The sequence below is a fragment of the Methylophaga sp. UBA2513 genome (genome assembly GCF_002341285.1).
In the GTDB taxonomy this organism is placed as follows: domain Bacteria; phylum Pseudomonadota; class Gammaproteobacteria; order Nitrosococcales; family Methylophagaceae; genus Methylophaga; species Methylophaga marina.
Genome location: NZ_DDNT01000006.1, coordinates 1 through 44,790, shown reverse-complemented (window position 1 = coordinate 44,790; position 44,790 = coordinate 1). Strand labels below are relative to the sequence as shown.

Genomic DNA, 44,790 nt, shown 5'->3' with positions numbered 1-44,790 from the left:
ATAGCTCAGTTGGTAGAGCAAGGGATTGAAAATCCCTGTGTCCCTGGTTCGATTCCAGGTCGAGCCACCACGGATTATAAAAAACCCAGACTTCTGAAAAGAAACTGGGTTTTTTATTGCCTGTCACTTTTGTTGCATAATTTCCACAATAAATTCTTATCCCCACAGCAACACCTATCACGCATTATTCCGTTATTTCGCATAGCAGAGAACGAAAGCATTGTGGTAAAAAAAACACAGAAATGTGATTTTCTCGTCAAAATTAAAAAAATTGTTGTAAAAGTGTTGCATTAGATTTTTTTATATGCAAAATAGCTAACAACCGAGACATATCCGGTTACGAGAGAGACTTAAAGTAATCTGTTAACAATTAGAAGGTGAAACAGAATGAAATTATTAAAAAAATCAACACTGGCTTCTTTAGTCGGTGCAGCAGCATTAACAGCTGCTGGTGCAGCTAACGCGACAATCGTTGTCGGTGGTGAAAACGGCTACGAATTCAGCGTTGACGGTAACATCAACCAATTCTTCATCGCTAGCGACCAAGACAGCGCTAACGGTGGTTTCGATCAAAACAACCAACAAGTAGCTAACGGTCTGTTACCTACATTCTTTGGTTTTAACGTGGCAATGCCTGAAATCAATGGCCTTAAAATTGCAGCACGTGTTTCTATCTCACCATCAACTAACAATGGCAGCTACTTCAACGAAAACCAAGGCGGTAACGACGCTATGGAACAACGTGAAGCATTTGCAACAGTTGACGGTTCATTCGGTCAAATCATGTTAGGTAAAGGTCTAGGCCTTTATGCAGCTAACAACATCCTGTTGGACCAAACTTTATACGGTGTAGGTGCGACTGGCGTCACAGCAGCTGGCGATCAAAACACTGGAACAACTTCATTAGGTCGTATCGGTTGGGGTTATGAGTACGCTAACTGGCGCTCACAAATCCGTTACACCACTCCTGATATGAACGGCTTTAAAGCTGCTGTTGCAGTAATGGATTCTGATGACTTTTTACAAGCGACTGGTACTGGCTTTGAAAAAGACGCTCGTTATGAAGCATCTTTAAGCTACGCTACAGCATTTGACGGCGGTTCTATGAAACTGTGGTTAGATGGTATGACTCAAGACGTTCGTTACAGCAATGCTACAGGTAGCGAAACTTCTGATGCTTACACTGTTGGTGGTCAATTAATCTTCGGTGGTTTTGAAGCAGTTGCTACTTACTATGACAGCAAAGGTCAAGGCGTTAACGGTTTAGGCACTGGCGCTTTCAACACAAATGGTAGTGCACGTGACGGTGATGGTTACTACGCACAGTTAGGTTACCGTTTTGGTGGCCAAACATTTGTTGCCGCTTCTTACGGTGAGTCTACTTTAGACAGAGACAACACCAACGCAAGCCTTGGTGATGCTGCTGACTTAGATACTAACTCTATGGCAACTATTGGTATCTACCATGATGTAACAGCCAACCTTAAATTGGTTGCTGAATACTCACAAATGGAAACTGAATACCACAACCAATCATCTGATGATGAAGTTGATGTATTATCTTTGGGTGGTTTCATCAGCTGGTAAGCTAATCTGAAACAATTCATTTGAATTGGTTCAAAGCTTAATAAAAGAGCCTCAACCTTCGGGTTGGGGCTTTTTTTATACTCTTCTTTTCGCGATCCCAACCTCCTCTTCTATTTAATAAACATCATTTCCAAATTAGCTTCTACAACAGCGCGCACTTTTGGGGCTTTTTATCAATTCACGTGTCTTTTTAGTGCATAAGCATCTGGAATTAGCCGATGTAAAATACTGCAATAAGATCAGATCTTCTCTTATTACCATTTCACTTACTATTCACTATAACCCGCTGAAAGCCATATTTTTATTGGTTTTACTTCAATATTGCCTCATCCATTTATACCAATTTTTCTCTCCTAACCATACAACGCCCCATGGTCTGGCACAGTTACTGCAAAACCTAGTATTACCAAATTGGTAAATCGTAATACTAACCGGGGTATCTAAAATGAAAAAAAGACTATTTCTTTCTGCTTTCGCAGGTTTATTACTTTCAGCTAATGCCAGCGCAGAACCACTAAAAATTGGCTATAGCGATTGGCCAGGTTGGGTGGCTTGGGAAATCGCCATCGAAAAGAAAATGTTCGATAAAGTTGGTGTGGATGTGCAATTTGAATGGTTTGATTACGTAGCCAGTATGGACGCCTTCGCTGCGGGTCAGTTAGATGCAGTAACAATGACTAATGGTGACGCTCTAGTCACAGGTGCCACAGGTGCCCAAAATGTCATGATCCTGATTAATGACTACAGTAACGGTAACGATATGATTGTGGGTGCGCCCAGCATTAACTCCATTACCGATCTGAAAGGCAAAAAAGTTGGCGTCGAACTCGGCTTTGTCGATCATTTATTATTGCTGAACGGTTTAGAAAAAGCCGGTATGACTGAAAGTGATGTTGAACTAGTGAATGTGCCCACAAATGAAACACCACAAGTCTTGGCATCAGGCCAGGTCGAAGCTATTGGGGCTTGGCAACCAAACTCAGGTCAGGCATTAGATTTAGTGCCAGGATCGAAACCTATTTACACCAGTGCCGATGAACCTGGTCTTATTTATGATGTGTTAGCTGTTTCTCCATCAAGCTTGGCAACTCACCGCGATGAATGGAAAAAAGTGATCGATGCCTGGTATATGGCGGTTGATTACCTCAATGATCCAAAAACACGTGATGATGCCATCAGCATCATGGCTGCTCGCGTTGGTATTGAACCCGAGGCGTATAAAGACTTTATCGATGGTACTAAGATTTTGACTAAAGAAGAAGCTCAAGGCTTTATGAAAAAAGCAGACGGCTTTGGTTCGCTTTATGGTTCAACAGAAATTGCGGATCAATTCAATGTCGACAATAAGGTCTATGCCGATAAACAGACTGTCGATAATTACATCGATCCTTCTCTTTTATTAGGCGAGTAAAAGACTAATAGGCACCGTTCATCAACCGGTGCCTCCCCCTCTTCCTGAAATTTTATGTCATGACCAGGCAGGGGATCGTGTTGTCTGAAAATAGCAAAGGTACTGTTTATGTCACTCTTTTCAGTTAATAAACCGCTTGAGCCGCGTAGTCGACAATTAGTGACTATCAGCAGTTTTGTATTACCCATTCTTCTTTGGTGTCTGGTCAGCTATGTCCCATTTATTTGGCACCCGGAAGTAGAAGTCACTTTACCCGGCTCTGTGAGTTACTTTCGTGAAGGAATGCTAGTTGATAAAGAGGTTTTTAATGCTGAACTCGACAAAGCTTCCGCAGCAGGCAAGGCCATACCAGAAGGCATACCGGCCAACCCTATTTATTTGCCCGCGCCACATGAAGTTGTCACCGCTTTCTATACGTCGTTTACCACCGAACCCAAACGTAGCAGTGAGCTGTGGTTACACGAAAGTCTATGGAGCAGTATTCAGGTTATTTTTTATGGATTCCTTTTGTCATCCATCATAGGCATTCCCCTTGGCGTCTTGGCTGGGACCTATGACTTTTTCTCTCGATTATTTGAACCCTTTATCGAGTTCTTCCGCTACCTACCTGCGCCAGCATTTGGTGCATTGGCGGTGGCGATTCTTGGGATTTATCAAGCGCCAAAAATTGCGATTATTTTTATCGGTACCTTTTTCCAGCAGGTTTTGATCGTCGCCAATACCACCCGAAAACTGGACCCAGCCTTACTGGAAGCGGGTCAAACATTGGGCGCAAATAATCGCTCCATGCTATTTCGCATCGTATTACCTGGCATTTTGCCGGATTTATACCGCGACACCCGCATCCTGCTTGGCTGGGCCTGGACCTATTTGATTGTGGCGGAATTAATTGGCACCAGCTCAGGTATTACCTGGTTTATCACCCAACAAGCACGCTACAAAAACTTCGACAACGTCTTCGCCGCCATCATGATGATCGGCATTTTAGGCCTGACCATTGATTTATTACTCGCCTGGTTTGGACGTCGTCTTTTCCCTTGGCAGAAAGCGAATTAGGAGCACGAGATGAGTGAACCAACCTTACCCGATTATCGCGTTCAGTCAGATGCTGTTCGAGACCGTTTTGCCCGCATCAAAAAACGTCCAGTCACCATGGAAGTGACAGGATTAAGTAAAACCTTCCAAAGCCCACATGGCACGGTGACCGCATTAAAAGATATCAATCTGAGCATTCATAAACGTGAGTTTGTTTGTGTGATTGGGCCATCAGGCTGTGGTAAATCCACCCTGATTCGCATTCTGGCTGGCCTTGAGCAAGCCACCGAAGGTGAAGTCAAACTGGATGGCAAAGTCGTCGATAAACCGGGACCAGAACGCGGCATGGTGTTCCAAGGTTATACCTTATTTCCATGGCTAACCGTCAAGCAGAACGTGATGTTTGGTCTACGTGAATCTGGCTATGACAAAGGCACAGCAGAAGCTGAAGCTAGACAGTGGATAGACTTAATTGGTTTAGCACGTTTTGAAAACAGCTACCCCCATCAACTCTCAGGAGGTATGAAGCAACGTGTTGCCATTGCCAGAGCTTTAGCCAATAAACCTAAAGTGCTGTTGATGGATGAGCCATTTGGGGCCCTTGATGCTCAAACTCGCAGCAAAATGCAGGCTTATCTGATGGAGATATGGAAAAACATTGATGTGACGGTGTTTTTCATTACCCACGATCTGGATGAAGCCATTTATCTAGCTGATCGTATTCTGGTGCTAAAAGCCAATCCCGGCGAAGTACAAGAAGTGATTGAAGTACCGGTACCTCAACCTAGAAATCCAGATCAATTTTTATCACCAGAATTTATCGCCACTAAAAAACGACTGGAAGAACTGATTCACCCTCCCAAGCAGGATGATGATGAAGATCACCTGAACCTTGTCCGCATGGTGCCAGTAAATGATGAAGTTGGGAGCGTTTTCTAATGTATGAATTAGCACAAATGACATGGGAAGAAGTAGCTGAGGCTGTAAAAAACGGTGTTGATACCGCTTTACTGCCTGTAGGCGCCACCGAACAGCATGGACCACATATGGGCTGTGGTATGGATTCCGCTATTGCTGACACCTTATGCAAAGAAGTAGCAAAGCAGACACCGGTTATTTTATTACCCACCCAGCCTTATGGTTGTTCTATCGGTCATTCTAAAAGATGGCCAGGCACGATGGCACTCAATCCTAAAACATTGATTGATGTGATTTCCGATATCGGTGACTGGGTAGCCTCTTCCGGTATTAAACGCCTGTTACTGATCAATGGCCATGTGACCAATGCCGCTCCACTTCGTTGCGCCTTGGAAATGCTCAGAGCACGTCATGATGATTTGATGATCGGCTTGGTTCACACCGCTCAAATTTCGGAACGTGTTCGCAAAGCCCATCACGACGATGCTGAAGACTGGCATGCCAATCAAGCCGAAACCGCTTTGATGATGGCCTTACACCCGGAGTTAGTGCGTGAAGATAAATTAGTTGACGCAGATGATCCGGACCGAACTGATGGCTGTGTATTCAGCCATCCTGTCAATCGCACCAGTTTAAATGGCGTGACAGGTAAACCCTCCACTGCAACAAAAGCTGAGGGTGAAGCACTTTTTTCATGGATGTGTGAAGACTTATCTCAACTGGTGATGAGAGCAATTAAGGAACAACCGCCGCTTGATCAAAGCTACCACCAGTCTCTCTTATAAATCATTAACCAAAGAAGGGTAATCTCATGATTAACATCAAAACTGATGATGAAATCAGAAAAATACAAGAAGAATTAAAAAGCAAAGGCGTGAAATACTGCATGGGTACGTATGTGGATATCCATGGCGTACCGAAAGGTAAAGTTGTCCCGCTCTCGCATTTACATCATATGGCACATGGCTCAGAGCTTTATACCGGTTATGCTGTCGATGGTTTGGGACAGCAGCCAAATGATGATGAAATCGCCTCTGTGCCAGATTTAGATCATATTATTCAACTACCATGGCAACCAGAAATTGCCTGGATGCCAGCCGATAATACCCTATACAAAAAACCGTATATGCTCAGTACTCGTGTTTTACTCAAATCTGTACTGGAACAAGCAAAAGAGCTCGGTTATGGCATGAATCTGGGTATTGAAGCAGAAGTTTACCTGGTGAAGAAAAATGAAGATGGCACCCTGTCTGTGCCTGATCCAGATGATAAATTGAAAAAACCCTGTTATGACACTCGCGCTTTTTTAAGTAATTTTAGCTGGTTAGACAAAATGGCCACCAGCATTGATGATCTGGGTTGGGGGCTTTACTCTTTCGATCATGAAGATGCCAATGCACAGTTCGAGTTCGACTTTAACTACGCTGATGCCATTACCAGCTGCGATCGCTTTACTTTCTTGAAGATGATGGCAAAAGAGTATGCGAAACAAGAAGATTTATTAGCGACATTCATGCCTAAACCCTTCTCAAATAAAACTGGAACAGGCGCTCACTTTAATATGTCGCTTTATGATTTGGAGACTGGAGCTAACCTTTTCCAGTGCAAACCTGAAGAAGATGAGCATGGCCTCGGCTTAACCAAATTAGGCTATCAGTTCATTGCCGGTGTTTTAAAACATGGGCCCGCTTTATGTGCGGTGTTTGCTCCAACCGTAAACTCATACAAACGTCTAGTTCGCCAGGGTGATATGCCTTACTTCACTTGGGCACCGGTATTTAACTCGTTTGGCTCGAATAACCGTACCAACTCAGTTCGGGTGCCGATGGGTGGTGGTCGCTGTGAATCACGCAATGCCGATGGCGCTGTCAATCCATACCTTGCAGCCGCTCTGGTGCTCGCAGCTGGTCTAGAAGGTATCAAAGAAGGCCTGGATCCTGGTAAACCCCAGGAACGTAATCTGTATGAATTAACTGAAGCAGAACGTGAGGAATTAGGCATTCAATTCTTACCCAGAACGCTGGACGAAGCCATTCAGGCATTTGCTGCTGATCCGTTTATGGAAGAAGTCCTGGGTAGTGAGCTGAGAAACGAATTTATTCGTTACAAACAAGCTGAGTGGAATGAATACCACACTGTGGTTAGTGCATGGGAAGTGGAGCGCTATAGCCACTTGTTCTAAAAATAAGGTGACATCACCCCGGTTTTAGCCGGGGTGATAGTCTTGTCCATCCAGACAATAATGATGACAAACTTCAGGAGTTCGCATGAGCAAAGAAAAAGTCAGTCGTATCAGTATCTCATTACCTGAAAGTCTGCTGGAAGGTTTAGATGAAATGGTCAGTAAACGGGGGTTTGAAAGTCGCTCTCAGGCTATTTGTGACATGATCAACTTACAAATCAATGAGCACCGTGCTCAACAAGGCGATACCGTGATGACTGGCACCGTTAATCTGGTTTACAACCACTCTGTACCCGGCCTACAGAAGCGCCTACATGATCTGCAATATGAATACATTGATGAGGTCATCAGTAACCTCAATGTCAATTTAACTCACACCAACACTCTTTCTGTGATTTTAGTTCAAGGCCCAGCTAATCGCCTGAACATGATCGCCGACAAAATGATTACACTGCGAGGTGTGGTGTATGGACGCTTATTATTGAACGCCGATATCATTCCACCCATCCACCCGTTACCTCCGAAGCAAACATAAAGCGATGGTTGTCAGTTGACCTGATGCTATGGATTCAGTACTTTTATGCTCTGCGATAAACTCACAGGCCTAAACATGATTGATACCACTTTTCTCCCTCCCCTTCTTGCTGCAATTCAATCTGAAATACTGAACAATGAAGCGGAGATTTCTGCGTTGGATCGAGCTATTGGTGATGGTGACCATGTCACCAACCTATTACGTGGACTTGAGGCGTTGACTAAACAGAATGATGAACTGGTTCAGCTTGATTGGTCAGCAGCATTCATGAAAATGGGTATGACTCTAATGTCTACTATGGGTGGCGCATCAGGCTCATTGCTGGGTTCCATGTTTGTGAGTATGGGGAAAGCCGCTAAAGATCGAGATATGGATCTGACAGCGGTTTCCACTATTTACTCAGCAGGTGTTGAGTCAATAAAAGCGCGAGGAAAAGCCGATATCGGTGAAAAAACCATGCTGGATACCCTGATTCCAGTGATGCAATCATTGCAAAGTGATGCTAAAAAAAATGCAGACAAAGCGGCGGTTCTAAGTAATATGAAAACAGCCGCTACACAAGGTATGCAATCAACTAAAGACATGCTGGCCACAAAAGGAAGAGCATCATTTTTGGGTGAACGCGCCCGCGGTCACATCGATGCAGGCGCTCGTACATCACAACTTATTCTTTGCGTCATTGCTGATGAGTTAAGTAAAAACTAAATCCCCCAACGTAATGCCGCCGTATGTACAGGTGCATCCCAATACTGCAGCATTTCGTCATCCATCAATGTTAGCGTAACAGAGCAACCCGCCATATCCAGTGATGTGGTGTAGTTGCCTACCAGTGAACGCACAATTTCTATACCACGCTCCTCAAAAAAATGAGAAGCGATATCATAGACTAGGTACAGCTCCATTAATGGTGTCGCCCCAAAGCCATTCACATGTAGTAACACGCTCTGTCCTTTCGCTGGCTGCAAATCCTCATCAATCGCTTTAGCCAGTATCTGAACTAACTCATCAGCAGTCGTTAAGTTCATGATTTCACGACCGCGCTCACCATGAATCCCAACCCCCATTTCGACTTCATTATCTGTAATATCAAAAGTGGGTTGACCCAAGGCAGGTACCGTACAACTCGTTAAAGCCAATCCCATCGACGCAGTGGCATTGACGACTTTGTCACCCAGCTTTTTACAAGTGGCTAGATCAGCGCCTGCTTCTGCAGCCGCACCGACGATTTTTTCTACAATTAATGTCCCTGCGACACCTCGACGGCCAGTACTGTGATCTTTGGGTAAGGATACGTCATCATTCACCAGTACAGTTTCATGTGGGCAATCCAACATTTCGGCCGCAATTTCAAAATTCATCACATCACCGGCATAATTTTTAACAATAAACAACACGCCAGCACTCGCTTCAACAGTCTGAGCAGCCATCATCATTTGGTCAGGAGTAGGTGATGTAAACACCTGTCCAGGACAAGCCGCATCTAGCATGCCTTTTCCCACCAATCCAGTATGTAATGGTTCATGACCAGCACCACCACCAGAAATCAGAGCGACTTTATTTTCAGACTTATTTTTTCGACTAACAAAGTGGGGTTGTTGATTGAATTGAATAATATCGCTGTGTGCTCTAGCAAACCCACTCAAACTTTCCTCAAGCACACTGTCCACAGCATTGATTAATTTTTTCATCTCTCGCTTCCTTTTTATATCTAGCTAGTTTTTCAAGGCCTTGGTGAGTGCCGCCAAATCATCCAGAATCCATGTGGGTTGATAATCAACCTGCTCAACATCCTCAACAGAAGACACACCGGTTAATACTAAGACACTGCGGATACCCGCATTAACAGCACCCAAAATATCCGTATTAAGACGGTCACCTATCGCAACGGTTGTCTCTTTTGTTGTACCTAAAATTTTCAAAGCCTGTTCGTACAAAATAGGCGCTGGTTTTCCAATTGATATCGGCTTGACACCGGTCACAGATTCGAGTGCAGCAAGTACGCCCCCATTACCCATAACTTCACCGAGCTCAGTAGGTAATGTGGCATCTGAGTTTGTTGCATAAAAGGCAGCACCCGCATTGATATTTAGGGTTGCCGTTGCCAATTTATCCCAACTTAAGTGGCGATCGAGTCCTGACACAACAATATCTGCTGTTCGCCCTGTGATACCTTTTTCAGGCTGATCTACTTCGTATAACTCTGTCAGCACAAATCCATTATCACGCAGGGGCTGTTTTAGACCATCCTCCCCGATTACAAAAACGCGTTTTTTATCTGCTGATAAGTGTTCACACAAATAGCTAACTGTGGCCATACTGGAAGTGAGAATTTCGTTCGCAGCGACATCAATATTCATTGAGGCTAATTTTTCTATATATTGCTGCTGAGTCAAACTGGCGTTATTTGTCGCCAAAACAAAAGGTATGTGTTTTTTTCTCAATAGTTGAAAAAACGCTTCCACTCCTTTCATGGGTTTATTGCCATGCCAAAGCACCCCATCCATGTCAATAATCAGACCAGCTACATTATCCAAACAGACCGCAGATTCTGTATTCAAAATAGATCCTCGCAACTATGTAATTTGGTCAAAAAGAGTCGCATAATGCAAATCATTGTGTCCAGTAATAAAAAAGAAGCTAAATGTTGAGATCAAGTCAAAAATTGACAGCATCTGCAAATCTGCTTTATAGTCTGCGAGCGTATTTTCAACGTAATAACTCATAAATTAAATTAATTAGGAGCATGTCAGCATGGCAAAAGCACTTATTCAAATGGCACTGGATTCTCTGGATTTCGATCAAACAATCGCGCTTGCAGAGCAAGTTGCTCCTTATGTCGATATCTTAGAAATCGGTACACCTTGCATTAAATATAACGGTCTTGAACTGGTTACTGCACTGAAAAGCAAATTCCCTAACAACCTGATCCTGGTTGACCTGAAGACAATGGACGCTGGTGAATACGAAGCGACTCCATTCTATGAAGCAGGTGCTGACATCTGTACAGTATTAGGTGTTTCTGACAAAGCGACAATGGGCGGCGTAATCAAAGCAGCTAACGCTAACAACGCTGAAGCTCAAATCGACTTAATCAGTGTTAAAGACAAAAAAGCAGTTGCAACTGAAGCAGCTCGTAACGGTGCTCAAATCATCGGTGTTCACACTGGTCTTGACGCACAAGCTGCTGGTCAAACACCTTTCGCTGATCTGAAAGATATCGCTAGCTTAAACTTAGGCGTGCGTATTTCAGTAGCTGGTGGTCTGAACAAAAACACTATTCAAGACACTGTTCGTGCTGGCGCAACAATCGTTGTTGTTGGTGCAGCAATCTACGGTGCGGATTCTCCAGCTGAAGCAGCTAAAGAATTACGTGCTTTAGTTGACGCAGCATAAGCAAATATTGCTTAAAGAAGAAAATAAAACGAGTGGTCAATGACCGCTCGTTTTTTTTCATGCTTACCTGGTTGATTTATTAATTTAAATAATGAGGTAAGATATTGGTCAATGTGTATTGATAATAATTACGATTTTAATTGACCAATATCAATAATTCAGGATGGGTTAGTCACAAATCAAGTCGACTTTTAGGCATATGCTAAGGTTCTTCCGACTTGCCACGATTAATCTAAAATAGTAATTTACCCGTTGCACCAACCTCGTTTTGTTGGGCAGATGGGGTTAAAATGTAACAGGGGTATAATATTATGAGTGACAAAGGTTTCTTAGCATCAGTTTGTGGATTTTTTAAAAGCCTGTTTTCATCAAGTCCTAGTTCTGCTCCAACCAGCAGTGCTAAGCCAAGCAGCCCAGCAGCAGCAAAAACGAATGATGGTTTGACAGGTGTTGAGCGTTATATCAGAAACCAATCGAATAGTGGCTCACAACTAACTGGTGTTGAAAAATACATCAGAAATAAAGCAACAACCGTCACCGTTATCACTAGCGTTGAACAATATATTCGTAACAAAGCACAAGCTAAACCAATGACAGGTGTTGAACGTTACATTCAAAGCAAAGGTTAAGTTAACCTTCAGCTTGCACCCAAGATTTACGGAATAAAGCCGGGCAGTAGTCCGGCTTTGCCGACATAATAATCAAAAAAATCAACCATACAGTCTGCGTGATATCACGTTGACTGTTAATTTTTAACTTAAAAATTAAAGGTACGAAACATGGCTACTTTACTTGATCAGCTTAAGGAAATGACCGTTGTTGTCGCCGATACTGGTGATATTCAAGCTATCGAAAAATTTACACCTCGTGATGCTACAACTAACCCTTCACTGATTACTGCTGCAGCTCAAATGCCACAATACCAAGGTATTGTTGATGACACATTGAAAGCGGCTCGTGAAACATTAGGTGCAGATGCACCCGCGTCAGAAGTAGTTTCTCTGGCTTTTGACCGTTTAGCTGTTTCATTTGGTCTGAAAATTCTGGATATCGTTCCAGGTCGTGTATCTACAGAAGTTGATGCGCGTTTGTCATTTGATACTGAAGCAACTATCGCTAAAGGTCGTGACCTGATTGCTCAATACGAAGCAGCAGGCGTTTCACGTGAGCGTATCCTTATCAAAATCGCAGCAACCTGGGAAGGTGTAATGGCTGCTAAAGTTCTGGAAGAAGAAGGTATTCACACCAACTTGACTCTAGTCTTTGGTCTGCACCAAGCGGTAGCTTGTGGCGAAAATGGTATCCAACTGATTTCACCTTTCGTTGGCCGTATTCTCGACTGGTACAAAAAAGACACAGGCCGTGATTCTTACGAGCCAGCTGAAGATCCAGGTGTTGTTTCTGTTACTCAAATCTATAACTACTTCAAGAAGTTTGGTTTAGAAACCGAAGTAATGGGCGCGAGCTTCCGTAATGTCGGTGAAATCACTGAGTTAGCAGGTGTTGACCTTCTCACTATTTCTCCAGCCCTACTGGATGAATTACATTCAACAGAAGGTGACTTACCACGTAAGTTAAATGTTGAAGATGCGAAAGCATCGGATGTTGAACGCATCAACATGACAGAAGAAACCTTCAAAGCTATGCATGCTGAAGACCGCATGGCGACTGAAAAATTACAAGAAGGTATTGATGGTTTTGCTAAAGCTCTTGAAACACTTGAAGAGTTACTGGCTAACCGTCTTGCAGAACTGGAAAGCTAATTCGTCAGAATTAAATTTCCCCGTATTCAGCCCACTCCATTGGTGAGTGGGCCCGAATGCAGCAGGGTCAGTGAAATTGACTTGTCACTGATTTCTGCATATAGTCCCGCTTCACATAAGCAAGCGTGATAACAATAATTTTTACTATAAATTAGGAGTATGTAACATGGCTGAAATCCAAATGGCTCTTGACTCATTGGACTTTGACGCAACAATGGCTCTGGCTGAACAAGTAGCGCCATATGTCGATATCCTTGAAATCGGTACACCTTGTATCAAATACAACGGTCTGAAACTGGTTAAAGCATTGAAAGCAGCTCACCCAGACAAAAAAATCCTGGTTGACCTGAAAACAATGGACGCTGGTGAATACGAAGCGACTCCTTTCTTTGAAGCTGGTGGTGACATCACTACAGTTTTAGGTGCTTCTGACATGGCTACAATGAAAGGCGTTATCAAAGCTGCTAACGCAAACAACGCTGAAGCTCAAATCGATTTAATCGGTGTTGAAGATAAAGCGGCTGTTGCTAAAGAAGCGGCTTCTAACGGTGCACACATCATTGGTGTTCACACTGGTCTTGACGCACAAGCTGCTGGTCAAACACCTTTTGAAGATCTGAAAACTATCGCTGGTTTAGGTCTGAACGTTAAAGTTTCTGTTGCTGGTGGTATCAACAAAGATACAATCCAAAGCACAGTTCAAGCTGGTGCTGACATCGTTGTTGTTGGTGCGGCTATCTACGGCGCTCCATCTCCAGCTGAATCTGCAAAAGAACTGCGTGCATTAGTTGACGCAGCATAAGGATTAGAAAAATGACAATGCATCGTGATCTAGTTGTAAACAAAATCACTGATATTTTAGGGGCTACTGACAGTTCTCTTGAAGCTGAATTCGTTGCCATGTGTGATGGTGCTAAACGCATCTTCATTACAGGTGCCGGACGTTCACGTCTTGTTGGTAACTTCTTGGGTATGAGGTTGATGCATAGTGGTTACACCGTATACGTTCAAGGTGAAATCAGCACACCTAGCATCCGTGAAGGCGATTTATTAATCGTTATCTCAGGTTCAGGTGAAACAACTCAGTTGGTTTCATTCGCGAACAAAGCTAAATCGGAGAAAGCTAAAGTAGTATTAATCTGCTCTAAAGCAAGTTCAACGATTGGTGATATAGCGGACAAGACAATTCAAATTGGTAACGATGATAGCTTTGCTCCTACAAAGGGCATGCCTATGGGTACTATGTTTGAATTATCGACATTGATTTTCTTGGAAGCCATCGTTTCTCATCTTATCCATGAGAAAGGTATTCCAGAAGAAGAAATGCGATACAGACACGCTAATATGGAATAATCACTTTTCCTTAGCAGTAAAAATGAAACGGGTAACTTTCGGGTTACCCGTTTTTTTTTGCCATCAGTTCAGATAGAGCTTACATCTCTGACGCTGTATAATGCCAGGATACTTATAACTCACTAATCGGTTTTAATAGAGATATGTCAGCAAAAACACTTTACGATAAGCTTTGGGAACAACATGTCGTTCGTTCTGAGTCAGATGGCACGACAGCTTTACTCTACATTGATCGTCACCTGGTTCATGAAGTGACTTCCCCCCAAGCATTCGAAGGGCTCCGTTTAGCTGAACGTAAACCTTATCGCCTAAATTCAATTTTAGCGACGCCAGATCATAACGTCCCCACTTCACATCGCGAACAAGGGATTGCTGACCCTATTTCACGTTTGCAAGTAGATACGCTCGATAGCAACTGCGTCGAATTTGGTATCACTGAATTTGGATTAAATGATTTACGGCAAGGTATTGTGCATGTTGTTGGACCCGAGCAAGGCGCGACACTGCCTGGTATGACGGTAGTTTGTGGTGACTCTCACACATCAACTCATGGTGCTTTCGGTGCGCTAGCGTTTGGTATTGGTACTTCCGAAGTCGAACATGTCATGGCGACTCAATGCCTGATTCAACGTAAGTCCAAAAACATGCAAGTGCGTGTCGAGGGTCAGGTTAAACCCGGCATCACAGCGAAAGATATCGTTCTGGCTATCATTGGTGAAATCGGTACTGCAGGTGGTACAGGCTATGCAATCGAATTTGCCGGTGAAGCGATTCAGGCTTTGAGTATGGAAGGTCGCATGACAGTCTGTAATATGACCATAGAAGCTGGCGCACGTGCGGGGATGATTGCGGTTGACGAAACCACGATTAACTATCTGAAAGACCGTCCTTTTTCGCCCTCTGGTGAAAACTGGGATAAAGCCGTCAACGCTTGGCGTGAACTTCACTCAGATGACGGCGCCCATTTTGATAAAGTCGTGGTACTCAAAGCAGAAGAAATTAAACCTCAAGTCACTTGGGGCACGTCTCCTGAGATGGTTGTTTCAGTTGATTCGTCTATTCCCGATCCTGTCAAAGAATCAGATGCCGTTAAACGCAACGGCATGGAAAAAGCGCTCAAATATATGGGGCTACAAGCTAATCAGCCGATTACAGATATCTATTTAGACCGAGTATTCATTGGCTCCTGCACAAACTCTCGCATTGAAGATCTGCGTGAAGCTGCAGAAGCCATTCAGGGCGGTAAAGTCGCTGACAGTGTGAAACAAGCCATGGTTGTGCCTGGCTCTGGTTTAGTTAAACAACAAGCAGAGCAAGAAGGTTTAGATAAGCTCTTTATCGAAGCCGGTTTTGAATGGCGTGACCCGGGCTGCTCAATGTGTCTGGCCATGAACGCGGACCGTCTCGAAGCAGGTGAACATTGTGCATCGACGTCAAACCGCAACTTTGAAGGCCGTCAGGGGCAAGGTGGTAGAACACATTTAGTCAGCCCCGCTATGGCTGCAGCAGCTGCGATAGCTGGTCACTTTGTTGATATCACACAAAACGTATGATTGATTACCTAGCTGTTCAATCTGAATTAAATACTTTTCGTGATTTTTTACGATGGTCTACATCCCGCTTCAATGAAGCGGGATTATTTTTTGGTCATGGTAATGAGGATGCATTTAATGAAGCATCACAATTGTTACTGAGTAGTTTGCATCTTCCTGTCGATACGCTTCCGGATGTATTTCTTGACGCCAGACTCACGCAGGATGAGAAGCGGACCCTACTCATCGCTATTGAAAAGCGGATTGAGAAACGTATTCCACTACCTTATCTCACCAATGAAGCTTGGTTTGCTGGTTTACCTTTTTTTGTGGATGAACGAGTCCTTATTCCCCGCTCCCCTTTTGCTGAATTAATAGAAACACAGTTCCAACCATGGGTCGCTGCACCTGACTCCATCACACGAATTATAGATATGTGTACTGGTAGTGGTTGTATTGCTATCGCATTGGCAATGGCCTTTGAGCAAGCTGAAGTCACAGCCAGTGATATCAGTTCTGATGCCTTAGATGTCGCTAGAGTAAATCGTCAGAAATATGGATTAGAGGATCAACTGACGTTGCTTGAGTCGGATATATGGCAAAAGATATCTACCGATGAAAAATATGATCTGATTATCAGTAATCCGCCCTATGTGGGAGCAGAGGAAATGGCTTCTTTGCCTGAAGAGTATCGACATGAGCCAAACTCAGCACTTGAAGCAGATGATAATGGTTTAGCCTTAGTCACAAAAATTCTTTCCGGTGCGGCCGATCATTTGACAGAAAATGGTCTGATATTTATTGAAGTAGGTAACACCGATCTCGCTGTGGATGATAAATGGCCAGAGATTGCGTTTACCTGGTTAGAGTTAGAAAATGGCGGCCACGGTATTTTCATGCTGGACAAAGACCAGTGTGAACTCTTTAAACAGCTTTACGGCTAATCGTTATCACTCAACTCGGGAATAGATTCAGGCTCTGTATACACTTTAACGCAATTGCGCCCCGCCATTTTAGCCTGATACATTGCTTTATCTGCTAACTCAAACAAACTGTTGAGATTATCGTTATCTGTTTGCCGTAATTGAGCAATCCCGACACTGACGGTCACGTCTAAGTCAGCTGGTTTGAGTTTTCTCAAACGTTGCACCATGCGATCCATCATATTTTTTGCTGAAGCTAGGTCGCACTCAGGCAAAAGTAAAACCAACTCATCACCAGCCCAGCGAGCAACAAGATCCACGTCACGCACATGACGTTTCAACCATGAACCAAGCTCAGCTAACATCTGATTACCACGTTCAAACCCATGATGTTCATTAATATCTTTGAGGTGATCGATATCAATCACAGCCAGAGATAAACAACGGCTAAAGCGGTAAGCCTCACTGAAGTATTTACCTGCGAATTCACGAAGTGCATGACGATTAAATAAGCCCGTCGTATCATCCAGCATAGCCAGACTGTGTAAAGACTTTTGCTGGGTACGCAGTTCCTGTGTCGTTTGGTAGCTGGTGACATGATTAAATACACGCTGTCTCAACTCTTCACGCACAATCGGTTTTGACACATAGTCATTAACGCCAAGATGGAATAGTTCAATCTTACGAGACATATTGTCAAAACCAGACGTAGCAATAATGGGCACATTGCTATATTCACTTTGCATACGCCGAATTTTTCGTACCAGCGTAATGCCACTCATACTGCCTTCAAGCATAATATCTGTAATGACCAGATCGTAGTCACCACCTTTAAAGGCCTCCCATGCACTTTCGGCATAGTTGTAGGCGTCAACATCCAGCCCCATATCTGTCAACAAATCGATAATAATGGTTTGCAGTACCCGGGAGTCTTCGATAAATAGAACTCGCCCACTTAATTGTCGTGTCTCACGCTGGCTGATTCGACAAAGATAAGTATCCATTTCTGACATATCACTTTTACTGAAGATATCAGTCGCACCAGCCAACAGTGCCTGTTTAAGAATCTTTGAATTATCATGCTCTGTTAGCACTAACAGCGTGGCAAAATCGTAGCCCTTCAAAGCTCTGAGCTGACTACAAAACTCACTACTGGCATAGTCAGACAGATTGTCAGAACAGCACACTAAACGATACTTTCCTGCCGCGGCTTTTACCAAGCCTTCGCCACCTGTTTTGGCGGTATCTACGTTGAAACCAGCCGACTCTAATAAATTGAACATATGCTCACAAAAATCTGGTGAGCTATCGATAACTAGTGCGTTTAGCATGTCTCTCTACTTTTCCGAGTAAAACAAAATTAGTCCATTAATTTTGCAACGTTACCATCAATTTAACGCCTTCGCGAGTAACTGCTTGGTAAAAACGGTTCTTAGATAAAAACCGCGAGGATTCATAAAAACCGTTTCGCCTTCACTATCCGAACTTTTTGCAAGAACTCGACTGTGTGCTGCTTTAGGTCTGACTTGTAAATATTGCCCCTCTCTGGCTGTCAGTTCAGACTGCTCTCCCATCGTTAAACGATCCATCAATTCTTCCCAGTCAGCTTTTAATAAATTTTCTTCTGACGGGTCAGGTTGCCATAACCAGCCACTCCCAATGTAACGCTCAGCAAGCGGAATAGATGAGTCAGCCTCAATGGGTATCCACAATACATGTGAGAGTTTTCTTTTTACCCAACTATTGTCCCAACTTAAGGCTTCGTATTCGCCTGTTGAAACAGTGCAAACATAGGTCGACTCTTTCGGTTCACCATTGGCGTTTAAAGGTAAGGTTTTTAATTCAATGCCTAAGGAGATAAAATCTGGTTCAGCCTGATTACCGGCATCAGCACCAAGACAGGCCTCTAATAGCTGACCAACCCATCCTTTATTCCTCATGAGATCTGCAGGTACAGCGCAACTCAACTCCTGTGCAATCTGACCTAAGCTTTTTCCAGCGATTTGCTGACAGCGCCGCATTAATTCATCTATTGTTTTGGGAGGGGATTGTCTAAACATATTTTTCAAAATTCTCATCTCGCTGTTGGCATGATAACCTAGCCACCTTTATCACGCTTGAGAGAGACAGTGAAAGCATTATCTATCAAGAATCTAAGCAAAACTTACCGCAATGGCATGCAAGCCTTAAAAGAAATTAACCTGGATGTAGAGCAAGGTGATTTTTTTGCTTTGCTCGGGCCTAATGGTGCGGGAAAATCAACGACTATCGGTGTTATCACCTCACTGGTGACTAAAAGTACAGGATCTATCCAGGTTTTTGATACGGACCTGGACATCGATGCTGAACAAGCTAAAAGCTATATCGGACTGGTCCCACAAGAGTTTAACTTTAACGGTTTTGAGCAGGTTAAGCATATCCTTGTCGCCCAGGCCGGCTATTATGGTATGCCCGCAAGCCAAGCTGAACCAAGAGCAGATGAGTTACTCAAACAGCTGGGTTTATGGGGAAAAAGAGACACCCCTTCTCGCTCCCTGTCAGGTGGCATGAAACGTCGACTGATGATTGCTCGTGCGTTGGTTCACAATCCAAGATTACTGATTTTAGATGAACCAACTGCTGGCGTTGATATTGAGCTTCGTCGTTCCATGTGGACATTTTTGAGAAAAATTAATGCCGAAGGCACCACCATTATATTGACGACACATTATCTTGAAGAAGCCGAGAGTCTATGTCGCAATATCGCGATCATCGATAAAGGGCAGATAATTGAAAACACCGATATGAAGTCCCTACTCAATCGCCTTGATAAAGAAACCTTTGTTCTCGACCTCAAAGAACCACTAAACGATACATTCCAGCTCAAAGGCTTCGATTATCAACAAATCGATAACACCACTTTAGAGGTTGAAATTCACCGTGGTGAATCGTTAAACAGTGTTTTTGAACAACTGAGTCATACAGGTATTGAAGTCACCAGCATGAAAAATAAAGTAAATCGTTTGGAAGAATTATTTCTCAACCTTGTTGAGAAGTCGGAGTAATACCTATGACACCAACTCGTCGCCAAAGACACTGGGTCGCCTTTTCCACATTGCTATATCGTGAAATCCGTCGTTTCTTCAGAATATGGCCGCAGACCATCTTGCCCCCAGCCATTACGATGACTTTATATTTCATCATTTTCGGTAATCTCATAGGTAGCCGTATTGGTGAAATGGGTGGTTTCAGTTACATGGAATATATCGTGCCTGGCATTATCATGATGGCCGTGATCAATAATGCCTATTCAAATGTGGCCTCCTCGTTCTTCAGTGCCAAGTTCCAAAATCACATTGAAGAGCTGATTGTGGCACCCATTCCGAATTACTTGATTTTGGCAGGTTATGTCGCAGGTGGTACGGCTCGGGGGCTGTGTGTGGGGATTATCGTGACACTGGTATCACTGTTCTTTACTCACCTGCCGGTGGAACATATTTTTATTACCATCAGCATGGTATTTCTCAGTGCGGTTTTATTTGCATTGGGTGGGTTCATCAATGCGATTTATGCACGCAGTTTTGATGAAATTGCCATCATCCCGACCTTCATTCTAACCCCGCTAACCTATCTGGGTGGAGTGTTTTACTCTATCGATTTATTGCCAGACTTTTGGCAAAACGTTTCACTATTGAACCCTATTTTGTACATGGTCAATGCTTTTCGTTACGGTATGCTGGGCATTTCAGATATCCCTATCATGGCAGCCTTTGGCATCATCATGTTGTTCATCGTAGCACTCACCGTATATGCCTTATATCTGTTGAAAAAAGGCACTGGCCTCAGAAACTAAACCTTGTCGACCAGACTTAAGGCTTGTTGAACTGTGTGAATGCCTGCGTCTCCTAAGTGGGCATTCTCACTTAAATGCCGCCGCCAGCGTCTAGCACCTGGTTGGCCTTGAAATAAACCTAGTAAATGTCGTGTGATAGATTTCAGCGGTCGTCCTTGTTTCATTCTTTGCTCGATATACGGCAACATAGCTTCAATGACATCATGTCGACTTGGCTTGTCAGTAGCCGCTTGCAGAAAAATGCGTTCATCCGCATCGATAAGCAGGTACGGGTCATGATAAATCGCTCTACCCAGCATGGCGCCATCCACATATTGCAGATGCTGCTGGGCTTCCACCAAACTATGAATACCGCCATTAATATCGATGTGTAGGTGTGGATAGTCCTTTTTGATGTGATAAACACGTTCATAATCCAGGGGTGGCACATCACGATTTTCTTTTGGACTTAAGCCTTTAAGCCAGGCCTTACGGGCATGTAGAATGAAAATATTACAGCCTGCAGCTGATACAGCATCAACGAAATGAGTCAGAAACTCATAACTGTCGTGCTCATCTATGCCCAAACGGGTTTTTACAGTCACTGGTATAGTCACCGCGTTTTTCATCGCCGCTACGCCTTCAGCGACTAAATTCGGTTCAGCCATCAAGCAAGCGCCAAAACTGCCCGATTGCACTCTGTCACTTGGGCAGCCGACATTCAGATTAATTTCACTATAACCAGCATCTTCGCCCATCTTGGCACACTCAGCCAAAGCAGCGGGGTCAGAACCGCCCAGTTGAAGTGCCAACGGATATTCAGCGGCATCATGTGCTAAAAATCGCTGTCTATCACCATGAATCAACGCCCCTGTGGTCACCATTTCTGTGTAGAGCAAAGCATGTTTCGAAATAAGCCGTAACAAATAACGAAAATCACGGTCGGTCCAATCCAACATGGGTGCAACGGATAATTTTCTGGAGTCTATAAAAGATAATGATGATGACATGATTCAATTGACGTAGATTAATGGGACATTTTCTCAAATCAGCTCACAAAAATCTGCTTATAACGATTATTTATGACACATACACACCCTGAAGGCTTTGATTACACCATTATTCGCAGTTCACGCCGTAAAAGTATGGCGTTGGTTATTAAGCAAGGTGAAGTCATTGTGCGGATACCAACGACACTTGCAGTCAAAACAGCACAAGACTTTGTGGATAAAAAAAGGGCGTGGATAAAACAAAAACTTGAACAACTGCCAGTCACCAGAGACACCGTTTACGCAGATGGGGAGTCTTTTTTATTTCTAGGGAACATGTATCAATTAGATATTCATACCAGCAGCGCTGAAAATACCATTAAACACATCGACAATCGCATACAGCTCTATACCAAGAAAAAAGATATATCGGCAGAAGGTATTAAACGTCAACTGGAAAAATGGTACCGGCAACAGGCTAATGAAATTCTGACATCACGATTTTTTCAATTGGCGGAAGCGTATCAGTTCTTTCCTAAAAGTCTTACCATAAAAACCTATAAAGCTCGCTGGGGAAGCTGTTATCGCTCGGGCGATATTCAGCTCAATTGGAAACTTATCATGGCCACTGACAAAGTCATTGATTACGTCATCCTTCATGAGCTTTGTCACCTCCGGCATCATAACCATTCAAAGGCTTTCTGGCAGTTGGTAGCGGACATCTGTCCTACATACAAAGAACATAAGCTATGGCTGAAACAAAATGGAGACCGATTAACGCTCTAGACCACGCTGTGTGACGACTTTGTGAAGATAATTAAGCTTGAAAAATTCTCTATATAGATTAATATGTCATTTCGAATAAGGAACGCTGCAACAGGTGGTTAACCTGCTAGGCTTATTCAATACTCCATTATTTAACTGCGTTCATTATTAACAGGTAACTGATAGTAATGAGCGAGATTTATTCCCCCTCAAATAGCACAACTATCATTACCACAATCTCATTGTAATGAGGAAGTTGACTATGAGTAGCAATTATCTTTTCACTTCTGAATCTGTATCGGAAGGCCACCCAGACAAAGTTGCCGATCAAATTTCAGATGCCATCTTGGATGAAATTCTTCGCCAAGATCTCCATGCTCGCGTGGCTTGTGAAACATTAGTAAAGACAGGCACCGCCATCGTTGCTGGTGAAATCAGTACTTCAGCATGGGTCGATCTCGAAGATGTTGTTCGTAAAACCATCACCGATATCGGTTATAACAGCTCAGATGTGGGTTTTGATGGTCAAACCTGTGCGGTTATGTCTCTGATTGGTAAACAATCCTCTGACATCGCCATGGGCGTTGATAGAGACACAGAAGAAAATCAGGGCGCGGGTGACCAGGGTTTAATGTTTGGTTATGCCAGTAACGAAACTGATGTTCTCATGCCAGCACCGATTACTTACGCACACCGTCTGGTAAAACGCCAATCAGAGGTTCGTAAAAATGGCGAGTTAAGCTGGCTACGTCCAGATGCCAAAAGTCAGGTGACATTCATCTATGAAGATGGAAAACCTGTTGGTATTGATGCCGTTGTATTATCCACACAGCACAGCCCGGATATTTCACAAGCCAGTCTTCATGAAGCGGTGATGGAAAGCATTATCAAACCCACACTGCCCGCTGAATGGCTAACTAAAGATACAAAAATCCATATCAACCCTACCGGACAATTTATTATCGGTGGTCCTGTCGGCGACTGTGGTCTGACAGGCAGAAAAATCATCGTTGATACCTATGGTGGTATGGCTCGTCATGGTGGTGGTGCTTTCTCTGGTAAAGACCCATCAAAAGTCGATCGCAGTGCGGCTTATGCAGGTCGTTATGTAGCGAAGAACATTGTTGCCGCAGGCTTAGCCGATCGCTGTGAAATCCAGGTGTCTTATGCCATTGGTGTGGCTGATCCGACCTCTATCAGTGTAGAGACATTTGGTACCGGAAAAATTTCTCAAGAAAAACTGGTCGCCCTGGTTCGTGAATACTTTGATTTACGACCAGTTGGCTTAATTAAGATGCTCGATTTAATCAAACCTATCTACCAACCAACAGCGGCTTATGGTCACTTTGGCCGTGAAGATGTTGATTTTAGCTGGGAAAGAACAGATATGGCAGATGTATTACGCGACGCTGCCGGTTTATAAAAGAATTTGAGGAAACGAACAATGGAATCACCAATCGAAAATTTAACCCCTGATTATAAAGTTGCTGACATCAGCTTGGCTAAATGGGGCCATCAAGAAATTAAAATTGCTGAAAGCGAAATGCCAGGTCTAATGGCCTTACGTGAAGAGTATGCTGGCCAAGCGCCACTGAAAGGTGCTCGTATCGCCGGCTGCTTACATATGACGATTCAGACAGCCGTATTGATTGAAACCTTAGTCGAACTCGGCGCTGAAGTTCGCTGGTCATCATGCAATATTTTCTCGACACAAGACCATGCCGCAGCCGCAATTGCTGATCAAGGTATTCCAGTATTTGCCTGGAAAGGTGAGACAGAAGAAGAAGCGGTTTGGTGTATCGAACAAACGATCATGGGTCCAGACAACTGGCGTCCTAATATGATTCTGGACGATGGTGGTGACTTAACCCAAATCATGCATGATAAATATTCAGAATTATTAAATGACGTGAAAGGCCTGTCAGAAGAAACAACAACCGGTGTTCACCGTCTGTATGAAATGATGAAAGCAGGCACATTGAAAGTGCCAGCCATTAACGTCAATGACTCTGTCACTAAATCCAAGTTTGATAACCTTTATGGTTGCCGTGAATCACTACTCGACGGTATTAAACGCGCCACGGACGTGATGATCGCCGGCAAAATCTGCGTTGTTTTAGGTTACGGTGATGTGGGTAAAGGCTGTGCACAGGCATTCCGTGGCATGGGCGCCACCGTTATGGTGACTGAAATTGATCCAATCTGTGCGCTTCAAGCCAGCATGGAAGGCTATCGTATTGTTTCTATGGATGATGTGGCAGCAATGGGCGATATCTTCGTCACCACAACAGGTAACATCGATGTTATCAACCATGACCATATGCTGAAGATGAAAAATGAAGCCATCGTTTGCAATATTGGTCACTTTGATTCAGAAATTGATGTCGCTTCCCTGCGTAAATATGAATGGGAGAACATCAAGCCGCAAGTTGATCACGTTATCTTCCCTGATGGTAAACGCATCATTCTGTTAGCTGAAGGTCGTCTGGTGAATCTTGGCTGTGCAACCGGTCATCCAAGCTTTGTGATGTCAGCCTCGTTCACTAACCAAGTCATGGCCCAAATCGAGTTATGGCAAAATACAGACAATTATGAAAATAAAGTCTACGTATTACCGAAAAAACTGGATGAAAAAGTCGCACAACTGCACTTGGGTCGGATTGGTGCCAACCTGACTACGCTGACAGACGAGCAATCAAAATATCTGGGGCTGGAAAAAACAGGCCCATTCAAACCTGAACACTACAGATATTAATCTTTAATCAATCTAAAAATGGGCTGAGTTTTCAGCCCATTTTTCTAATCAAAGTTAATGGATATGGCCAAAAACCTCACTTTAAGCTGCGAATTCTTTCCCCCAAAAACGGAAAAAGGCATTGCCAATTTAAGTAGTGTCCGAGAACAGCTTGCCCCTCTTAAACCTGAGTTTTTCTCAGTGACCTTTGGCGCAGGCGGTTCAACACAAGACAATACGATGGATGCGGTTATAGACATTCAAAAGCAGCATGCAGTGACCAACATTGATGCCGCCCCCCACCTTTCTTGTGTAGGCTCATCCGCAGAACGTATCCGTGTATTACTGGATACCTATCGCAATAATAATATTCACCGCATTGTCGCACTTCGTGGTGATCTGCCATCAGGTATGCAAGCACCAGGTGACTTTCGTTATGCCAGTGAGCTTGTTGAGTTTATTCGAAAAGAAACAGGTGACTTCTTTACCATCGAAGTAGCCGCCTATCCTGAAGTACACCCGCAAGCACAGTCTGCTGAACATGACCTTATCAACTTCAAACGTAAAGTGGATGCAGGTGCGAATAGTGCGATTACACAATATTTCTACAATATTGATGCATATCGTTATTTTGTTGATGCCTGTGAACAACAAGGCATTGATATTCCTATCATTCCGGGCATTATGCCCATCAATAACTATGCCCAGCTGGCTCGATTTTCAGCAGGTTGTGGTGCCGAAATCCCTCGATGGCTTCGCAAGAAACTGGAAGCTTTTTACGATGATACGGCATCAATGACTGCGTTCACCGTTGATTTTTTAACTGACTTTACTCAGCAATTAATCGATTTGGGTGTACCTGGTATACATTTCTACACCATGAATAAGGTTGACCCGACACTCACCATTTGTGATCGTTTAGGCCTGATTAAATAAATCTACAGTTAAGATTTTGTATGTAGCTGTAGGCAATGGCATAAGACTTGCGGTAACATATTTACATGGTCGTCAAAACACATAAAGAATTCTCGTGAAACCCTCATTACAGCTGCGTGTAGGCCAGAGTCTGTCAATGACTCCGCAATTACAGCAAGCCATTCGTTTGCTGCAATTGTCTTCGCTTGAGTTACAAACAGAAATTCAGGAAGCACTCGAAACCAACCCTTTGCTCGAAGTTGAAGAAGACTTTGAAGTTGACGAGAACGCACGCAAATCAAACACCGAAGATCAGACCAGTCGCGAAATCAGTGAGCTCGACAATCAGAATATTCCCGAAGATCTTCCTGTAGATAGTCAGTGGGAAGATACCTACGATTATCAACCCGTCAGTACCAGTAACAGCAATGTTATTCATGACGGTGATATGGAACGCGAGAATCAGGACGAGAGCACTGACTCGCTACAGCAACACCTGCTTTGGCAAATGCGACTGACTCATTTCACTGAAATCGAAGAAGCTATCGCGACTATCATTATTGATTCAATTGAAGATGATGGCTACCTGAAAACTTCTCTCGACGATATCCAAGCAAGCTTAGGTGAAGAATTTGCTGAAATAGAGTTAGATGAAATCGAGACCGTGCTTCACCGTATACAGCATTTTGATCCTGTCGGCGTGGCAGCCAGAGACTTACGTGAATGTTTACTGATTCAACTTCGGGTGTATCAAGCCTCAGGTCTACCTCACATTGATCTGATGAGAGAGTTAATTGATAAACATCTGGATACATTGGCCAAACGCGACTACGCCCAAATTAAGCGTGCTTTGAAAGTGTCGGATGATGAATTGACCGAATTGGTTCGCTCTATCCAGCTTTTAAACCCGCGCCCCGGCAGTCAAATCCAGACAGATACAACGGAATATATCGTTCCAGACGTGTACGCCAGAAAATCAAAAAGTCAGTGGGTCTTATCTCTTAATCCTGATAATGCCCCACGCTTGCAAATAGCTGAACACTACGCGCAACTGATCAATCGGGCTGATAACAGTGCCGAAAACACCTATCTGAAAAATAATCTGCAGGAAGCACGCTGGTTTCTGAAAAGCTTACAAAGCCGCAACGAAACCTTATTAAAAGTCACCGAAGCGATTATTGACAGACAAAAAGACTTTCTCGATTTTGGTGAAGAAGCGATGAAGCCGCTGGTATTGGCCGATATTGCTGAAGCTGTGGAAATGCACGAATCAACGATTTCCAGGGTCACAACGCGCAAATACTTACATACACCTCGCGGAATTTTTGAACTGAAATACTTTTTCTCCAGCCATGTCAGTACTGAGGCCGGCGGAGAATGTTCAGCTACAGCGATTCGCGCTATCATCAAAAAACTGGTTGCAGCTGAAAATCCACGAAAACCATTGAGCGACAGTAAAATTGCCGATATCCTCGGAGAACAAGGTATTAATGTCGCCAGACGAACAATTGCAAAATATCGTGAAACGTTGGCAATTGCGCCATCGAATGAGCGTAAACGACTGGTGTAAAACCAGTTATCATCACTCAAAAGGAGTCCAACATTATGCAGTTAAATTTAAGCGGACAACATATCGAAATCACTGACAGCTTACGCGATCACGTCAACAAAAAATTCGAAAAACTGACTCGCCATTTTGATCACATGACCAATGTTCATGTTGTGTTATCAGTAGAAAAACAACGTCAGAAAGCGGAAGCGACTGTTCATGTCAGCGGCGCAGACTTGTTCGCCTCAGATGAAAATGAAAACATGTATTCTGCTATTGAGAATCTGGTTGCCAAGCTGGACCGTCAAATCATTAAACACAAAGATAAAATCACCGATCATCATCAGTCAGTCGGTGCCGAAATGAAGCACAACGTCAACTAATAAGAGATTCTTTTTTATGCTAATTGCCGCATTATTGGTTAACGCTGACAGTATCAGCTTTCATGACAATGCTACGAGCAAAAAGAAAGTACTGGAAAACTTAAGTCAGAAGTTAGCCAGTAATACGAATGCGACAACAGCAGAAAAAATATTTCAGGTGTTATTAGAACGAGAAAGACTAGGCAGTACAGGTCTGGGCAAGGGCGTGGCTATACCTCACGCCCGAGTCCCCGGACTGACTCATACCATCGCCGCTATGCTCACACTCGAAACACCCGTTCCTTTTGAATCCGTTGACAACCAACCTATCGATATTGCTTTTGGTTTACTCGTGCCTGAAGAAGATACCGACCATCACCTACAACATTTGTCACGCCTCGTGACTTTATTTCGCGATCCGGAAATCTGCCAGAAACTGCGCAATGCAAATAGCGCAGAACAGATTTTTGAGTTACTGCTCTCCATCGACGAAGATTAATCGTGCCTCAAACTAGCCAACACCTCTCACTTCATGGAGTGATGGTCTGTGTTGATGGTTTAGGTGTTCTCATCAAAGGCCCACCAGGCATAGGTAAAAGCAGTCTGGCTCTTCAACTGATTAGTGAAGGTCATCAATTTGTTGCTGATGATGTGGTTGATATTCATCGTCACAAACATGAATTGATAGCGACTGCACCGTCCATACTGAAAGATCTCCTCAATACAAGAGAGCTCGGCACAATCAATATCAGGAAACATTTTGGCAGCGCGCACGTGCTGGATACCTGCCCATTACACTTTCAGCTAAACCTGCATGAGACATTAAAGCAAGTGAGTCAACTTGAAGGAAACCAGAGTGAGGAACAGATTCTGGGCATAGCTACACCAATGCTACACTTGTCATTATCAAATCCATCCTCGCTCAGTATACGGTTGCTGACCTGGTTAAAAATGCAAAGAATGACAAATAATGCGAATGAACAGCTAAAATACCGGCAACAACAGCAAATTCAGCAATGAGCATTTCACATTAACTTGATGACATGTCGTATATCTATTACATTCATTATCGTTTAAAGACAGAGGCAGAGCCAATTTGTCTATCTACAGCCATGGCTGTTTTTATAGAGAACTAATATGACCGTAGGCGTTTTACTCGTTTCGCACAATAACATCGGTACAGAGCTCATCAATACCGCTCGTCAAATGTTATCTTGCTGCCCTCTTCCGACGAAAGTCATTTCTATCGAAACCAAAGATAATCCGGAAGCCATTCGATTAGAAATGGATGAAGACTTAAAAAAACTTGATCAAGGTCACGGTATCCTCATACTGACTGACATGTTCGGTTCAACGCCTAGTAATATAGCGTGCGCCGTATCTGATAGAACAGATATCCGGGTGGTCTCGGGTCTCAACCTTCCTATGCTGATACGTGTTTTGAATTACCCAGCCCTTAATTTAGAAGAGCTCGAAATAAAAGCGTTAAGTGGTGGACAAGAAGGCGTGGTTCGCTGTCATCACACAGGCTACTCAAGAAAATGATGACAAAAACATTCACAATAATTAATAAACTAGGGTTGCATGCCAGAGCTGCAGCTAAATTCGTCACAACGGCATCAGCTCACCAAGCAGACATTACCGTCTCAAGAGAAAACAGAACGGTGAATGGAAAAAGCATTATGGGTGTAATGATGCTGGCAGCCGCAAAAGGCTCTGAAATCACAGTCACTGCAGAAGGTGCAGATGCGGAACAAGCATTAGCCTCCTTGGATACCCTGATAAATGATTATTTTGGAGAAGGTGAATGACACTTGAGTTGCAAGGTATTGGCGTCTCTCGTGGCATTGCTATGGGCCGTGCCCATATTCTTTTTCATAATCAACCAGATGTTCGTGAATATCTCATACCGGCTTTTGCTATTGAACAGGAAGTGGATCGTTTTCTTGATGCCATTGATCAAGCAAAACAACAATTAAAATCCATTCGTAATCATATTCCAGCAAATGCCCCAGCTGATGTCACTTCTTTCATTGATACACATCTATTAATGTTAAGCGACTCTTCGCTGAATAAGATTCCGGTCGACATGATCCGTCAGCGCCGTTGTAATGCCGAATGGGCTTTGCAATTACAGCGTGACGCTTTGATCAATGTCTTTAATGAAATGGACGATCCTTATCTCCGTACACGCCGTGATGATGTGGATCATGTGGTCAACCGTATTCATCGTATTCTGGCAGATCAAGAAGTCGCTGATCACGAAATTCCTGATGGCCGGCTCAAGGGCCACATCATTATCGCCGAAGATCTGACCCCGGCAGATACCGTACTGATGCAACATCAGGGAATTGTGGCTTTTGTCACCGAACACGGTGGCGCGACATCTCACACAACTATCTTAGCGAGAAGTTTAGGTATTCCAGCCATCGTAGGTGTTGAGTCAGTCCGACGCTATGTACAGGATAACGAACCACTGATTGTCGATGGCGAGACAGGTGTGATGCTATTGGGGGCAGATGAACGCACCCAATTTGAATATGAAGGCAGATTGATTGCTTTCCGTGAGCATATCTCCTCACTCAGTCGATATAAATCTCAACCCACTAAAACACGTGATGGCAAATCCGTCACACTATTAGCTAATGCCGAATTGCCAGAGGATGTCACCACTATCAGTAGTGCCGGCGCTCAAGGTATAGGGCTTTACCGTACTGAGTTCTTATACATGAACCGGTTGTCCCCTCCTGAGGAGGAAGAGCAATTGTCAGCATACCGTGATGTGGTTGAAGGTATGAATAATCAGCCAGTCACCATACGTACCTTTGACCTTGGCGCAGATAAAACAGTCGATGGTGGACGCAACCTGAACCAGACGGTTGTGACCAATCCGGCACTGGGCATGCGTGCGATTCGTCTATGTTTGACTCAACCAACCATGTTTCGTACACAATTAAGAGCCATTTTGCGCGCCTCGGCCTATGGCAAAATCAAAATCATGTTCCCGATGATATCGACGGTGAATGAACTATTGCAGGCAAAAAACCTATTGGAACAGTGCAAGCAAGAATTAGATAAAGAACACCTCGAATACGATCATCACATTGAGGTGGGGGCGATGATTGAAGTGCCAGCGAGCGCAGTCTGTGCCGAAATTTTCGCACAGCATGTCGACTTTCTCTCGATTGGTACCAATGATCTCATCCAATATACACTTGCCATCGACCGTATAGATGATCACGTCAACTACCTTTACGACCCGCTGCACCCTGCTGTATTACGACTAATCTATATGACGCTGCAAGCGGGTAAACAGCACAATGTCGATGTATCTATGTGTGGTGAAATGGCTGGTGATCCACGCTATACCAGACTCTTACTTGCCATGGGCTTGGAAAACTTCAGTATGCATCCCAATGCCATACTTGAAGTGAAACAGGTGATAAATGAAACCAATTTGAGTGAATTACCACTCAACACATTGGATATCATGAATACAACTGACCCCTTAGCCCTTGATTTGTTATTAGAAGATATTAATGGCCCCAGTCACTAAGTTAGAAGGTAATAAACATTAGCAAGGCTGTAATGAATGATTTTGATAGGAAAAAATCTCACCAAATCAGAGTATTTCATTAGCCACAAGCTATCTCACGCTATCCAGTAAAGGCTAAGCAAGCTAAAATAAAGCCTAATCACAATCCTAAACACCTCCACCGTTGAGAACTGGATATGTCTGAGCTGGACCACGACCACGCCCTTAATCAATCAATCAATGCTTTATCCGATGCATTGCAAAGCGGACGTTTTGTCAGAATGCGTCGTTTACTGGCGGGCCTGCATCCGGCAGAAACAGCTCATTTACTTGAATCTTTACCACCTAACGAAAGAAAAATCTGCTGGCCCCTGATTAATCCCGATCTGCGTGGTGAGGTTCTATCCTATATTGGTGAAGAAGTCCGTACCGATCTGATGACGGATATGGACACGGCCGATCTCATCAATGCCACCGAAGACCTTGATACAGACGATATCGCCGATATTCTGCAGGATCTCCCCGATCATGTTGTGCATGAAATATTACGTGCGATGGACATTCAACACAGGCGTCGTGTTGAAGCCGTTTTAGCCTATGACGAGGATAGCGCCGGTGGTTTGATGAACACCGACGTCACCACCGTCAGGACGGATATCACCTTAGAAGTCGTTTTACGTTATTTACGTATGCTCGGTGAGTTACCGGAAAATACCGACAGCTTATACGTGGTTGACCACAATGATCACTACCTTGGCACGTTAAGGCTCTCTCAGGTTGTCAGTCGAAGTCGCTCATTATTGGTCAGTGAAGTCATGTCACATCAAGTGGATCCTATTCCAGCAAATATGACTGATCGTGATGTGGCAAGACGATTTGAAAAACATGACCTGATTTCTGCACCAGTGGTAGATAAAGATAACCGTCTACTTGGTCGTATCACGATTGATGACGTTGTAGACGTTATTCGTGATGAAGCAGAGCACTCCATGTTAAGCATGGCGGGCTTAGGCGAAGATGAAGATACTTTCGCAACAGTGAAAAAAAGCGTCAATCGCCGCTCCATCTGGCTCGCTGTTAACTTAATTACAGCTTTTCTTGCCTCATGGGTAATTGGTCTGTTTGAAACAACTATCCAAAAACAAGTCGCGCTGGCTGTTCTTATGCCAATCGTTGCCAGCATGGGGGGGATAGCCGGTAGTCAAACATTAACACTCGTTATTCGCTCGATGGCATTAGGTCAGTTGAACAGCAAAAATGAGCGCTGGCTGTTGCGCAAAGAAATGTTAGTAGGCGCCACCAATGGTTTGATATGGGCGACGGCTATCGCAGTAGTGACTGTGATCTGGTTTAATAGCCTGTCTTTGGGCCTGCTTATAGGGAGCGCCATCGTTATTAATTTAGTCGCAGCCGCACTAGCTGGGGTCACCATACCACTGGGGCTGAAGCGAATTGGTATCGATCCGGCCCTGTCTGGCAGTGTTTTGCTAACGACCGTTACAGACGTTGTTGGCTTTGTCGCCTTTTTAGGCTTTGCCAAATTATTTATTGTTTAACCTTAATGCCAATCGGAATGAGATATGTCAGGTAATACCTTTGGAAAACTCTTCACTGTGACCACTTTTGGTGAGAGTCATGGACAAGCTTTAGGATGTATCGTAGATGGTTGTCCTCCAGGACTTGAACTCACAGAAGCGGATCTCCAAAGAGATTTAGACCGTCGGCGCCCAGGTAAATCGCGCCATGAAACACAACGCCGTGAGCCTGACCAAGTTAAGATTCTATCTGGTGTATTTGAAGGCAAAACAACAGGCACGCCTATTGGGATGTTGATTGAAAACGTTGATCAACGATCCAAAGATTACGGCAACATCATGCATCAGTTCAGACCAGCGCATGCGGATTACACTTACCACCAAAAATACGGCATGCGTGATTATCGTGGCGGTGGTCGTTCTTCAGCACGAGAAACCGCCATGCGTGTCGCTGCCGGCGGTATTGCCAAAAAATACCTTCGAGAACGTTATGGCATTGAAATACAGGCGTATTTATCACAACTGGGACCGATAAAAGTCGATACATTAGACTGGTCACATGTTGAAAAAAGTGCCTTTTTTTCACCTGATCCAGATAAAGAATCTGAACTCGAAAACTATATGGATGCCTTACGTAAAGAAGGCAACTCAGTTGGAGCCAGAATTAATGTTGTGGCTCGTCATGTTCCTGTTGGTTTGGGCGAACCCATATTTGATCGTATTGATGCCGATATCGCCCATGCGATGATGAGTATCAATGCAGTGAAGGGCGTTGAGATCGGCGCTGGCTTTGATGCGGTTACTCAAAAAGGAACTGAACATCGAGATGAAATCACGGCTGATGGGTTCCTCAGTAATCATGCAGGTGGCACATTAGGTGGCATCACCAGCGGTCAGGATTTACTTGTCAGTATTGCTTTAAAGCCAACTTCTAGTTTACGTTTGCCTGGTCGTAGTATTGATACTCAAGGAAATGCGATTGAAGTTGTGACTAAAGGTCGCCATGATCCTTGCGTCGGTATCCGAGCCACGCCTATTGCAGAAGCAATGTTGGCACTAGTTCTGATGGATCACGTTTTACGTCATCGTGCACAAAATATGGATGTCGTAACTGATACGCCGATCATTCCAGGCCAAGCATAAATCGTTCAGGTGCCTTTATCCCAATTGCCATACTGGCGCCTGTCCGGCTTTTACTTCTTCTATTTTGCCTGTCTGGGGATCTTAGTCCCCTACTGGAGTCTATATCTAAAATGGGAAGGATTTAGTCCGAGTCAAATTGGTGAGCTGACAGCCATCTTGATGGGCTCAAGAATTATCGCACCCAATATTTGGGGATGGATAGCAGACCATTACGATCGCCGAATGCGTATTGTAAGGCTCGCTAGCTTTGCCACCATCATCGTATTTTCGGCTATATTCATCGAGCAATCATACCTCGCCGTAGCCATAATTTTGATGCTATTCAGCTTCTTCTGGAATGCATCGTTACCCCAGGTTGAAGTCACCACATTGCAACACCTCGGTGAAGATAGTCATTATTACAGTAAAGTGCGTTTATGGGGGTCAATTGGCTTTATCACCATTGTCGTGATTTTAGGCAATTTACTAGAGCATTTTGAACCTGACATTGTCCCTACAGCACTGCTCTTTAGTGTCATTGGTATCTGGCTATTTAGCCTCACAGTACCGGAATCAGCAAAGACCGCTCATCACCAAACAACGTCGTTAAGAACCTTATTAAAAAGACCCAGCGTGATTGCTTTTTTGCTGGTTTGCTTATTGATGCAAGCAAGTCATGGTCCCTACTACACCTTCTATACCATTTACCTTGAACAGTATGATTACAGTAGCAGCTTGATTGGACAATTATGGGCGCTCGGTGTTTTAGCTGAAGTGGCCATATTTCTGGTGATGCATCGTTGGCTTCCCAAGTTCGGACTCCGTAATGTCTTCATGGCTAGCCTGTTACTTACAACACTGCGTTGGATTTTGATAGCCCTATTTCCGCAAAACCTTACTGTGCTAATTCTCGCTCAATTATTACATGCTGCAAGTTATGGTAGTTTTCATGCGTCTGCAATTGCTTGGGTTCATCGCCATTTCACAGGGCCAACACAAGGGAGAGGACAAGCCTTATACAGCAGTGCCAGCTTTGGTGCCGGTGGTGTGATTGGCAGCTTATTCAGCGGTTATATGTGGGATAGCCCTGGCGCCATATGGACATTTTTAATTGCTAGCGTGTTTAGCTTTTTAGGGTTCGTTCTTGCCTATAGATGGCTGAAAGAATCTGATCGCATTCAAGCAGATGAATGATTTAAGCTGATATTTATCGGGATTTCTGCTTTCTTTCATCAGAAACAATACTTATACTTACAAGCTGGGAATTTAACGTAACACAGATAGCAGGTACGTCCGTTGTCTCCTGATCAGGTGAAGTATGCATTTCTCGATTAAGAAAGGGCTAGATTTGCCCATCTCGGGGAAACCCGAACAAACTATCTATGATGGCAATAAAGTCAATTCAGTAGCCATATTGGGTAATGAATATGTAGGTATGAAACCTACGATGATGGTGGAAGAAGGCCAGAAAGTTAAACTCGGACAGCCATTATTCACTGATAAAAAGAACCCAGGTGTTCAATTTACCTCCCCCGGAGCAGGCATCGTAAAAGCCATCAATCGTGGTGCGAAACGAGCATTACAATCAGTGATAATTGAGTTAGAGGGTGATGATGAAATCACTTTCGAACAATATGATGCTAACAATCTCGATAATCTAAAGCGTGCAGATATCACAAAAAACTTGATTGACTCAGGTTTATGGCTAGCATTCCGCACACGTCCATACAGCCGCTCCCCAGCTGTTGAAGCTGTCCCTGATGCGATTTTTGTCACGGCCATTGATACCAACCCTCTTGCCGCTGATCCCAGTATTATCATTAGCGAATATGCTGAAGAGTTTAAACATGGTTTAACGATTCTCAGTCAACTGACAGAAGGAAAAGTCTATGTCTGCCAGGCTCCAGACACAGCCCTTCCAGTCAATCAGAAAAATAATATCGAAGTTCATACTTTTTCTGGTCCCCACCCAGCAGGTTTAGCGGGTACACACATTCATTTCCTTGAACCGGTCAGCGCTAGCAAATCAGTGTGGACTATCGGTTATCAAGATGTCATCGCCATTGGTAAGCTTTTCACAACTGGACGCCTCTGGGTTGAGCGCGTTGTTTCTTTTGCCGGACCACTGGTAAACAAGCCTCGCCTAATTCGCACACGTCTGGGAGCTAGCACCCAGGACTTAGTGTTTGGTGAAGTTCAGAATATTCAGTCTCGTATCATTTCTGGTTCTGTGTTGCATGGCCATACGGCTAACAACTGGGCAGCCTATCTAGGCCGTTTTCATAATCAAATCTCAGTGATTGCTGAAAGTGTTGAGCGTGAGTTACTCGGTTGGATTCGTCCCGGTGGTAAAGGCAAATTTTCTTCGCTTAATGTTTTCTTTTCGAGCATTTTTCGTCAAAAAGATGTCCCTTTAACGACATCACAAAATGGCAGTCCCCGTGCGATGGTTCCAGTAGGTGTTTTTGAACGAGTCATGCCACTGGATATTTTGCCGACACAGTTACTGCGCTCTTTGCTGGTTAAAGACACTGATACAGCACAACAGCTGGGCTGTTTGGAACTCGACGAAGAAGATTTGTCATTATGTTCCTTTGTCTGTTCAGGTAAATATGACTATGGCCCAGCACTTAGAACGAATTTGACACAAATTGAGATAGAAGGATAGTTGATGGCACGCTTAAGACGTTTTCTTGATCGTATCGAGCCACAATTTCAGAAAGGCGGCCCATACGAAAAGTATTTCGCGTTATATGAGATGGTGGATACGTTTATTTATTCACCCGCTGATGTAACAAGAGGCTCTCCTCACGTCCGTGATGCTATCGATCTCAAGCGGGTAATGAGCTATGTTGTTGTAGCCACGTTCCCTGTGTTGTTATTGATGCTCTGGAATACAGGTTTTCAAGCCAACAACGCAATTACACAGATGGGCATGACAGACTTAGATGGCTGGCGTAATTGGATAATGAGCTCGTTAGGCATTGCCTACGATCCCAATAGTCTATTCGCTAATATGTTCCACGGGCTGCTTTACTTTTTACCCATGTACATCACCACACTCGTTGCTGGGGGTGTTTTTGAGGTCATCTTTGCAGCAGTCAGGAATCATGAAGTCAATGAAGGTTTCTTAGTCAGTTCCATGCTGTACACCCTCACACTTCCACCTTCAACACCGTTATGGATGGTCGCACTCGGTATCATTTTTGGTGTCGTTTTGGGTAAAGAAGTATTCGGTGGTACGGGTAAAAACTTCCTCAACCCCGCATTAACAGGCCGTGCATTCCTGTACTTTGCCTATCCTGCAGCTATGTCAGGTGACGCAGTATGGACTGCAGTCGATGGCTATACTGGTGCGACCCCATTAGCACTAGCAGCATCAGGTGGCATCGATGCTGTTGAGTCAGCAGGCTATAGCTGGTCTCAAACCTTCTTTGGCATTATGCCTGGCTCATTAGGGGAAACATCAACTCTTGCTATTTTGATCGGTGCTGCTTTTCTCATCTATACCCGTGTAGCCAATTTTAGGATTATTCTCGGCGTATTTTTGGGTATGTTTGCTACAACCCTATTATTTAATCTAATAGGCAGTGATACAAACCCTATGTTTAGTGTACCGTGGTACTGGCATTTAACGATGGGCGGCCTTGCTTTTGGTATGGTCTTTATGGCGACAGACCCTGTCTCAGCAGCAATGACAAATAAAGGCCGATGGATATATGGGGCATTGATTGGTTTTATGGCGATTATGATTCGTGTCGTGAACCCAGCCTTCCCAGAAGGTATTATGCTGGCCATATTATTTGGCAATATTTTCGCCCCCCTGATCGACTATTTTGTTGTTCAGGCCAATATCAAACGCAGATTGAAGCGAAGTTAACATCATGGCTGAAACTAATACAAAAAAAGGATTATTAGGTGGGTTATTAAATTTGCCTAATGATGATCCGAAAAAAACACTCTTTATCGCTATTCTGTTATGTCTGGTTTGTTCAGTCCTGGTATCTACAGCGGCCGTATACTTACGGCCGATACAAGATGATAATAAGAAAGCTGACATCAAAAAGAATATTCTTGCTGTCACAGGCTTAAATGATCAGTCTGGTAGCGTTGATGAATTGTTCAGTCAGTTTGAAGTGAAATTGATTGATCTAGATACAGGTAATTATGCTGACAAGGATATCGATCCCGTTAGTTATGACCAACGTGCGGCATCAGCTGACCCGCAAATGAGCATTAATATTGATGACAAGGATGATATTGCCGGCATTGGTCGTCGCGCTAAGTACGCACCTGTATATATTCTGAAAGATGGTGACAATATTCAACAAGTGGTGCTGCCTGTTCACGGCTATGGTTTATGGTCAACGTTATATGGCTTTTTAGCTCTGGAGAGTGACTTCAACACTATTCGTGGTTTACGCTTCTATCAACATGCTGAAACACCCGGTCTTGGCGGTGAAGTTGACAACCCTAAATGGCGCGCTCAATGGATTGGCAAGAAAGTTTTTGATGAAGAAGGTAATGTAGAAATACGCGTCATTCGTGGGCATGTTGAGCCTAGTACACCTGATGCAGAATATAAAGTTGATGGCTTATCTGGTGCGACATTGACCAGTAATGGTGTCACCAACCTTCTACAATTCTGGTTAGGTGACCAAGGTTTTGGACCTTACCTGAAAAACATGCATTCGGAATTGGGGAAATAACTTATGGCAAGCCAAGCAAAAAATAATGTTATCGATCCTCTCATTGATAACAATCCAATTACACTTCAGGTACTGGGTATCTGCTCTGCATTAGCTGTTACCACTAACATGATGTCTGCACTCATTATGTCATTGGCTTTGACAACAGTAACAGCTTTCTCAGGTGCCTGTATCAGTGCTATCCGTAAACATATTCCTGGTAGTATTCGAATCATCGTCCAGATGACCATCATCGCTTCACTGGTGATTATTGTGGATCAGATACTCAAAGCCTACGCTTTTGAAGCGAGTAAACAGTTGTCTGTTTTTGTTGGCTTAATCATCACTAACTGTATTGTATTAGGTCGTGCAGAAGCATATGCAATGAAAAATCCACCGATGCTAAGCTTTTTGGATGGCATCGGTAACGGCTTAGGCTACAGTCTTATTTTGATGTTGGTGGCATTCTTCCGTGAGCTCTTGGGCGCCGGTAAATTATTTGGCTATCAAGTGATCCCAGTGGCCAATGACGGTGGTTGGTATATCCCAAATGGTCTTATGTTGCTGCCGCCTAGTGCTTTCTTTGTTATTGGCCTACTGATTTGGGCTGTTCGTAGCTGGAAGAAAGAGCAAGTTGAAGCTCCCGACTATCAAATCCATCAAGTTCATCGTACGGAGGTATTGTAGATGGAACATTATCTTAGCCTATTCGTACGCTCAATTTTTATTGAGAACCTGGCTCTATCCTTCTTTTTAGGGATGTGTACATTCCTTGCTGTATCAAAAAAGATTGAAACAGCACTAGGGCTTGGTATCGCTGTCATCATGGTTCAGACGATTACCGTACCGGCAAATAACTTAATTTACCAATATCTACTCAAGGATGGCGCACTGGCTTGGGCAGGCTTACCAGATGTTGACTTAAGCTTCCTTGGGCTCATCAGCTACATCGGCGTTATCGCTGCCATGGTACAAATCCTCGAAATGGCCATGGATAAATATGCCCCCGCCCTGTATAACGCGCTAGGTATTTTCTTACCATTAATCACTGTGAACTGCGCGATTCTTGGGGGAACCCTATTCATGGTTGAACGTGACTACAATCTATCTGAAAGTGCTGTATACGGGGTAGGTAGTGGTCTCGGCTGGGCCATGGCTATTACAGCTATCGCTGGCATACGTGAGAAACTCAAATATTCAGATGTACCTGATGGACTGCAAGGTTTGGGCATTACGTTTATTACCGCAGGACTTATGGCACTTGGTTTTATGGCATTTTCTGGGATTCAATTGTAATGGAAATCGTACTCGGCATCGTACTATTTACCCTTATCATCATGGCCTTAGTATTTTTGATACTAGGAGCACGCTCACGATTAGTCTCAACGGGTGATATTGAAATCGTCATCAATGATGAAAAAACCATCAAGACAAAAGCGGGTAGCAAATTACTAGGCGCACTCGCTGATGCAGATCTATTTGTATCTTCAGCTTGCGGTGGCGGTGGTACTTGCGGACAGTGTAAGGTCAAAATTTTTGAAGGTGGTGGCTCAATCCTTCCGACAGAAGAGTCACACATTACTAAGCGTGAAGCCGCTGAAGGTGACCGTTTATCCTGCCAAGTAGCGGTTAAACAGAACATGAAAATTGAAGTGCCCGAAGAAGTTTTCGGTGTCAAAAAATGGGAATGTACTGTCCGCTCTAATCATAACGTAGCAACCTTTATCAAAGAGCTTGTTCTTGAACTGCCTACAGGTGAAGATGTTAATTTCCGTGCAGGAGGATTTATTCAAATTGAGTGCCCTCCTCATACGGTTGAATATAAAAGCTTCGATGTAGAAGATGATTACCGGGGTGACTGGGATCGCTTTGATATGTGGCGGTATAAGTCTGTAGTAAAAGAAGACGTTGTACGTGCTTATTCAATGGCGAACTATCCTGAAGAGAAAGGCATCATTATGCTGAACGTTCGGATAGCTTCTCCACCACCTGATAACGATGATATTCCACCAGGTCAAATGTCATCTTATATCTTCAATTTAAAACCAGGTGATAAGGTAACCATATCAGGACCATTCGGTGAGTTCTTTGCAAAAGACACTGACAAGGAAATGGTCTTTATTGGTGGTGGTGCGGGTATGGCACCTATGCGTTCACATATTTTCGATCAGCTTCGCAGAATTAAAGCCGATCGTAAGATCAGCTTCTGGTATGGTGCCCGCAGTTTACGTGAGATGTTCTATACCGAAGACTTTGATGAGCTGGCTGCAGAGAATGAAAACTTCACTTGGAATGTGGCCTTATCAGATCCGTTGCCAGAAGATAATTGGCAGGGGTACACTGGCTTTATCCATAACGTGCTGTATGAAAACTATTTGAAGGATCACCCAGCACCTGAGGACTGTGAGTTCTATATGTGTGGTCCACCAATGATGAATGCTGCAGTCATTAATATGCTTGAAGATTTAGGTGTTGAACGTGAAAACATCTTCTTGGATGACTTTGGAGGTTAGATGACAACTTTTATCGCCGCATTTGTATTACTACTGATTATCACTGCTGCAATGGCAATAGGTGTACTATTCGGTCGTTCAGCGATCAAAGGTAGTTGTGGCGGTCTAAATCAAGTTGGATTGAGCGGAAGTTGTGGTGGCGCATGTTCTGCTCAGGAAAAAGAAGCATGCGAAAAGCGAAAAGCACAGCAAAAATAGCACCTATTTGAGGAGGTAAACATGTTAGCACCGTTGAAAGTTAAAGATTACATGAATGGTACTAAAATTACCTTCACGCCAGATATGGACATACTTCGTGCAATTAACCAACTTGTAGAATTTAAACTATCCGGTGCACCGGTCATTGATCATCATGGCAACCTCATCGGTTTCTTATCAGAAAAAGATTGTATGCAAGTTGCTCTTAATGCGGCATATCAAGGTGAAGCAGCGGGTCAAGTCGGAGAATTCATGAACTCTGAATGTGCCACAGCAGATGTTGAAGACTCTATCATCGAAATAGCACAAACCTTTTTATCAACGGTATACAAATGTTTGCCGGTGATAAAAGATAACCGCTTAGTGGGCTCCATCACACGACAAAATATATTACGAGCTCTGCAGACATCATCAAATATCGAAAACAGCAAAAAACCCGCTAAACAATCCACAAAACAACAAATACATGTAACGACAAAATAACGTTTACCACATTGTTTTTTTTAAACTGAGTGCCAGTCTCAATATTAATTGGAGACAAAACGAATGCAACTAGTATTTCGCGCTAATAATATTCTTGAGGCTCACATAGTCGCAGGTTTATTAAAAAGTCACGAAATTGAATGTCATGTTGGCGGACACTTCCTACAAGGCGCGGTTGGTGATCTCCCAGCTACAGATTTTGCTCATGTCTTTGTCGAGCGAGATAACATTGAAGCGGCTCAAGCGATAATTGATGGCTATGAAAATAATTTACTATAAAAGCACCGCAGCTGACTTATAGTAAAAAGCGATATCAATAAGTTAACGAAGCGAATACATAATATGATATATAACAGCATACTCGATACGATAGGCAACACACCTGTTGTTAAATTAAATAATATCGCCCCAGATCATGTGAATATGTATGTAAAGGTTGAGTCCTTCAACCCGATGGGTTCTGTTAAAGACCGTTTAGCATACGCGATTATAGACGATGCTGAAAAACGTGGCGTATTAAAACCTGGTCAAACAGTAGTTGAAGCAACATCAGGCAATACTGGTATTGCGCTCGCTATGGTATGCGCAGCAAAAGGTTATCCTTTTGTCGCAACGATGGTAGAAACCTTTTCAGTAGAAAGACGCAAAATTATGCGTGCTTTAGGCGCAAAGGTCATCCTGACACCAGCCGCAGAGAGCGGCAAAGGCATGGTAAGAAAAGCTGAAGAACTTGCTGAGACATATGGTTGGTTTTTGGCTAAACAGTTCGAAAATCCAGCTAATCCGGCTTATCATCGCAACACAACTGGTCCGGAGATACTCTCTGACTTTGCTGGTAAGCCTCTCGATTATTGGGTTTCAGGTTGGGGGACAGGTGGAACACTTACTGGAGCCGGTGAAATCATCAAAGCCGCTCGCCCAGAGACCAAAATAATTGCAACAGAGCCGGCTGCCGCTTCGATGTTAGCCGGTAATGACTGGGCTCCGCACAAAATCCAAGGTTGGACACCTGATTTTATTCCTGATGTATTAAATCGAAATGTTTATGACGAACTGTACTCAGTCACAGACGATGAAGCTAAAACTTGGGCGCACCGTTTAGCAAGTGAAGAAGGGATTTTTGTTGGCCTATCATGTGGTGGCACTTTAGCTACCGCGATGAAAGTAGCTGAAACTGCAAAGCCTGGAAGTACAATTCTAGCAATGCTCCCGGATACAGGTGAACGCTATTTATCAACGTATCTGTTTGAAGGAATGAATGAAGGCTCCGATGATGATTGGCTAGCAGGTCAATAAGATTCTAAAAATAGCCAAAGCAACTTCATTCATCTAACTACAGTAATGTTATTAGGTTAATAGTAGGGGAGAGATTTTGATAGCCACCCTTTTCTCATCATTTGGAATTTATTTTCTTAAGGCTCTTAATTGAGATTCTTTACTGTTGGCTGCACTCGCGGATTAATCAAATAATCATTTCTAGTTATCGAATCAACATTTTGTTGGTCAATAGCATGGATATATGTTTTAAACTTCTCTGAGTTCGTTAGAATATATCCAGCATGATTTTCTCCATGGACATTGAGCCAGCATCTACTCTGAGAAATTGATTTGAGATCTGACAGTTAAATGACAACTCCCACAATACATCGTTACTCACGAGAGAAAGAGTATTTCTTTTTTGAAGGGTGCTATATAAACGAACTTTCTAATGATTCACATGACTCTGATGTATCAATAGCTCAAGCCAGAGTTTGTCCAGGCGTCACGACACAATGGCATCGTTTAAACGCGACAACAGAACGTTATGTCATTTTAGAAGGGGAAGGATTAGTCGAACTAGGAGATAATCAAGCAGAACTTGTATCTGCAGGGGATATCGTCATTATTCCACCACTAACACCACAACGCATTACTAATAACGGCGGTTGTGATCTGATATTTTTAGCCATTTGCTCGCCAAGATTTACTGAGTCTAATTATCAGCTAGTTAATAAATGAAAGAATATTTTCACGCCGAAGATAGCTTTATCATAACCAATTGACAATACGGTCTGAGGCATCAGAGACAGCTCTACATGTCTGTCTCAGTATGCTTAATGTTTTTTTAAATGTTCCATCTTTCTTGCTCGATATACCGTCTATACGCGATTTCAGTATCTAATTCTCAGAATTATTATCGATTAAGTCTTGGTATAAAGCACCTCTAACGCATACTGCATTAAGGCGCATGGGTACATTTTACAGATAGTACATGAATGTCTTCAGCAATCTGACTTCAGTTCTGCCTCTTCCGGCGGCTAATTTAAAGCCGCCGCCATACGCTTTGGGCAGCCACTAAGTCTATTCAGATTTGGATTCGCATATAACGAACAAAGTAGTACAATTCGCTCAGTGTAGAGCTTAAGAACTGTGAACTAGAGTATGTATGGGCGTTATATGCATGGATGTCATGTATGCCGATAACGTAGGAGCAGTTATCAGTGACCTACTTTGTTTGCCCCATCCCTGGTGCAAATCGCGGCGCGACTTCCCTTCGCTCATCCAAAACATTCCTGATGTTTTTGTTATGTCCATGGATGGCGGTATGTCGCCAATGCAGGAGCGATTGGCGGTCACTTCGTTCAAGTAGGTCACGGTCTAAACATTAGATAAATAAAAACCAGACGACAGATGTCGACTGTTTTTTTTTGTATTAAAGCCTGGCAGTTATTTACACGGATGTCTTGTATGCCGATAACGCAGGAGCCGTTATCAGTGACCTACTTTGATGAAGAGCCTCCCTGTACTTCACCCTTCGGGCAGCTATTGCTGTCCATTTTTGTTCCTGACAAAAATGTCACATGGGCTGCTCCCTGAGTCAAGAGAAGTCATGTCAGGGTTTTAGATATAAAAAAAGCCCATCCGTTTAGATGGGCTTGTTTTATATTAAAGCCTGGCAGTGACCTACTTTCACATGGGA

The 44,790-nt window shown here is 43.6% G+C and carries 47 protein-coding genes, 1 tRNA gene and 1 riboswitch; of the genes, 43 read left to right on the top strand and 5 right to left on the bottom strand.

Going from position 1 to position 44,790, the window contains the following annotated elements:
* The 9 genes from B3V56_RS01995 (at position 1) to dhaL (ending at position 8,373) form a co-directional block, all read left to right on the top strand.
* A tRNA-Phe gene (locus tag B3V56_RS01995) sits at positions 1-70 on the top strand.
* A gap of 317 nt (positions 71-387) precedes the next feature.
* Positions 388-1,587 carry a porin gene (locus tag B3V56_RS01990; RefSeq protein ID WP_289282378.1) on the top strand — a complete coding sequence of 400 codons (1,200 nt, stop codon included), beginning with the start codon at positions 388-390 and terminating at the stop codon, positions 1,585-1,587.
* A gap of 445 nt (positions 1,588-2,032) precedes the next feature.
* Complete coding sequence (locus B3V56_RS01985) at positions 2,033-2,998, top strand: ABC transporter substrate-binding protein (RefSeq protein ID WP_289283919.1); 966 nt, start codon at positions 2,033-2,035, stop codon at positions 2,996-2,998.
* Between the two features lie 108 nt (positions 2,999-3,106).
* Positions 3,107-4,054 carry an ABC transporter permease gene (locus B3V56_RS01980; protein WP_286303592.1) on the top strand — a complete coding sequence of 316 codons (948 nt, stop codon included), beginning with the start codon at positions 3,107-3,109 and terminating at the stop codon, positions 4,052-4,054.
* Positions 4,055-4,063: 9 nt separating this feature from the next.
* The gene (locus B3V56_RS01975; protein WP_289283918.1) at positions 4,064-4,972 is read left to right on the top strand and encodes an ABC transporter ATP-binding protein; all 909 of its coding nucleotides are present in this window, start codon (positions 4,064-4,066) and stop codon (positions 4,970-4,972) included.
* Positions 4,972-5,736 (top strand): creatininase family protein, encoded by a 765-nt coding sequence (locus B3V56_RS01970; RefSeq protein WP_289282375.1) that lies wholly within the window; start codon positions 4,972-4,974, stop codon positions 5,734-5,736. The genes B3V56_RS01975 and B3V56_RS01970 overlap by 1 nt, the downstream gene beginning before the upstream one ends.
* 26 nt (positions 5,737-5,762) lie before the next feature.
* Positions 5,763-7,133 (top strand): type III glutamate--ammonia ligase, encoded by a 1,371-nt coding sequence (gene glnT / locus B3V56_RS01965; RefSeq protein ID WP_289282374.1) that lies wholly within the window; start codon positions 5,763-5,765, stop codon positions 7,131-7,133.
* A gap of 85 nt (positions 7,134-7,218) precedes the next feature.
* Positions 7,219-7,668 carry a nickel-responsive transcriptional regulator NikR gene (gene nikR, locus B3V56_RS01960; protein WP_007147022.1) on the top strand — a complete coding sequence of 150 codons (450 nt, stop codon included), beginning with the start codon at positions 7,219-7,221 and terminating at the stop codon, positions 7,666-7,668.
* Between the two features lie 75 nt (positions 7,669-7,743).
* Positions 7,744-8,373: a dihydroxyacetone kinase subunit DhaL gene (dhaL, locus tag B3V56_RS01955; RefSeq protein WP_289282373.1), complete on the top strand. Its 630-nt coding sequence runs from the start codon at positions 7,744-7,746 to the stop codon at positions 8,371-8,373.
* Here dhaL and dhaK read toward each other — a convergent pair.
* Entirely contained in the window at positions 8,370-9,356 is a 987-nt protein-coding gene (dhaK, locus tag B3V56_RS01950) for a dihydroxyacetone kinase subunit DhaK (protein ID WP_289283917.1), read from the bottom strand. The genes dhaL and dhaK overlap by 4 nt on opposite strands.
* A 24-nt stretch (positions 9,357-9,380) precedes the next feature.
* Entirely contained in the window at positions 9,381-10,226 is an 846-nt protein-coding gene (locus tag B3V56_RS01945; protein ID WP_289282371.1) for an HAD-IIA family hydrolase, read from the bottom strand.
* A 193-nt stretch (positions 10,227-10,419) separates the two neighbouring features.
* On the opposite strand from B3V56_RS01945, the gene hxlA (B3V56_RS01940) reads away from it, so the two are divergent.
* The 7 genes from hxlA (B3V56_RS01940) to prmB all read left to right on the top strand — a co-directional run bounded on the left by hxlA (B3V56_RS01940) (position 10,420) and on the right by prmB (position 16,653).
* Positions 10,420-11,061 (top strand): 3-hexulose-6-phosphate synthase, encoded by a 642-nt coding sequence (gene hxlA, locus B3V56_RS01940; protein ID WP_007147026.1) that lies wholly within the window; start codon positions 10,420-10,422, stop codon positions 11,059-11,061.
* Between the two features lie 311 nt (positions 11,062-11,372).
* A complete protein-coding gene (locus tag B3V56_RS01935) occupies positions 11,373-11,690 on the top strand; it encodes a hypothetical protein (protein ID WP_286303584.1) in 318 nt (105 codons plus the stop codon).
* A gap of 150 nt (positions 11,691-11,840) precedes the next feature.
* Positions 11,841-12,824 (top strand): transaldolase, encoded by a 984-nt coding sequence (locus B3V56_RS01930; protein ID WP_286303583.1) that lies wholly within the window; start codon positions 11,841-11,843, stop codon positions 12,822-12,824.
* Positions 12,825-12,990: 166 nt separating this feature from the next.
* Positions 12,991-13,626, top strand: coding sequence for a 3-hexulose-6-phosphate synthase (gene hxlA / locus B3V56_RS01925; protein ID WP_286303582.1), 636 nt, complete (start codon positions 12,991-12,993; stop codon positions 13,624-13,626).
* A gap of 11 nt (positions 13,627-13,637) precedes the next feature.
* Positions 13,638-14,177, top strand: coding sequence for a 6-phospho-3-hexuloisomerase (hxlB, locus tag B3V56_RS01920; RefSeq protein ID WP_286303581.1), 540 nt, complete (start codon positions 13,638-13,640; stop codon positions 14,175-14,177).
* A gap of 143 nt (positions 14,178-14,320) precedes the next feature.
* On the top strand, positions 14,321-15,730 hold the full coding sequence (leuC, locus tag B3V56_RS01915) for a 3-isopropylmalate dehydratase large subunit (protein WP_289282370.1): 1,410 nt from the start codon (positions 14,321-14,323) through the stop codon (positions 15,728-15,730).
* A complete protein-coding gene (gene prmB / locus B3V56_RS01910; protein WP_289282369.1) occupies positions 15,727-16,653 on the top strand; it encodes a 50S ribosomal protein L3 N(5)-glutamine methyltransferase in 927 nt (308 codons plus the stop codon). Before leuC ends, prmB begins: the two co-directional genes overlap by 4 nt.
* Here the strand turns inward: prmB and B3V56_RS01905 are convergent.
* Together B3V56_RS01905 and mutH are read right to left on the bottom strand one after the other, a co-directional pair.
* A complete protein-coding gene (locus B3V56_RS01905; protein ID WP_289283916.1) occupies positions 16,650-17,963 on the bottom strand; it encodes a diguanylate cyclase domain-containing protein in 1,314 nt (437 codons plus the stop codon). The genes prmB and B3V56_RS01905 overlap by 4 nt on opposite strands.
* A 57-nt stretch (positions 17,964-18,020) precedes the next feature.
* Positions 18,021-18,692 carry a DNA mismatch repair endonuclease MutH gene (gene mutH, locus B3V56_RS01900; protein ID WP_289245368.1) on the bottom strand — a complete coding sequence of 224 codons (672 nt, stop codon included), beginning with the start codon at positions 18,690-18,692 and terminating at the stop codon, positions 18,021-18,023.
* A 117-nt stretch (positions 18,693-18,809) separates the two neighbouring features.
* Here mutH and B3V56_RS01895 point away from each other — a divergent pair, with 117 nt between their 5' ends.
* The gene (locus tag B3V56_RS01895; protein ID WP_339608409.1) at positions 18,810-19,676 is read left to right on the top strand and encodes an ABC transporter ATP-binding protein; all 867 of its coding nucleotides are present in this window, start codon (positions 18,810-18,812) and stop codon (positions 19,674-19,676) included.
* A gap of 5 nt (positions 19,677-19,681) precedes the next feature.
* Positions 19,682-20,464, top strand: a complete 783-nt coding sequence (locus tag B3V56_RS01890; RefSeq protein WP_286303577.1) for an ABC transporter permease — start codon at positions 19,682-19,684, stop codon at positions 20,462-20,464.
* Here B3V56_RS01890 and dusA read toward each other — a convergent pair.
* The gene (gene dusA, locus B3V56_RS01885; RefSeq protein ID WP_289282364.1) at positions 20,461-21,453 is read right to left on the bottom strand and encodes a tRNA dihydrouridine(20/20a) synthase DusA; all 993 of its coding nucleotides are present in this window, start codon (positions 21,451-21,453) and stop codon (positions 20,461-20,463) included. The two genes, B3V56_RS01890 and dusA, sit on opposite strands and share 4 nt — an antisense overlap.
* A gap of 72 nt (positions 21,454-21,525) precedes the next feature.
* Between dusA and B3V56_RS01880 the strand changes: the two genes are divergently transcribed.
* The 25 genes from B3V56_RS01880 to B3V56_RS01760 all read left to right on the top strand — a co-directional run bounded on the left by B3V56_RS01880 (position 21,526) and on the right by B3V56_RS01760 (position 43,829).
* Complete coding sequence (locus B3V56_RS01880; RefSeq protein ID WP_289282363.1) at positions 21,526-22,218, top strand: M48 family metallopeptidase; 693 nt, start codon at positions 21,526-21,528, stop codon at positions 22,216-22,218.
* A gap of 71 nt (positions 22,219-22,289) precedes the next feature.
* A riboswitch (S-adenosyl-L-homocysteine riboswitch) is annotated at positions 22,290-22,368 on the top strand.
* Between the two features lie 91 nt (positions 22,369-22,459).
* Positions 22,460-23,620: a methionine adenosyltransferase gene (gene metK / locus B3V56_RS01875; RefSeq protein ID WP_289282362.1), complete on the top strand. Its 1,161-nt coding sequence runs from the start codon at positions 22,460-22,462 to the stop codon at positions 23,618-23,620.
* A 21-nt stretch (positions 23,621-23,641) separates the two neighbouring features.
* Positions 23,642-24,952 carry an adenosylhomocysteinase gene (gene ahcY, locus B3V56_RS01870; RefSeq protein WP_289282361.1) on the top strand — a complete coding sequence of 437 codons (1,311 nt, stop codon included), beginning with the start codon at positions 23,642-23,644 and terminating at the stop codon, positions 24,950-24,952.
* Positions 24,953-25,015: 63 nt separating this feature from the next.
* Positions 25,016-25,867, top strand: coding sequence for a methylenetetrahydrofolate reductase [NAD(P)H] (gene metF, locus B3V56_RS01865; RefSeq protein ID WP_289282360.1), 852 nt, complete (start codon positions 25,016-25,018; stop codon positions 25,865-25,867).
* Between the two features lie 94 nt (positions 25,868-25,961).
* On the top strand, positions 25,962-27,416 hold the full coding sequence (locus B3V56_RS01860; protein WP_289282359.1) for an RNA polymerase factor sigma-54: 1,455 nt from the start codon (positions 25,962-25,964) through the stop codon (positions 27,414-27,416).
* A 35-nt stretch (positions 27,417-27,451) separates the two neighbouring features.
* Positions 27,452-27,778: a ribosome hibernation-promoting factor, HPF/YfiA family gene (hpf, locus tag B3V56_RS01855; RefSeq protein WP_286303572.1), complete on the top strand. Its 327-nt coding sequence runs from the start codon at positions 27,452-27,454 to the stop codon at positions 27,776-27,778.
* Between the two features lie 16 nt (positions 27,779-27,794).
* Positions 27,795-28,256: a PTS sugar transporter subunit IIA gene (locus B3V56_RS01850; protein ID WP_286303571.1), complete on the top strand. Its 462-nt coding sequence runs from the start codon at positions 27,795-27,797 to the stop codon at positions 28,254-28,256.
* Positions 28,257-28,258: 2 nt separating this feature from the next.
* A complete protein-coding gene (locus B3V56_RS01845) occupies positions 28,259-28,777 on the top strand; it encodes an HPr kinase/phosphorylase (protein ID WP_289283915.1) in 519 nt (172 codons plus the stop codon).
* A 117-nt stretch (positions 28,778-28,894) separates the two neighbouring features.
* Entirely contained in the window at positions 28,895-29,302 is a 408-nt protein-coding gene (locus tag B3V56_RS01840; RefSeq protein WP_289245346.1) for a PTS sugar transporter subunit IIA, read from the top strand.
* Positions 29,299-29,568 carry an HPr family phosphocarrier protein gene (locus B3V56_RS01835; RefSeq protein ID WP_286303566.1) on the top strand — a complete coding sequence of 90 codons (270 nt, stop codon included), beginning with the start codon at positions 29,299-29,301 and terminating at the stop codon, positions 29,566-29,568. Before B3V56_RS01840 ends, B3V56_RS01835 begins: the two co-directional genes overlap by 4 nt.
* Entirely contained in the window at positions 29,565-31,313 is a 1,749-nt protein-coding gene (gene ptsP / locus B3V56_RS01830) for a phosphoenolpyruvate--protein phosphotransferase (protein ID WP_286303565.1), read from the top strand. Before B3V56_RS01835 ends, ptsP begins: the two co-directional genes overlap by 4 nt.
* Before the next feature lie 176 nt (positions 31,314-31,489).
* The gene (gene mgtE, locus B3V56_RS01825; RefSeq protein WP_289245343.1) at positions 31,490-32,848 is read left to right on the top strand and encodes a magnesium transporter; all 1,359 of its coding nucleotides are present in this window, start codon (positions 31,490-31,492) and stop codon (positions 32,846-32,848) included.
* Positions 32,849-32,872: 24 nt separating this feature from the next.
* The gene (gene aroC / locus B3V56_RS01820; RefSeq protein WP_289281893.1) at positions 32,873-33,970 is read left to right on the top strand and encodes a chorismate synthase; all 1,098 of its coding nucleotides are present in this window, start codon (positions 32,873-32,875) and stop codon (positions 33,968-33,970) included.
* 9 nt (positions 33,971-33,979) lie between these two features.
* On the top strand, positions 33,980-35,143 hold the full coding sequence (locus B3V56_RS01815) for an MFS transporter (RefSeq protein WP_289245341.1): 1,164 nt from the start codon (positions 33,980-33,982) through the stop codon (positions 35,141-35,143).
* Positions 35,144-35,267: 124 nt separating this feature from the next.
* A complete protein-coding gene (locus B3V56_RS01810) occupies positions 35,268-36,617 on the top strand; it encodes a Na(+)-translocating NADH-quinone reductase subunit A (RefSeq protein WP_289281895.1) in 1,350 nt (449 codons plus the stop codon).
* A 3-nt stretch (positions 36,618-36,620) separates the two neighbouring features.
* Positions 36,621-37,829 (top strand): NADH:ubiquinone reductase (Na(+)-transporting) subunit B, encoded by a 1,209-nt coding sequence (locus tag B3V56_RS01805; protein WP_289245339.1) that lies wholly within the window; start codon positions 36,621-36,623, stop codon positions 37,827-37,829.
* A gap of 4 nt (positions 37,830-37,833) precedes the next feature.
* The gene (locus tag B3V56_RS01800; protein WP_286303561.1) at positions 37,834-38,658 is read left to right on the top strand and encodes a Na(+)-translocating NADH-quinone reductase subunit C; all 825 of its coding nucleotides are present in this window, start codon (positions 37,834-37,836) and stop codon (positions 38,656-38,658) included.
* 3 nt (positions 38,659-38,661) lie between these two features.
* Positions 38,662-39,324: an NADH:ubiquinone reductase (Na(+)-transporting) subunit D gene (locus tag B3V56_RS01795; protein WP_286303560.1), complete on the top strand. Its 663-nt coding sequence runs from the start codon at positions 38,662-38,664 to the stop codon at positions 39,322-39,324.
* Entirely contained in the window at positions 39,325-39,933 is a 609-nt protein-coding gene (gene nqrE, locus B3V56_RS01790) for an NADH:ubiquinone reductase (Na(+)-transporting) subunit E (RefSeq protein ID WP_286303559.1), read from the top strand.
* Positions 39,933-41,150 carry an NADH:ubiquinone reductase (Na(+)-transporting) subunit F gene (gene nqrF / locus B3V56_RS01785; protein ID WP_289281897.1) on the top strand — a complete coding sequence of 406 codons (1,218 nt, stop codon included), beginning with the start codon at positions 39,933-39,935 and terminating at the stop codon, positions 41,148-41,150. The genes nqrE and nqrF overlap by 1 nt, the downstream gene beginning before the upstream one ends.
* Complete coding sequence (nqrM, locus tag B3V56_RS01780) at positions 41,151-41,348, top strand: (Na+)-NQR maturation NqrM (RefSeq protein WP_286303557.1); 198 nt, start codon at positions 41,151-41,153, stop codon at positions 41,346-41,348.
* Positions 41,349-41,369: 21 nt separating this feature from the next.
* Complete coding sequence (locus B3V56_RS01775; RefSeq protein WP_289281898.1) at positions 41,370-41,831, top strand: CBS domain-containing protein; 462 nt, start codon at positions 41,370-41,372, stop codon at positions 41,829-41,831.
* A gap of 63 nt (positions 41,832-41,894) precedes the next feature.
* Entirely contained in the window at positions 41,895-42,110 is a 216-nt protein-coding gene (locus B3V56_RS01770) for a DUF2007 domain-containing protein (protein ID WP_286303555.1), read from the top strand.
* Positions 42,111-42,173: 63 nt separating this feature from the next.
* On the top strand, positions 42,174-43,127 hold the full coding sequence (gene cysK, locus B3V56_RS01765; RefSeq protein WP_286303554.1) for a cysteine synthase A: 954 nt from the start codon (positions 42,174-42,176) through the stop codon (positions 43,125-43,127).
* Positions 43,128-43,457: 330 nt separating this feature from the next.
* Positions 43,458-43,829, top strand: a complete 372-nt coding sequence (locus tag B3V56_RS01760; RefSeq protein WP_289281899.1) for a cupin domain-containing protein — start codon at positions 43,458-43,460, stop codon at positions 43,827-43,829.
* Positions 43,830-44,790: the final 961 nt, after the last annotated feature.

What these genes read in the sequence shown, in the direction of transcription:
- B3V56_RS01810 (WP_289281895.1), top strand. Translation starts at nt 35,268, where the DNA reads ATGCATTTCTCGATTAAGAAAGGGCTAGATTTGCCCATCTCGGGGAAA.
- B3V56_RS01905 (WP_289283916.1), bottom strand. Translation starts at nt 17,963, where the DNA reads ATGCTAAACGCACTAGTTATCGATAGCTCACCAGATTTTTGTGAGCAT.
- mutH (WP_289245368.1), bottom strand. Translation starts at nt 18,692, where the DNA reads ATGTTTAGACAATCCCCTCCCAAAACAATAGATGAATTAATGCGGCGC.
- ahcY (WP_289282361.1), top strand. Translation starts at nt 23,642, where the DNA reads ATGGAATCACCAATCGAAAATTTAACCCCTGATTATAAAGTTGCTGAC.
- prmB (WP_289282369.1), top strand. Translation starts at nt 15,727, where the DNA reads ATGATTGATTACCTAGCTGTTCAATCTGAATTAAATACTTTTCGTGAT.
- dhaL (WP_289282373.1), top strand. Translation starts at nt 7,744, where the DNA reads ATGATTGATACCACTTTTCTCCCTCCCCTTCTTGCTGCAATTCAATCT.
- hxlB (WP_286303581.1), top strand. Translation starts at nt 13,638, where the DNA reads ATGACAATGCATCGTGATCTAGTTGTAAACAAAATCACTGATATTTTA.
- B3V56_RS01970 (WP_289282375.1), top strand. Translation starts at nt 4,972, where the DNA reads ATGTATGAATTAGCACAAATGACATGGGAAGAAGTAGCTGAGGCTGTA.
- hxlA (WP_007147026.1), top strand. Translation starts at nt 10,420, where the DNA reads ATGGCAAAAGCACTTATTCAAATGGCACTGGATTCTCTGGATTTCGAT.
- leuC (WP_289282370.1), top strand. Translation starts at nt 14,321, where the DNA reads ATGTCAGCAAAAACACTTTACGATAAGCTTTGGGAACAACATGTCGTT.
- B3V56_RS01895 (WP_339608409.1), top strand. Translation starts at nt 18,810, where the DNA reads ATGCAAGCCTTAAAAGAAATTAACCTGGATGTAGAGCAAGGTGATTTT.
- B3V56_RS01760 (WP_289281899.1), top strand. Translation starts at nt 43,458, where the DNA reads ATGACAACTCCCACAATACATCGTTACTCACGAGAGAAAGAGTATTTC.
- aroC (WP_289281893.1), top strand. Translation starts at nt 32,873, where the DNA reads ATGTCAGGTAATACCTTTGGAAAACTCTTCACTGTGACCACTTTTGGT.
- B3V56_RS01990 (WP_289282378.1), top strand. Translation starts at nt 388, where the DNA reads ATGAAATTATTAAAAAAATCAACACTGGCTTCTTTAGTCGGTGCAGCA.
- mgtE (WP_289245343.1), top strand. Translation starts at nt 31,490, where the DNA reads ATGTCTGAGCTGGACCACGACCACGCCCTTAATCAATCAATCAATGCT.
- hxlA (WP_286303582.1), top strand. Translation starts at nt 12,991, where the DNA reads ATGGCTGAAATCCAAATGGCTCTTGACTCATTGGACTTTGACGCAACA.
- B3V56_RS01980 (WP_286303592.1), top strand. Translation starts at nt 3,107, where the DNA reads ATGTCACTCTTTTCAGTTAATAAACCGCTTGAGCCGCGTAGTCGACAA.
- B3V56_RS01835 (WP_286303566.1), top strand. Translation starts at nt 29,299, where the DNA reads ATGATGACAAAAACATTCACAATAATTAATAAACTAGGGTTGCATGCC.
- dusA (WP_289282364.1), bottom strand. Translation starts at nt 21,453, where the DNA reads ATGTCATCATCATTATCTTTTATAGACTCCAGAAAATTATCCGTTGCA.
- B3V56_RS01775 (WP_289281898.1), top strand. Translation starts at nt 41,370, where the DNA reads ATGTTAGCACCGTTGAAAGTTAAAGATTACATGAATGGTACTAAAATT.
- B3V56_RS01880 (WP_289282363.1), top strand. Translation starts at nt 21,526, where the DNA reads ATGACACATACACACCCTGAAGGCTTTGATTACACCATTATTCGCAGT.
- cysK (WP_286303554.1), top strand. Translation starts at nt 42,174, where the DNA reads ATGATATATAACAGCATACTCGATACGATAGGCAACACACCTGTTGTT.
- B3V56_RS01795 (WP_286303560.1), top strand. Translation starts at nt 38,662, where the DNA reads ATGGCAAGCCAAGCAAAAAATAATGTTATCGATCCTCTCATTGATAAC.
- nqrM (WP_286303557.1), top strand. Translation starts at nt 41,151, where the DNA reads ATGACAACTTTTATCGCCGCATTTGTATTACTACTGATTATCACTGCT.
- B3V56_RS01800 (WP_286303561.1), top strand. Translation starts at nt 37,834, where the DNA reads ATGGCTGAAACTAATACAAAAAAAGGATTATTAGGTGGGTTATTAAAT.
- B3V56_RS01770 (WP_286303555.1), top strand. Translation starts at nt 41,895, where the DNA reads ATGCAACTAGTATTTCGCGCTAATAATATTCTTGAGGCTCACATAGTC.
- metF (WP_289282360.1), top strand. Translation starts at nt 25,016, where the DNA reads ATGGCCAAAAACCTCACTTTAAGCTGCGAATTCTTTCCCCCAAAAACG.
- B3V56_RS01890 (WP_286303577.1), top strand. Translation starts at nt 19,682, where the DNA reads ATGACACCAACTCGTCGCCAAAGACACTGGGTCGCCTTTTCCACATTG.
- B3V56_RS01840 (WP_289245346.1), top strand. Translation starts at nt 28,895, where the DNA reads ATGACCGTAGGCGTTTTACTCGTTTCGCACAATAACATCGGTACAGAG.
- B3V56_RS01850 (WP_286303571.1), top strand. Translation starts at nt 27,795, where the DNA reads ATGCTAATTGCCGCATTATTGGTTAACGCTGACAGTATCAGCTTTCAT.
- B3V56_RS01805 (WP_289245339.1), top strand. Translation starts at nt 36,621, where the DNA reads ATGGCACGCTTAAGACGTTTTCTTGATCGTATCGAGCCACAATTTCAG.
- metK (WP_289282362.1), top strand. Translation starts at nt 22,460, where the DNA reads ATGAGTAGCAATTATCTTTTCACTTCTGAATCTGTATCGGAAGGCCAC.
- B3V56_RS01985 (WP_289283919.1), top strand. Translation starts at nt 2,033, where the DNA reads ATGAAAAAAAGACTATTTCTTTCTGCTTTCGCAGGTTTATTACTTTCA.
- B3V56_RS01975 (WP_289283918.1), top strand. Translation starts at nt 4,064, where the DNA reads ATGAGTGAACCAACCTTACCCGATTATCGCGTTCAGTCAGATGCTGTT.
- B3V56_RS01935 (WP_286303584.1), top strand. Translation starts at nt 11,373, where the DNA reads ATGAGTGACAAAGGTTTCTTAGCATCAGTTTGTGGATTTTTTAAAAGC.
- nikR (WP_007147022.1), top strand. Translation starts at nt 7,219, where the DNA reads ATGAGCAAAGAAAAAGTCAGTCGTATCAGTATCTCATTACCTGAAAGT.
- dhaK (WP_289283917.1), bottom strand. Translation starts at nt 9,356, where the DNA reads ATGAAAAAATTAATCAATGCTGTGGACAGTGTGCTTGAGGAAAGTTTG.
- glnT (WP_289282374.1), top strand. Translation starts at nt 5,763, where the DNA reads ATGATTAACATCAAAACTGATGATGAAATCAGAAAAATACAAGAAGAA.
- B3V56_RS01930 (WP_286303583.1), top strand. Translation starts at nt 11,841, where the DNA reads ATGGCTACTTTACTTGATCAGCTTAAGGAAATGACCGTTGTTGTCGCC.
- nqrE (WP_286303559.1), top strand. Translation starts at nt 39,325, where the DNA reads ATGGAACATTATCTTAGCCTATTCGTACGCTCAATTTTTATTGAGAAC.
- hpf (WP_286303572.1), top strand. Translation starts at nt 27,452, where the DNA reads ATGCAGTTAAATTTAAGCGGACAACATATCGAAATCACTGACAGCTTA.
- nqrF (WP_289281897.1), top strand. Translation starts at nt 39,933, where the DNA reads ATGGAAATCGTACTCGGCATCGTACTATTTACCCTTATCATCATGGCC.
- ptsP (WP_286303565.1), top strand. Translation starts at nt 29,565, where the DNA reads ATGACACTTGAGTTGCAAGGTATTGGCGTCTCTCGTGGCATTGCTATG.